The sequence below is a fragment of the Almyronema sp. genome, from assembly GCF_052168255.1.
Lineage (GTDB): Bacteria > Cyanobacteriota > Cyanobacteriia > Phormidesmidales > Phormidesmidaceae > Sphaerothrix > Sphaerothrix epifaneia.
The window spans coordinates 1-44,562 of sequence record NZ_JBQLZL010000102.1; the positions used below are offsets into that span (position 1 = coordinate 1).

Sequence of the window (44,562 nt, forward strand, 5' to 3'; positions counted from 1 at the left end):
TGCATACGTTTCGTCAGTCTCATCTGTACCTTTCTTTTGAAGAATTGGTATAACGGCAGTCAGACAGCCGCAGACAGCAGGAAAGCGGTGCTGCCTGCGACTTTCTGCCATTTAAGGGTTTTAGGTCTAGTAGCCAGCGTTAGAACAAAAAATAGCGCTGTGCCATTGGCAGCACTTCGGCGGGTTCGCAGGTCAGCAGTTCGCCGTCGGCGCGAACTTCGTAGGTTTCGGGGTCAACCTGCATTTGGGGCGTTGCCGCATTGAGCTTCATATCGGCTTTGCTGAGATTGCGGCAGTTTGACACCGCCACCGCTGGTTTTGCCAAGCCAATTTGCTCAGCGACGCCAGCTTCTGCGGCTGCTTGCGACACAAAAGTTAAAGAAGTTGCGGCGATCGCGCCACCATAGTTACCAAACATCGGTCGCATGTGGACGGGTTGGGGGGTGGGGATGCTGGCATTGGGGTCGCCCATTTGCGCCCAAGCGATGAGGCCACCTTTGATCACAATGTCGGGCTTGACGCCAAAGAAAGCAGGCTTCCACAGGCAAATATCCGCCAGCTTACCCGCTTCTAAAGAACCCACATGGTCGGCAATACCGTGGGTAATGGCTGGGTTAATGGTGTACTTGGCAATGTAGCGCTTCGCCCGGTAATTGTCATTGCGATCGCTGTCTTCGCTCAACGACCCACGCTGCACCTTCATTTTGTGAGCCGTTTGCCAGGTACGAATAATTACTTCGCCCACTCGCCCCATCGCCTGCGAGTCAGAAGCAATCATGCTGAAGGCTCCCAAGTCATGCAAGATATCTTCAGCAGCAATGGTTTCGCGGCGAATGCGAGACTCGGCAAAAGCAACATCTTCGGCAATGCTGGGGCTAAGGTGGTGACACACCATAAGCATGTCAAGGTGTTCGTCTAGGGTGTTGCGGGTGTAAGGCCGAGTGGGGTTAGTAGACGAAGGCAGCACATTAGCTTCACCGCAAACTTTGATAATGTCAGGCGCATGGCCGCCTCCGGCACCTTCGGTGTGATAGGTGTGAATTACCCGATTTTTGAAAGCTGCGATCGTATCTTCGACAAAGCCCGCTTCGTTGAGCGTATCGGTGTGAATCGCCACTTGAATGTCAAACTCGTCAGCCACGGCCAAACAAGTATCAATCACTGCTGGCGTTGTGCCCCAGTCTTCATGCAGCTTCAGCCCCATAACGCCAGCCTGCACCTGCTCGGCTAGGGCTGCTGGTTTGGCGCTATTACCCTTACCCAAAAAACCCAGATTCATCGGGAAGGCATCTACCGCTTGCAGCATTCGCCAGATATTCCAAGCGCCAGGGGTGCAGGTAGTGGCGTTGGTGCCTGTGGCTGGCCCAGTGCCGCCGCCAATCATTGTGGTAATGCCAGAGGCGATCGCGGTTTCGATCTGCTGCGGACAGATGAGATGAATGTGAGAGTCAATGCCCCCCGCAGTAACGATCAGCCCCTCTCCGGCCACAATTTCGGTGGCTGGGCCGATGATGATATCCACCCGGTCTTGAATGTAGGGATTGCCCGCTTTGCCAATTTTGGCGATTTTGCCATCTTTAATGCCAATGTCGGCTTTGACGATGCCCCACCAGTCGAGAATCAGCGCGTTGGTAATCACCATATCCACCGCGCCCTCGGCTCGCGTCATCGGTGACTGACCCATGCCATCGCGAATGACTTTGCCGCCGCCAAACTTGACTTCGTCGCCGTAGGTGGTGTAGTCCTGCTCGACTTCGATGATGAGTTCGGTGTCGGCTAAGCGAATGCGATCGCCCACGGTCGGCCCAAACGTCTCAGCATAGGCGCGGCGATCCATGCGATAACTCATGCAGCACTCCTTAATCTTTGCGAATCTTTGCGGGTGGGGTAGCCGGAATCACTCTAGGGCAAGCTTTTACAGCAAGTGGTCACACGGCTTACATTCCGCCTTATTCTAAGGGCGATCGCGCTGTTCTCAGCCGATTACTCAATTTTTTAAACCTTTAGGTTCCTTATCTAGCTGGCCGTCTTTGCACCCGGTAACGGGTTTGGGCAATTACCGTTTTGGGGCAGATGAGCGAAAATTGAGCACCACAGGTTCGGCGGCGGCTGGCTCAGGGGCGTAGTCCCCTTCCGACTCCCCCAACCGGGAACCGTGCCGCCCTCGTCCGTGAGATTCGTTTTGGGCCAGCGGCACCTCAATGACAAACATGGCACCCTGACCGGGTGCTGAAACGCAACGCAGCTCGCCACCGTGTTGATCAACGGCAATTTGATAGCTAATTGAAAGCCCCAACCCGGTTCCTTTGCCAATGTCTTTGGTGGTGAAGAAAGGATCAAACAGCTTTTGCTGCGCCTCTAGGGGAATGCCCGTGCCGTTGTCGGCAATGTAAATTGCCACTCGCTCGTTGCCAGTCATCTGCGTGCGAATGCGAATGCTGGGCTGTTTTTCCGGCGGGTGTTCGGCCTGAGTTTGAGTTTGAGTTTCTATCGGACGCCAGCGAGTTTCTTCTAAAGCGTCAATGGCGTTGGAAATTAGGTTCATAAAGACCTGATTGAGCTGGCTGGGATAGCACTCAACCATGGGTAAGTCACCGTACTCTTTGATCACCTCGATCGCCCGTTGTGCCCCATTGGCTTTCAGACGGTTTTGCAAAATCATCAGTGTGCTGTCTAGCCCTTGATGAATATCAACCCACTTCAGCTCGGCTTCGCTGTGGTGTGAAAATGTTTTGAGCGATCGCACAATTTCGCAAATCCGAGCCGCCCCAACATCCATTGAGGTAATGAGCTTAGGGAAATCTTCAGCAATAAACTCCAGGTTGATTTCTTCAATAGCAGCTTGCACTGCCGCTGGAGGGGCTGGTAGCGCGGCCTGATAATACTCAATTAAGTTCAACAGATCCGCCGCGTGGGAGCGGGCATGTTGCAAATTTCCATAAATAAAGCTCACCGGGTTGTTAATCTCATGGGCAATTCCGGCTACAAGCTGCCCCAGGCTAGACATTTTCTCCTGCTGAATCAGTTGCGCCTGGGTCCATTTGAGCTGTTCTAGCGTTTGTTGCAGTTCGCTGGCGCGTTCGCGTTCACGCGCTTCCGACTGGCGTAGAGCCGCTTCCACTGCTAGCCGCTCTCGCATTTCGCGCTGTAGTTGGAGGTTTTGCTCTTTTAGCTTGGTGGATTTGTCGAGAATTTGTAGCTGTAGCTGCTGAAAGCGAACTTGATGATTAACCCGGGCTAAAACCTCTTCAATTTGAAAAGGTTTGGTGATGTAGTCGGCACCGCCCACTTCAAAAGCTTTGAGCTTATTTTCGGTGTCGTGTAAGGCACTCAAAAAAATCACTGGAATATGCTGGGCTTCAGGCATTGCCTTAATTCGCTGGCAAACCTCAAAACCATCCATTTCTGGCATCATGATGTCTAGCAAAATCAAATCTGGCAGCACATCAATTGCCCGCAGCGCCATTTTGCCAGAAAGTACCCCTCTGACTAAATATCCGTGAGTTTTAAGCGCTTTAGACAAAAGCTTGACGTTGTTGGGTTTGTCATCCACAACCAAGATGTTGGCTAAAGCGGTTGAGCAATCAGGGGGAGTTAAGGGGGTTGGCGTTTTCATGGGTGAAAAATTTAAAGATTTTTTATCTACTGACTGGCTAAGAGACACGACTGGTTAAAAGCTGGGTGGTTTCTAAAATCGTTTCGTAGGCAAATTGCTCATCTAAAGTTTTAAGCGCCGTTCTTAAAGCTTGATGAGTAGCCGGAATTTGAGCGATCAAGTCGGCGATCGCCTCGCTATCGGCTAAACGAGCCGCCTGATGGAGCTGATCGATCCAAGGATCTGGCATATTTTTCAGTAGATGGGGGGTTAACCCGGTGGCGGTAGACTGAAGAGCAGAAACCGCTTGGGGCGGGGGCAGTTCTTGATAAAGATAGCGAATTCCTAAATGTTCGCTCATTTTTTCTAAAATCAGCCGCCGCTTTAGGGGTTTGTGCAAAACATCGTCACAGCCTGCTTCTAAGATACCTTGCTGGCTTTTGGTAAAGGCACTGGCTGTTAGAGCAATAATTTTGGTGTAAGGAATAGCCGGATGGACGGCAGCGGCTTGATCATCCGGGTTGATAAGTGCGTCGCTGTCGCTGGCAGCCGTCTCAGGTTGGATGGCGTTTTTGGGGGGCTGCTGCGCTTGTTGTTCTAGCTGCCGAATTCGTCGAGTGGCTTCATAGCCGTCCATCACAGGCATGCGCATGTCCATCCAAATAAGGTGGGGTTGCCAGCTTTGCCAAACTTCAACGGCTTCTTCACCGTTGCTAACTTCTCGGGGTTGCAGGCCAATGTTTTTGAGCAGTTGCACCAAGAGTAAGCGGCTGAGGCGATCGTCTTCTACCACCAAGATGCGGTAGGGCTGCTGATGGGGCGCTAGCTGCACAGCAATGGGGTTAGCCTGCGGATGAGGAGCTAGCAGCGGCATTACGGGTTCTGCGTAGATATAAAAGCAAAAGGTTGTGCCTTCTCCTGGGTGGCTACAAACCGAAATTTGGCCTGCCATCAGCTCGACAAAATGTTTGCAAATGGTCAGTCCTAAGCCAGTGCCTTCGGTGGCGTGGCGACGATGCCGCCCTTGCTTAAAAGCGTCAAATAGGCGATCCATATCTGGGGGAGCAATGCCGGGGCCCGTATCGCTGACTTCAAACCACAGCTTTTGCTGCTTGGTCGCTGCGGTTGAATCGATCGCTTCGGCCCAAGCCCTGAGGGTAATTTGACCTTGGTCGGTAAATTTGACGGCGTTGCCCAGCAGGTTGAGCAAAATTTGACGTAGCTTACGCTGATCGGTACTGATGCGGCGCGGCAAAGTGGGCGATCGCTCTAAAATCAGCTTCAGCCCAGCAGCTTCAGCTTTGAGCTGTAGCATTTTTTCCAGCGTTTCGAGAAGTTCAAACAGGTCGAACTGGCTGATATCTAGATTGGCTTTACCCGCTTCGATTTTGGCCATATCCAGCACGTCGTTGATCAAATCGAGCAGGTGCCCACCGCTGGCGTTAATAATGTCAAGCTGCGATCGCTGTTCAGGATTGAGCGAACTATCCTGACTCATCAGCTGAGTAAAACCCAGGATGGCGTTGAGCGGGGTGCGCAATTCGTGGCTCATGTGGGCGAGAAACTGCGATTTTGCCTGGTTCGCCACTTCGGCTTTCGTTTGAGCCTGCTTAGTGGTTTCAATCTGCACCTGAATCTGGGACGCCATGGATAAAAACGTGCTGGCTAAGCGACCAATTTCGTCGTCTCCTTGTGGCAGCTTAGATTGCTTCACAGAATGGCCTGCGGCTACCTCCCGCATACCTTCAGCCAATTGGCGCAGGCGGCTAATTAGCTGCTGAGCGCTTTGTACCTGATAGATGACAAACCCCAGCAGCACCGAAAAAGCAACGCTAAAAACGGTCACCGCTTGCAATTTAGACAGTTGTTGCTGCTGAATCAGGCGATCGGAGGTGGTTTCTAATAACTGGTTGACCACCTGCTGATTGTGAGCCAAGCTTGGCAGTATTCGATCAAACTGTAGAGCGCTGTCTGAAATGGCAAGCTCTAGCTCTACCGTATCGTTAATGAGCTGCTCTAGCAGGGTGTAGTAGCGGCTAATGTCGGTGAGCAAACTTTGCTGCAGATCGGCGGGTAAGTTTTTTTGCTGAACGGCTGTTTTTAGCTGGGTGGCCTGACTCAACAAGCGATCAGCCTGCTTCATGTTTAAGCTGACGCTGAAGTCTTGGCTGTAAAGCTGTAGCTGAGTAAACTCCAGCATTAGCTGTTGGTCAGAGACGGTGGCGAGCTGAGTTTTAATTTGCTGTTGTAAATCGGTGAGGGCAGTGATCAAGCCTGCAGTCTCGCCTAAGCCCATGCGCTGCTGAATTTTTAGCGTGTGCTGGACGGAGTTTTCGTAGCGTCTCAAGGTTCTCAGCAGCGCGGTGGTGTGGTCAGTTAAGGAAACGTTTTGGCTGGTTTCGATTAGGTGTTGGGCTAGATAGGCAATGGTTTGCAAACGCTGCTGAAATTGGGTAAATGCTGCTGGCTGGTGTTGACGGATAATGCCTGATTCTTCTTCTAGGCGGGCTGTAAGCAGTTCGCGCTCAAGGCGGGAAATTTTTTGCTGGACGTCGAGGAGATGGGCTTGCTGAGCCAGGATTTTGTTGGTGGTTGCTTTATCGCGAAAATCTAATAGCGCCAGGGCTGCTGTCACGCTGAGAGCAACAACGGCCAGTAAAGAAAACTGGCGGGCGAGTTTGACTCCTTTTCGTCTCATGAGCGCGATCGCCTCCCATACACAGTCCGAGTAGCCACCCTGTCAGCGTTTCAGTTGACAGATGCAATGAGGGTATAGTGTTGCTGCTCGTTGGGGTTCAACGCTGAGCAAAAAGCTAGACAGAACACTATTTTTAGGTTTCCTGGGGGGTGACTGGAGCATTGCTTGCTAAGGGGGGCTACCGCAGCTTTAGCTAAAGTCAGTTAGCTCAAATTGGCTAACTCCTCAGGCGACTTGTCTTTGATTTTGGGCCAGTTATTTTGAGCCTTAGCCAGGTTGCCAACCTCATCTTGCAAAAACTTGGCTTTAACTTCTTCATTTAAGAAAAGATAAAGCCTACCCTCATTTAGCAACCAAACCGTCGGATCGCCATCAAATTTTTTACTTAAAACAATCCCAAACGTACAGTAGCCGCCATTGGCTGGCGCGTAGGCTGCTGGCGAACTCATAAATAAGTCTCGATTTTGGGCGCTGGCAAAGTACCAAACTGCGCCTTCCCACTCAGCCGTAAACTGCTTAGATCCTAGAATCGCTTGGTCTTTGGCAAAATAAGCCACCGGGTCATATCCCCGCAGCGCTCGCCCTTGTTCGTCAATATTAAGATGTGGTAAAGCCTCAGGCTCAACCAGCGATGCGGGTAGGCTGGCAGGCGGGGTTGCAGGCATGGCTGACGGGCTTAAACCCCACATTGCCTGATTTGCACATCCCACCGTCAAGGCGGCTACAGAACCCACTGCCAGGGTTGAAAAAAAACGCAAAACCATTTGGGTGCTAAAGAAAGCGTGATTGTACTTGCAAGCCTAACCTTCAATTTCAGCTTTCCGTAAATGTACTGAATTTTCTGTCAATGAAGCCGCCTAAACCGACCTACTCAGTAAAAATTAGTACAAGTCTGCTGATGCTAGATGCCCCTGCCTGTCGAAGTTAGCGCTTATTCAGGCTTGACGATTTGCTGATTTAATTAACAAGAAATCGCCTGTCTTACGCTGATAGCAAACGTTTCGAGTATCCCTACCGACAATACTACGTGGGTCTTCAAACTTGAGGCTGTGCTTCAGTAGTTTCTACACTGAAGATTTACTTAACTAATTTGTTTAATAAATTTCCAGTAATTCGCGAGTCTGCCATTGGGCTGAAATTTTAACAACCCTTAGGCGGATACCAAATTCGCGCTCCCTGATCGGGTAGCCGCCAGCGCATCCAGCCTTCCTGGGTGCGGGCACCGGGTAAAAACTCGCAGCCGTCTACAGGTTGCGTCACTCGCACCCGCATCCAGTCGCCTTCAAACAATAAAGGAACGATAAAACTATCATTACCGACGGAACTGAGCAGCGGTTGAGTGGTATCAGGCTGCGATCGCAGTGCGTAAGCAGCTCCCTGATTACGAAAATACACCCAGCCCACTTCTAAAAATCGCTCCTCCCACATCTCTACCATCAGATCAATATCGCCCAAGTTGAGGTGAGACGTATGCGCCCAGACCGTTCCGGCGCTGCTGTACTGAAACCGAAACCACCCATCTGGCCGCACTTCGATCACGGGGAAGGAAAACAGGTCGTAAAAGGTGTGGAGCATGGTGAAAGAAGCATCTCGGCCAATGGCAATGGGTTCATAGCCGTTGGGCACTAGCCAACCATTGATAATCCAACCCCAGTGGCGACCTTCAGGAGATTCGTAGAGGGGAATGGCCACTTCACTGAGCCAGCCAGCCCCGCGAAGCGGACTCTCAACCCAGTCGCTGGTTTCAAAAAAGTCTAGATTGCGCGGGCGTAAGTGCCCCACGCCAATGTCTTGATCAGGTTCGGGGTAAAGTCCGACAATACCAGCCGCTTCAGGTTGAAAGGCACTGGGTAGCGTTTCGGGCAGAGGCGGGACGGCTGGATTGGTGGTTGTTTGGGCGATCGCACAAGACGTAGGGTCAGGAGACGAGGTCGTAGCCGCTTGGCAAGGAACGAGCTGAGGGGGGCGGGCAGCAGCCTCAACTTGAAGCAGCGAACCACCTGTCAGCGTGACCGATAGCATCAAGGTTCCTATCTGGCTAAAGGACTTTGCCCAACGGTCTAATTGCAAAAACATGGAACTGCGAGCCTTAGAAAATGAACGCTAAGAGAAAAACACTTTATTGTTATGTATCACTTAACACCTTTATGCGTACTAATCCCGGAGTATTCAGTGATTTTTTTGTAAAGCCTTCATGTTTCTAGAGTTTGCCCATATTGGCATAAATCCAACAAGGGACAGCGATCGCATTGCGGTTGGCGGTAATGACAACAGCGCTGCCCGTGCAACATCAAAACTTCATGATGATCGTAAACCTGCTGAGCAGACCAGTCATCGGGTAGCTGAGCCGCTAAAACAGCGTGGGCAGGGCCAACTGCCAGCTTTGGCGGAATTAGCCCCAGCCGCATTGCTACCCGATGATGATGACTATCTACAGGTAAAGCGCGTCGCCGCAGCGTGCTAAAGGCCAAAACCGCAGCGCTGGTTTTGGGGCCAACGCCGGGAATAGACTCTAGCCAAGCGCGGGCAGAAGCGACAGGCCAGTCTGCTAAAAAGTCGAGCGACAGCGGTTCCCCCCGGATTGCGGTTAAGTGCCTTAGCACCGCTTGCAGACGCGGCGCTTTTTGCTCTGGCCAGGTGCAGGGGGCGATCGCAGTTTGTACCTGCTCAAGCGGGGCATCGCGTACCGCTTCCCAGGTGGGTAAAACCTGCCGCAGTTGTCGATAGGCTTGGCCAGATTGGGCATTGCGCGTTCGGTGCGAGAGCAACGCCGAAATTAGCTCACTGAGCGGATCGAGGTGATGAAAATAGGGAATGGGACAACTGTAGAGGCCACACAGCCGCTGATGCACTTCAACCAGTTGGCTAGACGGCGAATGGGTAAGAAAATCGAGTTGCAAAGATGACTCACCCTCAACAAGACGGGCCTCTACTAGCCTAACGAAAACACCCCCCTTCTAGGGTAGATTGTCAATCGCCAGGGCTAGAAAACCGCTCAATGGCAGAAATAAGAATGGTTACAGCCTGATGGCAAAGACACCGGACTGCGCTGTGATCTAAAGTAGTTGGGGCGGCTGATCGTCCTGCGGGTAGTGTTCTAACTGAATTTGTTGAGCTAACGATTTTCTGATGAAAAGGTTGATTTTAGTAACGGTTGCCCTGCTGGGTCTGGCAAGTTTGCCTGCCAGTAGTCTGGCCCAATCAGAACCGACGGCGGCATCGCTAAACAATTGCCCGATTGATTTGACTAACCCCAGTGCGGTGCAGGCGCAGCGGGCGCTTAATGCTGCCAAAAACCTGGCTCGCCGAGCAGCCGAGCAGGCCAACGGTGGGCTGCAAACCTATCGAGCAGAGCGGGCTATGCATGGTTCTGTCACGGTAGAAACGTTGCCTTGTCAGCAAATTGGCCTGGAAACTTACCGCTTTGCCTTTCGAGGCGGTAGTCCGGTGGCCGTTGCCAGCGATGATTACTCGATCGTCAGCGTGGTACGGGTTGCGAACGGCATCGGCAGTGCAGTTGAGATTGATTTGGAATTTAATGGTTCGCTAGCGGCTTATCGCTCGTACCGAGCCGCCCACGCTGACCAAAATTTGCCAGCTTATTAAGACGATGGCTAAATTCTTTCTTTTGGCTAGCGCGATCGCAGGGGTAATTCAGTAAGGTGCAGGCAGCACTTTTGCCATCAACGATAGTTTGAGGGGCTGAGCTAGGTTAGCCCTATGAAGATGGCGATGTCAGCAGTGAAGCAGCCAAGGGAAACTAAATCGTGGTTTTAGGATTGGGTTTGGGCATTGCAGGCATCCTGATTTTGGTGAGCTTGCTCGTGCTGTATTTTCGCGGAGCCTTTCGACAGCATCCTAGCTATTCGCTCTCTCAGGTGCCGAGTCCGCAAGAGCGTCATTTTATAGAGGCGATCGCCAGCCTTTCTGACTCTATCGATCTGCCAGGGCAGATTACTCATTTTTGGGCAGATATTGCAACCATCCAGGCTGAACGGTTACAGGCCATTCGTAGCGCTCAGCGGTCGATTCAGTTTGAAACCTACATTATGACCCCTGGCCAGCGGGCTGATGACTTTGCCGCAGCGCTCATTCAGCAGGCCAAAAACGGCATCAGGATTCAGCTTGTAGTTGATAGCTTTGGGGCGCGATCGCTGTCGTCTCGCTACTGGCAAAAGCTGCGTTCAGCCGGGGTGGAAGTACGCTTTTTTAATGCATTTAGCTGGCGATCGCCGACTGACTTTTTGGCTCGCAATCATCGCAAACTGCTGATTATTGACCAAACAAAAGCTTTGGTGGGCGGCGCTGGCATTTCAGATATGTGGGATGGAGGAGAAAACGGCGAAATCAAACCTTGGTTAGACACTGAAGTGTGTATTCAAGGCCCGGTGCTGACACGGCTCAAAGGTTTATTTTTACAGCACTGGCTAGACGCCGGGGAGTCTGTCAATCTAGCGGATATTGGCTGGCAAATCGACTCTGCAACAGCTAATGAATCGTTGCTGGTAACTGCTGGCGAAGATCCCAGCTTTCGAGGATCTTCGATTCGCTCCTTAATTCAGCTCTATGCCCTTTCAGCCCGCCGCCGCCTATGGATTGCTAGTCCTTATTTACTCCCTGAGCAAAACACGCGGCAAATTTTAATTCAGGCGGCGCGGCAAGGCGTCAACGTGCGGATTTTGACAATGGGTTCTCTCAGCGATAAACCCTACGTTTATTACGCCTCACGAGAGCTATATGGTGAACTGCTGAGCAATGGAATTGAAATTTACGAATATCAGCCCAGCATGATGCACGCAAAGCTCATTTTGATTGACCAGGATTGGGTAAGTTTGGGGAGTGCCAATCTCGATCCGCGCAGCTTTTTTCATAACGATGAGCTAAACTTCTCAACAGCCCAACCTTTTGTGGTTAATCAGCTAGAGCAGCTTTTTTTGCAAGCCTTTACTAAAAGCAAATCTGTTAGTTTGGCAACCTGGCGATCGCGTCCGCTCGCCAAAAAGCTTTATGGTCGCTGTAGCTTATCTATTTACTGGCAACTTTGATCGCTTTTAGCAAAGCCTAGGCCAGCCCAATGGATTAACAAGCGGCTAAAACATTGAGACTAGATGTTGAACTAAAAGCAGGCAGCTTGATGACCCTTCTAGCAATTGTTTTAGCTGCATCTGCTTAAATACTGCTCAAGCAACTGAATGTGATAGAAGAATAGAAAACGGCGATCGCAGCTTACGACAAAAGAAATCAGGCTGTCCTGAAGTTCAAAGGCGTTGGGCTACTGGCGATCGCTAACCTGAAAACATTATTTGAAAAGCCCGAGAAAGATTAAACGCCGAATAGACCAAAAATATCCAGGAAATACTAATAAAAACCAGGTTAACGTAAAGCAGGGCGCTAAATCTTTGGGAGATTTTTTCCGCAATAAGATAAATAATCATTAAACTGCACCCACCCAAAAAGTACTGGTAAAGAGTCTGAAAGCCTAAATTCCATCCTCTCGCATATGCATTTTGAGGCGTGCCCGGTGTGCCAAAGATCCAGAGAAAAAGCATAGGTAAACAAAGCAGTGAAGTCACACGAATGATTCTAAAAGTCACTTTCTTAAAAAAGCTGATGCGGTCACCAAAATTGCTTTCACTCATTCATCTGCTCCTATTCTTTTTAGAGACTCCATTGATCAAAACGGGTGGCTAGCTGCAATATTTTTTCTCATAAATATAGCGAGAGCTATCAAAGTTGAGACACTTCAATGGCTATAAGCTACCCACAGAAAAGCTTTCCTTTTATTCTCTGCTTTTAGCTATCATTCATGGTTGGTATTGGATGCCAATTTTAGCCAGAAAACGGTTGTTAGAAACTGGAGAGATAACCTAAATGATTTTTTTCAAGCGGTTAGCTAAAGCAACGGTGAATAAACTTGGCTACGAAATCAGCAGAAAAAGAGCAGGTATACCAGGCGTCTCCTTTGCCTCTGAACCTTTTGAAGCTCAGCGCCAGATCCTCAGTAGTTTAAACAAGACAGACATTTCTATTTTTGACATCGGTGCTCACAAAGGTCGAACCGTTGAAACATATCGCGCCAAATTTCCTACATCAGAAATTTACTGCTTTGAGCCGTTTCCAGATTCAGTCGTTGAACTACAAAAACAGTTTTCTGCCGACTCAAAAATACATGTCGTGTCAAAGGCCGTTGCTCAAGCAAAAGGAACAACCACATTTTATGTCAATGGATTTGATGCCACCCATTCACTTTTGCCTAGACCTCAATCTGAAAGAAGATACTATCCTAAGCTAGCGAAGACTAAGCACACTATCAAAGTAGAGACTATAGATCTAGATTCATTTGTCCAGGAAAACAACATTGGCACAATAGATATATTGAAATTTGATATTCAAGGTGGTGAACTCAAAGCTTTGCAAGGGGCAACCTCAATTTTGAACACAGGTAATGTTTCGCTGATATACATAGAAATTATGTTTATCGCCCATTACGAAAATTCTCCTCTTTTTCACGAAATTTGGTCGTTTCTTTCTAAATTTGGCTATTCTGTTTTTGATGTTTATGACTTATACAGAGCGAAAAACGGCCAAATTCGCTATGGAGATGCCCTCTTTGTCAATCAAAACATAAGAAATAATATTATTAACCAATGTGATGAAGAACCTTAGGATTTAAGAGGCTTTGCTTAAGCGGGTATTTGAAAAACCAATGGTTGTGACTTTAGGCACTCATCAATCTCCCCTAGCTCTGCTTGAAAAGAGAGGATAAAAATCCCCCTTTTTAAGGGGGATTTAAGGGGGAGCTAAACTGTTTTGCTACGCAGCAAATACCTTTTCAAACATCCTCTAACCTATTCGTAGGTTGCTAAAATTTGCTCTTTCAGCTTGTCTGGTACCGGATCGAGGTGGTCGTACTTCCAGTTGAAGAAGCCTACTCCCATCGTCAGCGATCGCAGTTCTAAAATCAGCGTTTGCAGTTCCGCCTCTGGGATATACCCCGATACACAATCCCAACCGCGCCACTTGGCCTTCGCCTCATAGCCTAAAATCTGACCCCGTCGGCCGCTAATTAGCTTCAACACGTTAGAGGTAAATGTGTTGGGCACCGAAATTTCCACCGTGGCAATTGGCTCTAGCAGCGTTGGTTCACACGCCTGCAATCCTTCCTGCATAGCAATTCGAGCCGCCTGCTTAAACGCTTGCTCAGAACTATCTACCGCATGGTAAGAGCCGTTGGTTAGCACCACCTCAACATCCACCACCGGAAAACCCAGCGGCCCATGACTGAGGTATTCACGTACCCCCATTTCAACACTAGGAATATATTGTTTGGGGACGACTCCACCCACAATTTTGTCGCTAAAGCTAAAGCCTACCCCCCGGTCTAGCGGTTGAATATCGAGGTAGACATCGCCAAACTGACCATGACCGCCCGTCTGGTGCTTGTAGCGGCCATGAATAGCCGACTTTGCCCGCCGAATTGTTTCTTTGTAGGGTACTCGCGGCGGATGGGTACTCATTGGCAGGTTGTATTTACGCTTGAGCCGATCCAGAGCAATCTTCAGGTGCATTTCGCCCTGACCCCAAAGAATTACTTCATGGGTGTCGCCGTGCTGCTCCCACACTAAGGACGGGTCTTCTTCTAGCAGCTTGTTTAGGGCACTGCTGAGCTTAACCTCGTCGCTGCGATTTTCTGGGGCGATCGCCAGCGCATACACCGGATCTAAGCGTTCGGCCTGAGGAAGTGCTACTTCGGGCTGACCATTGTTGAGCGTCAGGGTATCACCCGTTTGCGCCTTTTCTAAACGCGCGATCGCAACAATTGAGCCAGCGTTTGCCGTCATTAGGCTTTGTTGCTGCTGCCCCATCAAATGATAAATTCCGCCTAGGCGTTCACCGTTGAGGCTCTCGCCGTCTTGAAGAGAACCTTGCCAAATTCGCACCAGCGAAAGCTTGCCGCCTTGCGGCGTGTAGTAGGTTTTGAGCACCTGGGCTAGCACAGTGTCGGCGGCAGCATCGAGTCCGCGCCGCTGAGCCGTAACTTCTGGTTCAGGGGCTTCTTTCACCAAAGCATCTAAAAGCGGGCGTACCCCATAGTCTTGATTGGCCACGCCAAACAGCACTGGCACAATCAAATCGGCTCCTAGCTCCATTTTCAGGTCTTGAACAATTTCTTCTTGCGGCGGCTCAATTTCTTCAATTAGTTCTTCGAGCAAATGGTCGTCAAAGTCGGCGAGTGCTTCTAGCATTTCGGTACGAGCGGCCTTTTCTTCTGCTTGTAGCGACGCAGGCAGCGGTACCGGATCCGCCGGGGCACCCGAATGATAGTGATAGGCTTGCTCGCTCACGAGGTCAATAAAGCCGACGAGATCATGTTTTTGCCGAATAGGATATTGGTGCGGCACGATCGGTCGGCTTGAGACGGTTTTAAGCGCATTGAGAATATCTCGATAGCTGGCCGTGGCGCGATCCATCTTGTTGATCAAAATCCAGTGGGGAATTTCCCACTCGTCTAAAAACTGAAACAAGGATGAAAGCGTCAATACCCTCGTAGGGTCGGCTTCGCAGACTACAACGGCGGCATCCACGCCAATCAGGGCATTGTAAGTTTCTTGTGGCAGTTCCACCGATCCAGGACAGTCTAAAAACGTAAAACGAATGCCGCCGTACTCAGTACTAGCGGCATTAATTTCTACACTCATTTGGCGATCGCGGGCTTCTGGCGTTCCATCCCCGACTGTATTACAATCTTCGACCCTACCTTTGCGTGAGATTGCTCCAGTGACATGAAGCAAGCTTTCTAGCAAAGTCGTTTTACCGCTAGAATAAGGACCCACAATCGCCACGTTTCGTGAGCCCGATAATGCTTTCTGGGTCATAATTCGCCCCTTATATTACTAAGAAACAAAAAGCAGAAGCTATCTCGCTCTTTGCAGCGCGATCGCCTCAATCGAGAGACTTTGTTGTGATCCCGATTTGCTTTAGCCTCAGATTAACCTGTTCATAACCTGGAAGTTTAGACAGTTTGGAAAAGTTTATCAGGCTAAGAAAAGTAAGGCCATCTTGCGGTTTATAACGTAAAGTCTCTGTTTAGAAATACGCCTGAAAAAGCTTAAACTTATCGCTACGACCCGATGGCGGTAAAAATTTGTGTCTGTGCTTTGGCTTTGAATGAGAAGATAAGTAGACTAAAACGCAAGTCAGTCGTTATGTCATTTTCTGCTACCGAACCTCACAGCCCAGAAACGCCCCTCCACCCCATTTTTGACAGTTCTCGCTACCGCCAGTTAGAAGCGTGGTTAGGAGAAGCCTCGTTGGTGGGCAATACGCCTTTTTTTACTAAAGACCCGTTTCCCTGGGCGAATGAGTTAGAAGCCAACTGGAAAACCATTCGGCAAGAACTCGACCAGGTTCTACAGTACGTCAATGCGCTGCCCAATTTTCAAGACATCATGCCGCGCCAGCAGCGCATCAGCCCCACAGACGGCTGGAAAACTTACTATTTTTGTGCCTTCGGCTTTGTCGCCACTCAAAACTGCCAGCAGTGCCCCGAAACCTGGCAGATGCTGCAAAAAATTCCGGGACTAAAGGTTGCTTTTTTCTCAATTTTGGCTCCAGGCAAACACATTCTGGAGCATCGAGGCAAGCACAAGGGTTTGATTCGCTATCATTTGGGGCTAATTGTGCCAGAACCACAAAGCGAATGTGGTATTCGCGTGGGCAATCAGGTAGCTCACTGGCAAGAAGGTCAAAGCTTAATTTTTGACGATACTTATTACCACGAAGCCTGGAATCACACGGATGGCTACCGCGTCGTTCTCTTTTTAGATATTGCTCGCCCTTTTCGCTGGCCTCTCTCCTGGGTGAACAGTCTCATCGCTCGCCTGTTGGTTGTCTCGCCTTTGGTCAAGCAGGCTAAAGCTAACTACGCCCATTGGGAAAAGCAGTTTGAAAAAGCCCTACAGTAAGTTGCTTGAGGCTGTCAACCTAGCCGCCAAGGTCACTGTCGGCTGGTTGACGGTTGTTGATTGCATGCCACCTGAGCCTGGGGTTAACCAGGTTAATGAGCAGACACGCCCAGGCATAGCCCCCGGCTACGATCGCACGTAGGAGTTAGAAGCCAAAATGCAGGGTTCAACGGAACAGTTAGCCTATTCATCTCAGCCAGTTTGGGCGATCGCCTCGCCAGTTTCGGTCGTTGTGCCTATCTATAACGAGGTTGAAAGCTTACCAATGCTGGTTGAGGCGCTTCAGCAAGCGCTACAGACAGTGCAAACTTATGAAATTATTTGTGTAGACGATGGCTCTACCGACGGTTCGGCTGAATGGCTACAGCAATATGCCCGCGATCGCCCTCACTTTAGAGCCATTTTGCTGCGCCGCAACTACGGCCAAACGGCTGCCCTAGCAGCAGGGTTCAACTATGCCGAGGGCGAATACATCATTACCCTAGACGGCGATTTGCAAAATGACCCGACTGACATTCCCCAACTGCTTTTCAAGCTCGAAGAAGGCTATGACCTGGTTAGTGGCTGGCGTCAACATCGGCAAGATCACCAGCTGACTCGTCTCCTGCCGTCTAAAATTGCTAACTGGTTAATTAGCCGGGTTACGGGAGTTGAGCTACACGACTATGGCTGTTCGCTCAAAGCCTATCGAGCCGAAATTTTACGCGACATGCACCTCTATGGCGAACTGCATCGCTTTTTGCCTGCCCTGGCGTTCATTGAAGGAGCCAGAATTACCGAAATGCCTGTCAACCATCACGCTCGTCGTTTTGGCCAAAGCAAGTATGGCTTAGGGCGAACGCTGCGGGTGGTGACGGATTTGTTTACGATCTACTTCATGAAGCGATTTTTGACTCGCCCCATGCATGTGTTTGGTTCATTTGGCTTGGTGTCGATGCTGGCGGGGTTGGTCATTAGTTTTCACTTGGCCTGGGTTAAGTTTTTAGGCCAGCAAGATATTGGCGATCGCCCGCTGATGTTTTTAGCGATTGTGCTATTTCTCACCGGAATTCAGCTTTTTAGCTTTGGCCTCTTGGCTGAACTAGTAATGCGGACTTATCACGAATCGCAGCAGCGCCCCATTTATCGGGTGCGCGAGGTCATCGGTCGCCAGCGCCAGTCGGCAACTAAGCCCACTCCTTAGGCAGAGACAGCCCTCAACACCTGCTCAATTCTGGCAAGCTGAGACTGAACCAAAGCTTCGTCTTCAGGGTGAATAGCCTTGAGCAAAGTCACCCGCCAGCTAACAGACTTTTGCAGTTCTTCTAGCTCTTGGCCGACTTGATCAATTTTGTGGCTATCTTTGGCGGCGATCGCAGCGGTTAGGGTAGCTTCTAGCTCAGCCTGTTCTCGTTGTAGCAAAGCTTGGGCGGCTTGTAGCTGGCCTGCTACGCCCCCCGCCTTCACCACGCAAAAAACTTCCATCAAATGACGATACTGCTGCCCCAGCGTCGTGGCTGTCGTCTCGGTTGACGGCTGCGGCATTTGAGAGTTTTCTAGGCGCTGCTGCCACCAGCCTAAAATTTGCTCTAGCCCTTCTGAGGTCAAGCGAGGCGCTGGTTCCCCCGTTGGCTCTAAATTGGTGTTCACAGAAAGCAACCCAAAACGTCAGTCCTTACCGCCAATTTATTAAAATTTATTGAGAGATGCAATCATTAAACCCCTATGGCTACGGCTAAAGACACCTTGTTTGAGCGCTTTTTAGCGCCTGTGTTTAACCTTCTGCTCGATCGCGAAGCCCTGTTGCACTACCGCAACCAGGTTGATTGGGAGCAAGAACGCGATCGCCTGCAAAATCCAGCCCTGACTTATCCGGCCTATTATCAACAGCAAAATTTTCACGGCATTCAAGGCGGCTACCTGACGGCTGATGCTGCCGTCACCTACGACCCCATCACCCAGTACGTATTACCCCCCCACGAAACCTGGGTTAGGCAGGCTTTAGTCGAGCGAATTGAAACAAAACCACGGCGCATTTTAGATTTGGGTTGCGGTACGGGATCGACCACGCTACTGCTCAAGCAAGCCTTTCCGCAGGCTGACGTTATCGGTTTAGATCTCTCGCCTTACATGCTGAAGGTGGCCGAAGACAAAGCCCAGCAGCAAGCCTTAGATATTAGTTTTGTTCACGCTCCGGCTGAAGCTACAGGCTTTGCCGCAGCTAGCTTTGACCTGGTAACAGCCAGCCTCCTTTTTCACGAAACGCCGCCTGAAGTCTCCCAGCGGATTTTGCAAGAAGCCTTTCGATTGCTGACTACCGGGGGAGAAGTGATCATTCTCGATGGCAGTCAGGCCACGCTCAGACAAGCCACCTGGCTGATGGATATTTTTGAAGAACCCTACATTCAAGCCTACGCTCAGCACAGCCTTGATGCTTGGTTAGGAGCCGCAGGCTTTGGCGCTGTCCGTAGTGAAACCGTTTGGTGGGTGCATCAGGTCAGCCGGGGGGTGAAGCCGATTGTGGGTCAATCTGCTGATGAAGTCATGGCTAATGCTGCCTTTTTAGACTTAGACGCCGCAGTCGGTGGCGTAGCTTAAGCGGCAGGAGATAAGGATTCAGGCCGTTAGCCCTACCTGACGGCTTAATTATCCGTTAATCTAGCTTCATTCAGGACGTAGCGATTTCAATGCCCCTCAAAGCCGTTTTATTTGATTTCAATGGCGTCATTCTTAAAGATGAAGCCGTTCATCAAAAGCTGATTCAAGAACTGCTAATCGCTGAAAATATGCGACCCAATCCGGCAGAATATGCCGAGTTGTGCTTAGGGCGTAGCGATCGCGCCTGTTTGACGGCACTTTTTTCCAAACGGGGTCGCGTTGTTACCCCCGCCTATCTCGATCGCCTAATCGACCAAAAATCGACCGCTTATTTGCAGCAATTAAACGCGATCGAAAAGCTACCTTTGTTTCCGGGCGTTGACGACCTTATCTTCAAGGTGCGGGCAGCCCAGCTCAAACTGGCAATTGTTTCAGGGGCACAGCGGCGTGAAATTGAAACCGTGCTGCAACGGGCTAACCTGGCTGAGCACTTTGCCGTGATTGTCGCTGGAGACGACTTGACCACCGCCGCCAGCAAACCTCAGCCCGATGGTTATCAACTTGCCGTTACCCGATTAAATGAAGCTTTTCCAGGCTTATCTTTAACCGCTGCTGACTGTTTAGCGATCGAAGACTCATTTGCAGGCATTGAAGCCGCCAAGCGGGCAGGCATGCGGGTTGTTGGCGTTGCCCACACTTATCCCTTTCGGATGATGCACCGACGAGCCAACTGGGCGGTTGATTATCTCTTTGAAGTGGACTTAGACTACATTCGCGGCATCTACGACCCCGCTTTGGCCTTGCCGACCCTCGATTAATAATTCAATAAAAATACAGCCTAGTTTTCTATAGATAAAACTTCATCGCTATAGAAACAATACAAAGGCTGCCCAGTTTCGTCAGCATAGGTTTCTGCAGTGTCTGGGTCATACAAATAAACCAAAACTTCTGCCTTGCAGCTCAACACACCCTCAAAGATGATCTCTGCTACAAGGCCATAGCAGTAGCGCTGTGAAGTGGCTGCATTGGGGTAAAAAGGCTGCTTCAGGCGCACTACATCGCCTACGTTCATGCCTCTTCATTCGACGGCAAACCTAGCTGCTTTTTCTTGCGCTTTAGCGATTTCCAAGCAAGCTTAACTTCTTGATACGCTTCTTGAGGAGAAAGCTTGCCCGCTGTTTGCAGATTAAAAATATAGCTAACTCGCTGTGAAAAGACCTGTAGTTCGGCGTCGAAAGCAATGTTCTCAGAGGTCGGCGGGCCGTAATAGCGAGAGCGGGGAAACAGAAAATCAGAAGTGTTCATTTGCTAACTAGAAGTGTAAAAGTGTTTTCTTAACCTGATCTTAACCTTGAGGTCGAATTAAGTCAGTAGTTGCGCGAAAAATATATCTTTGACCAGAGTTTCGTTTGCTAAATTACCCAACTGCTGCCTGGTTCGCCCCCGCTAAGTACGGCAAGTCTACATTCCCTGACAAAATAAGCTTTGGCAATCTATCGCTCTCTATTAAGCGGAAATGAAAGCTCGATGCTGCGTCGGTTGAAATGACTTCAATACGTTCAAATTTTCTCGCGTCATGGCAAAGCGCTATGAACGTAGTCATAAGAGTTGAGAGACTTCAATGATTGCAAACTGCTGACAGAAAGTTTTCTTTCTGCCTTTAGCAGTACAAACCTTTGGTGTCTTAAAGAGTCTAACCAGCGCTAGAAGGTAGATATCGCGTTTACCCAGCCAAGGCTGAAGACGAGTGGGCTGACGCCAAACATTCCTGCTCAACTTTTGTAACAAAGTCGCGGATAATTGCGGCGCAGCCCGCCGGATTGACCTGCAAAATTAAATGAGGGCCTTCTACCTGTTTGACCTCAATTTGAGGCGCAATTCGCTTGAGCGCCATGACAGCGCGGGTTGGAATCAGACGGTCGTGTGTCGCTTGAATATAATAGCAAGGCACATCAATTTCGTAAGTATTTTGTTTGAGCAAGCTCACTGCATACATGCGATTGGCAATCACTTGAGGATTGACCTGCTCAAGCGCCTCACGAAAGCTTTCAAACAAGTCATCAATCGCGTTTGCACCTAAAAAGAACAGCTTAACTAAACATTTAGGCAACGGTAGCCGAAACAGCAACGCTAGCGGTAAAAACTGCACTGTTTTTAACAGCAAGGGGCGGGGCTTTTCGATAAAGGTGGCACAAAAGATAATGCCTCGAATGTTGTTAAGTTCTCTCTCTAAGAGCTTGATCGGCAACGGCCCCGAAAAAGACTCGGCTAAAAGCACAACGTTGGGCTTGTCAGCGATCCGCTGCATGACTAAATCCGCCAGTTCGTCATAAGACAAAATTTCGTTGGTTGGGTAATCAACCACTTCGGTTTTTAGCTCTGGTGGTAGCTCATCCAACAAAGGCTGAAACAGCCAACCCGTTGCATCCATGCCGGGGAGTAAAACCAGTTCTAAAGAGGGGGTCGAGGTCATCAAAATCTTTTAACGTGCGCCGCTAGCCTACCAGTAGCAGACTATAGATAGATAAATCACCGACAATCGATAGACTTTGAGGGGCAAAGGGTTAGCTAGCGATCGCTTCGGCCATGTCAGCCGTCGAGCCAACCGCCTGATAGAGCGTATCTCGCTGTTGATAGGGTCTATCGATAGCGGCGATCGCCGTCTGTAAATCGCTGACTGCCATGCATGTACCGCCTTTAGCCCCAGCCATTGTGGTAATGTGCTCTTCCATCAGCGTGCCCCCAATGTCATTACAGCCCCACTGCAAAGCTGTCGTCGCTCCTGCTAGCCCTAGCTTGACCCAGCTCGGCTGATGGTTTTTAATCCAGTTGCCCAAATAAATTCGAGCCACCGCCGTTAGCAGCAGCACATCAGCTAAAACGGGCTGGTCACGTCCGACGCGCCGCCGCAAAGGTTTAGGAGCTTCTTGGCCAACAAAAGGCAGCAAGATAAATTCGGTTATGCCGGGATAACCCTGAGCCAGCGATCGCTGCTGAAGTTGTCTCAGTTGCTCAAAATGGCTGATCTGCTGCTGAGGTGTTTCAATATGCCCAGATAGCATCGTACTGGTCGTGGGCAACCCAGCGGCATGAGCCAGACTGACAATTTCTAGCCAGGTGGCGCTGCTGATCTTTTCGGGGCACAGCACTTTACGGACAGCGTCGTCTAAAACCTCAGCCGCCGTTCCAGGTAGCGAACCGACGCCTGCCGCTTGCAGGGCTGCAATGACCTGGCGGTAAGAAAGCCCATCTTGGCGGGCAATAAACTGGACTTCTTGGGGCGAGAAGGCGTGCAGATGAAGCTGCGGAAAGGCTTGTTTGATGGTTTGAACCAGCTTGACGTAATATTTAAGGCTGCTACCTGCGATCGTAGCGTCAGGGTTTAGCCCCCCCTGCATACAAATTTCAGTGGCTCCTTGCTGTACGGCATCCGCCGTTTTGGCTAAAATTTGCTCCCATTCTAGCCAGTAAGCACCTGATTGATTGGCATCGCGGCGAAAGGCACAAAAGCTACAGTGCTGTTCGCAAATATTGGTGTAGTTGATATTGCGGTTGATGACATAGGTGACCACTTCACCCACTTGTTGCTGTCTCAAGGCATCAGCCGTTTGGCGAATAGCTGCGATCGCGGCAGGTGTTTGCTGTTGCAGTAACGTGATCCCCGCCTGCACCGAAATATCCTGTCCGGCTAACGCCTGATTAAGAATTTGTTGAACGTTCATGGTTATGAGGGGTTTCTATCTATTGTGACAGGCTTTAGAAAAACACTGGGTCATTTTCAAACACCTACCTTTCATCAGGCCAATGAAAACCAATCCCGTTTGCAAGTCGCGTCCTCCTCTACATCTCATCACGCCTTTTACAAAAGCAGCGTGAACCGTACAGGTCATAAACAAAACGGAGACTCAGTAGAAATTAGCAGGCCGCAACTAGCATTTCTAGAAAGGCTGGTTGTTCCGCGTAGGGCTAGCGATAAGACGCAGACGTTTTTAAAGGGCGACCTGATAGAAAACTTTTGCTCTAAAACTTTTAATCTATGCGATCGCTGATGTCTTACATTGTTTTAGAGAATGTTTGAAAAGATATCTGCTGCGTAGCAAAATGGCTTAGATCCCCCTAAATCTCCCTTAAAAAAGGGGACTTCCCAGCATAGTAAAACGGTTTAGATCCGCCTAAATCCTTCTTGGAAAGGGGAACTTCCCAGCCGATCCGCCTCGTTTTAAGAGGGCTAAGGGGGGATCGATGAGTACCTAAAATCATAACCATTGGCTTTTTAAACACCCTCTTGGAGCGCCAGACCTTTAGAGCAGCGATCGCGATTTTTCAGAAATTAGAGTTAGCTAAAAGTAGCTTTGGCGAGAGAGTTTTTATGATTTTGGTACGACTTGGGGTTGAAGGGTCGGTAATAGTTTTCAAACGTTTTTTTGATTGCTTGAGTGAAAGCGACCTACCACAAAATCTCGTTTTTGCTGATGCTTGGTTTTGCGGCCTGTCACTCGTCTGCGCCACAGGCGAAAGCTAGAAGGCTTCATTTCTCGCCGCATTAGCGCAATCACCTGTTTCTCCAGCAAGCCAAACTGAGTTTCAATCGCGCTGAATGGCGTACGATCTTCCCAGGCCATCTCAACGACACGATCGATCACATGCGGTTCTAGCTGAGGTAGCTTCATAGTTCTTAACAAATAGCGCTATTAGCTATGCTAGAACGATTTCTCGGCTGTTGGGGGCTGCTCAGCAGAAAGTTTTGGCCGTTGATAGAGCAAGTTTCTGAGAATTAACATGACCTTTTTTCAGACAGATGCGGCGTTACAAGCTGCCGCTAACGAAGTCTTGGCAGCAACCTGGGCTAAATTTTCGGGGCTAGCGCAAAACCAAATCGCTCTCACCTGGCTTGTTTACGATCCGCCCGTCATGGTCAATACTGGCGGAGCCATCAGTCCCGATACTTTTTGGCAGTATCAACCACGCGGCGTCGCTTACCGAGGAGTAGAGCTGATCTATCCTGCCAGCGTTGTCAAGCTGTTTTATCTGGTAGCCGTACATGAGTGGTTAGAGCAGGGCATGATTGCCTCTTCTGCTGAGCTAGAGCGAGCTATGCAAGACATGATTGTAGACTCTAGCAACGATGCCACTAGCTTGGTCGTCGATGTTTTGACCGGAACCACCAGTGGCCCAGAACTGCCCAACGGCCCGTTTGCAACCTGGCAGCAGCAGCGAAATCTGGTTAATCGCTACTTGCGATCGCTCCAGTGGCCTGAACTAGACACGGTTAACGTTAATCAAAAAACCTGGTGTGATGGCCCCTACGGGCGAGAACGGGTATTTTTGGGAGAAGCTTGGGAAAATCGCAATATGTTAACCACCAATGCCGTTGCGCGTTTGGTTCACAGCATTATCGGTGGCGTTTCAGTGACCTCAGAGCGATCGCAGCAGATGATGCGCCTGATGCAGCGCCAGCTTGATCCGCAAGTTTTAGCAGTCGATCCCGAAAATCAGGTTGTCGGCTTTTTGGGGGCAGGCGTTCCCACCACAGCCCGCGTCTGGTCTAAAGCGGGTTTAACCAGCAAAGTTCGCCACGACGTAGCCTACATCGAAAGCGCTGGGCGATCGCCTTACTTACTGGTGGTCTTTACTGAAGGCAAAGCCCATAGCCAAAATGAGGCCATTTTGCCGTTTGTCTCTCAGCAAGTCTGGCAAGCCACGGAAACCCTATCAAAAGCTGCCTCCTAAATGGGCTAGCGGCAATTTTGTCGTGCGATCGCAAGCCTGCACACCTTCCGATTCGGAAAGGAAGTGGTAGAATCGCTGACAATTCCTTACATTATGGGGTGAAGCAGCTACCGCCTGAGGTGAAGACTGCTTGAAATAATGTGAGCCTAGTCACTACTAGCGCTCTGGGTCATTGGTGTTGAGTGATCACAAACAGTTTTTGAGGAGTGAACGAAAACATGGTTTCTATCCAGCGCATTTCTTTGTTGACGGGCATGGTGTCTGTCGTCGCGATCGCAGCTACCCTACCAGCCGCCGCCGCGGTGATGACGGAGCAAGTGGAAACTCAAACAGCCACCTTCACTGCGCCAACCGAGTCTGATCAGCTCATGGCTCAAGTAATGCTCCCTGAAAAGGCCACCGTTGCCACTAGCGAAACCCCATTAACAGCCGAAATCGACGCCGTAGCTACCATTGCGCCTGTAGCTGCAGAAGTTAACCTTGCTGAAGTTGAAATCATCGAAACGGCTCCCGTTTTAGCAGATGCAACCGACGAGTCAGTTTCTACCTCTGCAGCCACGCTGTTGTCAGCTTCTGAAGCAGAGATTGCACTCACTAACTCAGCTCAGCCTACCGCTGAACCGACTGACAACGCTCAAATTGCTCAAGTCACCCGGCCACTCTATCGAGGTGTCGCGCCTTTTTATCTGGGCATTGGTGGCAACATTGGCGTCGGCGATGATGATGCATCGGCCGTGGGCGATTTTGCCTTTGCCGTTATCAGCAAAGTTTCGCTTGGCCCCCGGTTTGCAGTTCGGCCTTCGCTGTTGGTTAGCGAAGAAGACGTTTCCCTCGCGGTACCGCTGACCTACAACATTAACCCCATCCAGGCACAAAATTTCACCCTGGCTCCCTTTGTCGGTGCTGGCGTTGACATTGCGTTTGATGGCGATGCCGCTTTGCTGCTCAATGGCGGCGTAGACATCCCCTTATCTCGCCAATTTACCTTCAACAGTCAAGCTAACTTCCGCGTTACCGATGACTTCTCAGCCGGGATAATCTTAGGCGTTGCCTATAACGTGCCAGTTTTCTTTGAGTAATCGGTTGCTTAGCCAACTAGCAGTCGATTTTGCTGGGCTTGGGCTGGCTGCAGCTAGCTGTAGCCGCCAGCGTTGAGACAATTCAATTGCTCAAAGCCGCTGGCAGAAAAGCTTTCGTTCTGCCCTCAGCCTTCTGCTTTTAGCTATAACAACGATACCCATTTCGCTTAGAGGTGCTGCTCAGCACCTCTTTTGTTTTGGGCACGTTTAGGGCTGAATAGGTCTAGGGTGCGAACGATGACGGTAACTACGGCGGACTGGCAGCAGGTACAAACAATGTTTGCCCAAATCTGGGGTTATTCCCAGTTTCGGCCACCGCAAGCAGAAATTATTGCAGCCCTGATCAAACAACAAGATGCGCTGGTCATTCTGCCGACTGGGGGAGGTAAGTCTCTTTGTTTTCAGTTGCCTGCCTTATTGCAAACGGGGTTGACGCTGGTAGTCTCACCGTTGGTTGCTTTGATGGAAAATCAGGTAGAAGAACTGCAACAGCGATCGCTAGCGGCAGCAGCCCTACACGGAGAGCTATCTTCACAGCAGCGGCGGCAAATTTTAAGCGCCTTAGAGCGGCAGCAATTGCGTTTGCTCTATCTCTCTGCCGAAACCCTGCTTAGCCCAGCCGTTTGGCAGCGTCTTTGTCAGCCCCACCTCAAAATCAACGGTCTGATTTTAGACGAAGCCCATTGCTTGGTGCAGTGGGGCGAAACCTTTCGTCCGGCTTACCGCCGCCTTGGGGCTGTACGGCCAGCGTTGCTACAGCATAAACCGCCTAGAACGCGGCTAGCGATCGCCGCTTTTACGGCCACTGCCGATCCCACCGCTCAGCGTATTCTCAAAACCGTTTTACAGCTAGATCACCCGCAAGTGGTGCGACTCAGCCCCTATCGAGCTAACCTGCATCTGTCTGTACAGCAGGTGTGGACGCCGCGCGGACGGCGACAGGCTTTACAAGCCTATTTAAAGCCGCGATCGCAGCAAGCCGGGTTAGTGTACGTTCGCACCCGCCGCGACAGCGAAACGCTGGCTCACTGGCTCAAGGCTCAAGGCTACGCCACCGAGGCTTACCACGCTGGACTTAGTCCCCGCGATCGTCGCCGCCTAGAAGCCGATTGGATTAGCGATCGCCTCCAGTTTGTCGTTTGCACCAATGCTTTTGGTATGGGCATTAACAAACCTAATGTCCGCTGGGTTCTCCATTTTCAGGCACCCTGTTTGCTATCAGAATATATTCAAGAAGTTGGACGAGCCGGACGCGACGGTCAACCCGCCGCCGCCATGACGCTCGTGAGTGAACCCACGGGCTGGCTTGATCCCTCAGATAAGCAGCGATCGCAGTTTTTTGCCGCCCAAGCGCAAAAGCTACAGCAGCAAGCGCAAACGTTAGGCAAACAAATTCCGCCTGAAGGCTCGGTACAAGCGGTTCAGACACAACATAAAAACGGAGCGATCGCCCTTTCCTATCTACACAGCCTCGGCCAACTCGACTGGCTCGATCCGTTTCACTATCGCTTGCGCACCCCAACCCCAACCCCGGCCAAAAACCTGGCAAACGACGCTTGCCCGACCCAAATGCACCAGTACTTGCATAGCCGTCACTGTCGCTGGCAGCTTTTGTTAGCCGCGTTTGGATTTCGGCAGGAAGCTGAGCGGATGGGGCACTGTGGCCATTGCGATCGCTGCAAGCGATCGCGGGTTTAAGCTTGCTCAGTATAAGCTTGCTCAGTCAATGAAAACAGTTTGCGTTCCCGCCAATAAACTGTCCTGAGGACAGTCCTGTGGATTTTCTTTAAGACAGTCCTGTGGACTGTCCTCAGGACATGCTAAAGTATAGAGGAAAGACTGAAGGGTTGAGGGAGAGTCGCCTCCACTGGTAGGTTTAACTCCCGCTGGCGAACAAAAGCCAGAACGGCTAACAGTCCATCACCTAAAAGTTAGGTGATGCCAGTGCTAACATCGCTAACACTCACATCACCCTCAAAAGCAAAACCACTCTCAAAAGAGATACTCGAACACCAAACACATAGATACCAACCGACCAGCATGGGGGTGCTGGTCTTTTTATTTTAAAGGATAGTGCCGTTTTAGACGAGATGCTTCAGCGAGCTATGCCTAGCGCCGCTTTGAAACTCGCCAAGCTGCTTCACCCCCCGAACGATAGCCCACCCGGGTAAAGACAAAGCCTGCATCTGTAAAGCGATCGCCATACTGACTGACCTCACGCGGATCTAGCTGCAAAAGCTGAGCCACTTCTGAAGTTCTAATTTCCCACCCGTTGCGAGCTGCCGCCTCTAACGCCTTATAACAAGCCAGTGGATCAACGTCTTGCGAAGGTCGTAGCCGAGCGGCCATTTCTGCCGCAATTTTCGAAACTAGATCCAAAATATTGTCTGGCTGTAGCGTAGACAGTCCTGAGGACTCTGCGGTCACGTCGTCTTCGGCAGGTTTCAGACCGCGCATTTCTAAAAATTCTGCCATCGTCCCCCCCCGCTGGATGAAGGCATGAACTTCATCTAACAGTCTGAGCTGCTGAGCATTTACATAGGCTCGGTTGCCCACTTTGATAGTGACAATGCCCAAGTCTTTAAGTCGCTTGTAAACAGCGCTTCTCGCTAAGCTGTAGCGATCTATCAGGTCATTGACAGGTATTCTATCGATCTCGCCGTTGCCCATGCCCCTATACCCTGGACAGTCCTCAGGATAGTCTCTGCTATCCCTTACATTCTATGTCCTCTGGACTGTCCGTAGGATAATCTTTAGTGAAGTTAGCGAAACTATCCGCTGGACTGTCTGCAGGATAGTAATCGCTTAGCCAACTGTATGTCTTAAAGACTATCCTCAGGACTGTTTGGTTATCACAATGCTTACTTACAGCATCGGTTTATTGGCAACAGCCGTCTTTTCAATTACCGGGGTGCTGGCGGCGGCACGGCGAGAAATGGATATTTTTAGCATTGTTGTGATTGGTGTGGTCACCGCTTTAGGGGGTGGCACCATTCGCGACATGCTGATGGATGCGCCAGTCTTTTGGCTGAGAAATACGCTCTACCTCTGGATTGCGATCGCAGCGGCGCTGCTGACGTTTTTTGGGGCGCGGCTGTTCCACACTACCTATCGGCTTTTGCTCTATTTCGATGCCTTAGGGGTAACCTTGTTTAGCTTACAAGCTTTGCACAAAGCCTTAGCGCTCAAGTTTACGGCTCCTGTCGCGATCGCTATGGCCGTGTTAACAGGCATAGGCGGCGGCTTAATACGCGATGTTTTAACTGGCAAACCGACCTTGCTGCTGTCGCGAGAACTCTACGCTACGCCGATTCTGCTGGGGTGTTCGCTTTATGCTCTGTTGCTCGGCTGTTTTCCTGACTTTCACCGCAGCGACTGGATTGCCTTTGCGCTCATTTTTGGCGTTCGCGCCGCCGCCATTCATTGGAAGCTGGCAATGCCGCATTGGTTAACATTTCGATGTTAGTGGGGAAAGCCAGATATAGCGTCAGTGCTGGAACATTTAAGATTTATAACGCTAGATATGATCTAAGATCGTCACTCATAGAATGGCAATCTCAGGTCATTGCCGCCACTTCAGCGCCACTCCTACTTTTGGTTATTTCTTTAAAGGCTATCTCATGGTTCAAGAACTCTCCCGCCCCCGTCCTGAAGGCTCCCTGCCTGAGGCATCCCCAACCGCTTATCCGGTGTTTTATCGCACCTACAGCCGCAAGCACGAAACTGCCGAGGGCAGTCGGGAGACGTGGGAGCAGGTGTGCGATCGCACCCTCGGAGGTCTAATTGAGCTAGGGCAGCTAACCACCGCCGAGGCCGAACTCATTGGCCGGATGCAACGTCAACTCAAAGCTCTGCCTTCAGGTCGCTGGCTATGGGTCGGCGGCACAGAGTGGAGCAAGCAACCCGAAAACTTTTCAGGCGCTTACAACTGCACCAGCACCAACGTTACCGACTGGCATGCTTTTGGCCTGATGATGGATCTAGCGATGATGGGTTGTGGCACAGGTGCCGTACTAGAGCCAAAGTACATTAACCAACTCCCTGCTGTTCGCAATCGTCTAAACGTCACCATGAAAGGTGAGATCGGGGCTACACCTGCTAAAGAGCGATCGCAAGTGACAGTTGTTACCGTTGACGGTAGCCAAGTTGAAATTCGAGTCGGCGATAGCCGCCGAGGTTGGGTGAAGTCTTATCAAACAATTTTGGAGCTATCGACGGATGATCGCTTTGCGGGTGAAGTTGAAATCAGCGTCGATCTTAGCGATGTGCGTCCGGCTGGAGAAAAGCTGAAAGGGTTTGGTGGGGTGGCAAACCCGGTGAAGCTGCCCGGTTTGTACAATCGCTGCGCCAATATTTTGAACAAAGCCCTGGGGCGGCAGCTTAACTCAGTCGAGTGCTGTTTGCTGATTGACGAAGCCGCTGCTTGCGTAGTAGCAGGCAACATCCGCAGGTCTGCGGGGATGCGTCAGTTTGATAGTGAAGATACGCTAGCAGCCAGTGCCAAAGACAATCTCTGGCAGCAAGACGACAACGGTAACTGGCGCATTGATCCAGAACGCGATGCGCTGCGGATGGCAAATCATACCCGCGTTTACCACCACAAACCCTCCCTTACAGAAGTCACCGCTGCAGTACGAAAACAGTTTTACTCCGGCGAAGGGGCGATTCAGTGGGCCGGAGAAGCTGAGCGTCGGGCACAGGGCAAAAATCGCTATGGGTTAAATCCGTGTGGAGAAATTATTGGCCAAAATTTCCACTGCAACTTAGCAGAGATCCATCTGAACCAAATTGCTCCAGAAAATTTATCTGAGCAGGAAGCGGCTTTTAAGGCTGGAGCTTTGGCTGTAGCGGCGCTGCTGAATCACCAGTTTGAAGAACCCCGCTATCAGCAATCGCGGCTAGAAGACCCGATTGTAGGGGTTTCGTTTACCGGACTGTTTGACTTTTTTGTGCAAGCTTTCGGCGTAGACTGGCTGCGCTGGTGGGAAGCTGGACGACCCGATACAGTGCCAGGATTGTCGTTTAAGCAAAAAGAAGCCGAATACCTCAGCCGTTGGAAAGAAATTGTCCATCAGACGGTGTGGGACTACTGCGATCGCCACCAGATCAAGCGTCCCAACCGCTGCACGACGGTTCAGCCTGCGGGCACCAAGTCGCTGTTGACAGGGGCCTCTCCCGGCTGGCACCCGCCCAAAGCACAACGCTTTATCCGCCGCATTACCTTCCGCAAGCACGATCCAGTGGCGATGGCTTGTATTGACTATGGTTACTCGGTTGTGCCGTCTCAGTCTGATAAAGACGAAAACGGCAACCTGCTGCACGATCCGTTTGATCCGCGCTGTACTGAATGGCTGGTAGAGTTGCCTGTAGAAGTGTCGTGGGCCAACTTGCCAGGAGCCGACGAAATTGCCATTGAGCAGTTTTCGGCGCTGGCTCAGTTTGATTTTTATATGCAAGTGCAAAAGCACTACACGGCACACAATACTTCAGCCACTGTAGAACTGCGAGAAGCTGAAATTGAAGCCCTAGCCCAGCGGATTTACGACGCTATTCAAAATGACGAGGGCTATATTTCAGCAGCGCTATTGGCTCGGTTTGACGACCTCCAAACTTTCCCCCGTCTACCGTTTGAGCCAATTAGCAAAGAAGCGTATGTCGCTAGGGTGCAGCAGGTGCGCGATCGCCGGGGTACTGATAACTTTCATCAGGCGCTTTCGCGTTATGACTTGGGTGATCTGATCGAGGCGGGGCCTGCTGGGTGCGATTCTGACAAGTGTATGCTGCCAGAAGCAAAGCCAGAATAGCTTTCGGCTTTAGCCTTGAATCAACTGCTCCCAGGTTTTATAGCGATCGCTACTAGCTTTGAGCGGCTCAAATGGCTGCAAGCCACTGGCAGAAGGAAAACCTTTTTGCCTTTGGCTGCCTATGGTGCTAGCGGTGCGATCGCCATAGCGCCATTAATCGCCATAGCGCCATTAATAGAGAATTGCGATCGGTGCAATTGCGCCTACAACTCAAATCAGGAGGATCAGCTACCCTGAATCAGGGTGATCGTTTTCTATCCAGCATGGTGTCTGATTCGACTTTTTCTGAGGTGAATCCGTTTCGACGGTTCAAAGTCCGCTACGTCTTGCTACGGCTCGTCATTGGCATGGCGATCGCGCTGATGGTTGTTGCCGCTGTGTTAGCCATCTGGTTGCCTTTTTCCTTTTTAGAGGCACTCGACTTACAGACGATCGAAGATTATTCCTTTTGGCTCAGCCAGCTTTACTTAGTTGGCATTACCAGTGCTGGCTTGCTCTTTGTTCTACCGGGCTGCCGTAAGCATCAAATTCGCATCAGACAACTGATTGGGCCGATCGCCCCTGATTTACCCTGGCGGCTAACGCTGGGGCTAGCGATCGCTTCACAATTTTGTCTGATGGGGTTTTATCGCTTGGGCAACGCTTTGCTCACTTACTGGGCACCTGAGTTTGTGACAGCGGCTGTTAATGCCAACGCCAATGCGTTTGTGAGCGCTTTGGCGGCAAGTGATTCCCCCCTTTTATTTATCAGCTTTGTTTTATTGCTCAGTCTATATGGCAATACTTTTGCCAAATTTTTGATTTTTGGTTTGGTGCTACACCGCTGGAGCTATAAATGGGGGCTAATGTGGGCGATCGCCGTCAATGTTGGTATAGCGGCTCTGGCTAATTTCACCTCACCGGGGCTAGCCATGAGTGCGATCGCTTTTGGCCTGGTTGAGATTTTGCTGTATCTCAAGTTTCAAAGCTTAGCCTTGCCTATTGCCCATGCTTTTGTTGCTGCGGCGCTTGGCTACGGTCTAGCCTTCTTAAACAATGGCCTGACCGTGTCTAGCATAGACCCCGTGAGTTATACGCTTGCAGACCTGCGATCGCAGGCTGGCCTTGGCTGCTTATACTTAGCCTTGGGGCTTCCTTGGCTGGTCGCTTTTATCTATCGCAACTGGCCTAGCCCAGCGACCAAACTGCCCTACTTTGCCAATGCCGAATGATTTATTTGCCCGTCACGTTTTTACTGTTTGCCTTATTGATTCTGCTGCTCCCTCTGATTTGGTTTGCGGTCACCGTTGATGTCATTGAGGTCGCCGTCGCGAAACTGGGTTTTTCACCTGATGTAGCCTTGGTGTTGTTGCTAGCAGTGCTGATTGGGGGAGCCATCAACATCCCGCTCTATCGGGTTAAAACAGAGACAACGCTGCCTCACGACTTTCAAAGTCTCTGGCTACAGCAGTTTATGGGTATTCCACTGCACCGAATTCAGCAGGAAACTATTGTTGCGATTAATCTTGGCGGTGGCGTCATTCCAGTAGGGTTAGCGATTTATCAACTGTGGCGCGTCAACTGGCTGTCAGCCGCCATGGTGACTGGGCTTGTCACCGTTGTCAGCTACTACGGCGCTAAAGTCGTACCCGGCATTGGCATTCAGATGAACCCGCTCATTGCCCCCCTTAGTGCGGCAACCGGAGCAATTTTGCTAGGTAATCCGGCAACCGCCCCTGCGATCGCCTTTGCTGGCGGCGTTTTAGGGACGTTGATTGGCGCAGATTTGCTTCACCTACCCGAAATCGAACGCATGTCTACGGGTATCCTCAGCATCGGTGGTGCTGGCGTTTTTGATGGCATTGCTTTATGTGGGCTGTTTGCCTTGCTGCTCACTTAAACCGCCCCTTTCAAGCCCAATTTCAGCCCCCATTTTCTGATTAAGCCCTAACGGGCAATTACCAAATCTATGCCCGCCCAATTGCCCCCATTTAATCGATTGTCAAATACTCACAATCATTAACGTATTCCCAACCATACTGGGTAATCGCCTCGCAAAGATAGGCGGCTTCAAAGTTGCTGCTAATGACCAGCGCCCCGGTCATGTCAGCCTGGGGTAATCTTGCCCCCCGAAAGTCAGTTTCTTCAATTCGGGCGTTGCGCAAGTTGGCCCGTGAGAGGTCGGCATCGGTCAATATCGCCCGCGTCAGGTCAGCCCCTTTGAGGTTGGCAGTGCTGAGATTGGCATACTGCAAGCTGGCGTTGCCAAAGTAAGCATTTTCTAAATTGGCGCCGCTAAAGTCAGCCCCATCTAGACGGCTGCGGTAGAAGTTAGCCCCCGCCAAATTGGCTCCACTCAAATTAACGCCGCTCAGGTTCAGCCGCCGCAGATCGATATTTTGCAGGTCGCACCCCGGACAACCGTTGTTTTCTATCAGTTGCCGTACCTGGCGTAAGGCTTCAACCTCGCTGGCGATCGCTGGCACTGAAACGCCGCCTAAACCTAAAAAAGCTGCTAAAAGAAAAGTGCCAATCATTTGTGGGCGATCGCGCTTCAAAGCTCTACTCCTAAACCAAACGCTGCTTAACTGACGGGGAGACTGATTTAAGTGTGCCCGATCAAAAACTGTCCAGACGCAGCTCTATTTTGCCTTGTTGTCGTGAAGAATTTCTACAAGGAAGATACGTGTGGGGATTAGATTCCTAAGATCTGTTTTGGACTTACCGATTGGAGCAAATTTCAAAGATTTTCATCCTCAAGTCAAGCAAGCATCCAAACGCGCTTGCTATCGGTTTAGGCTGATCAGTAGAAACAACCAATAGCTTCAAAACATTCACCAGAAAGACTGCAACAGCTAGATGCTTGATGACTTCCCTTCGCAATCGGGTGTGCATCTTGGGGCTGGCCTGCAGCATTGTTCAAATTCAAATGTAAGCAAGGATAAACGATGAAAACCTCCGTACGGCTGAAAGCAGCAGCCCTCGCAATTTCGGCAATGGGGCTTTTAGGTGGCATGGGCACCGCCTTTGCCCAAGACTTTGGCAGCACTGAAATCGATCAAGATGATCTGGTTGTAATTGCCGCACCGGGTTCCCGATTCATTCCCTATGAACTGTATGTCTACGAGCAAGTGACTGACGCTCGTCAGTGCTGGAGCGAGTCAGGCACCAACCCCGTTGAAGTCACGCCTTTACTGTTGACGTTTGACTTTACAGGCATTTGCAACCGAGCAGCCGATAGCAATGGCTATTCAATTCGCTTAGCAAACGCCGATCTCGGCCCTAGCTTTCGGTTACAGGTACGCGAACAAGGCGGTCAGCTCGTTCTCCAAGGCGTTTCTAATACCAGCGGCAGATTCACAATTGGGCGAGCCAACGGCGTTAGCAGCACAGGCTTTACCAAACTCATTCTCGATCCCGGTTGGCGGCTAACTAAACGCACCTATGAAGGCCGTACGCTCGGTCATTACTATTTCACCAACGAAATGACCTTGGCTCAAGTGCTTGCTGCCGAAGGCGAAGTCGTTACAACGCCGACACCGACACCGACACCGACACCGACGCCCACACCGACACCGCCGACGTTCCCGGATATTCAAGGTGATCTCTATGCCAGCCAGATTGAGCGAGCCACCGAAATTGGCTTTATTTCGGGCTTCCAGGATGGTACATTTGGCCCTCGGCAACCCGTAACGCGCGAACAAGCCGTTTCCATGTTGGTCGAAGCTTTGAGAATTCAGCTACCCAATGTTGATCTGGCTATCCCCAGCCAGGTTTCTACCGCACCTTTCCCTGATGTGGCCGCTAACCGCTGGAGTGCTGCCAAGATTCAATTTGCCAAGAACAATGGCATTGTCAGTGGTGATGTTGTGGGTACGTTCCGACCATCTGCCACCGTCTCTCGGGTAGAGCTGATGGCGATGATCCGGCGAGCAGCCGAGTTTCGGCGGCGGCAGTTGGGTCTTAGCCCCGATCTACCGTTGAACCAACAGCCCTTTGGCTTTACCGACATCAATGGTCACTGGGGCCAAAGCCTGATTAGCCTGATGTCAGCCCATTGTGGCATCGCCTCACCGCTCAACGAAACAGGCACCGCCTTTGCACCCAGTGCCCCAGCGCTGAGAAACTATGCATCCGCCGCGATTGTCCGCCTCTTTGACTGCGAAACACCGCAATCACCTTAGAGGACATTTGCAAAGATAGCTGCTGCGTAGCAAAACGGTTTAGATCCCCCAAATCCCCCTTAAAAAAGAGACTTCCGAGCCGATGCTCGCCTTTTCAAGGGGGGCTAGGGGGATCGATGAGTGCCTAAAATCACAACCATTGGCTTTTCAAGCACCCGCTTAGGATAGTCAAACGCTTTCGCCAGACTGATCGATCACAACAACCTGTCTGGCTGAGTAGACAGACAGCAACGGCGGGTGGGTTGAGCCTGTAGCGCGACTCACCCGCCGAATATTCTAGCTGTAGCCACAAGCGTTGAGACCCTTTAATGGCTGCAAGCCGCTGACAGAAAAGCTTTGTTGCTGCCCGCTGCTCTCACCTTTCTGCCTTTAGCTCTAGTAACGCTTAGCACAGACTGACTCAGGGGTTTTATATTGCCAAGTGGCTTCCACTTTCTCGGTCTGAAAGCCCCACTTTTTAGCGATCGCCAGTGAAACTTTGCCGTACTCATTGAGTATGCTTGAGACGGTGAGGGGAAAAGGTCGTGCTGCTATTGTGTTTTTTGCTGGGGTTAGGATTGGGGCTAAGCCTGCTACTTTGGTACCGGGCTTGGTATAGTTTGCAGCTAAAAACATGGTTGCAAAGAATTCAGGCCGATCAGGGAACCAACGGCATTTCTTACGCTGCTCAGCTTTCTAGCGCGATCGCTGACCAACGACGCACCATCACCCAGCTAGAGCAGCAACTACGCGCTTATCAACAGGTTTTACAAGAGGCTCCGATTGGCTACCTGCTGGTAGACGAAGAAAATCAGCTCCTTTGGTACAACGCTCAAGCTGCCCAACTTCTAGAGCTTGAAGTCCTCTGTTTAGACCGCGACCCCCAGCCCCGGCTGTTGTTAGAAGTGGTGCGTTCCTACGAACTCGATCAGCTCATTGAGCAAACTCGCCAGAGCCAGAAGCCTTGCTGTCAAGACTGGACGCTTTACTCGGCTCCGGCAGATCCGTTTGATCTGTCTGAGCGTCCGGCTTATCCCCTTAGAGGCTCCGCTCTGCCACTGCGCAAAGGGCAAATTGGCGTCTTTCTCGAAAATCGTCAAGAAGCGACTCGCCTAATTCAACAACGCGATCGCTGGATGTCAGATGTAGCCCACGAACTCAAAACTCCCCTAACCTCAATCCGCTTAGTCGCAGAAACCTTAAAAATGCGGGTAGAAGCTTCCCTACAGGGCTGGCTCGATCGCTTGCTGAACGAAACTATTCGTTTGAGCAATTTAGTTGAAGATCTACTCAACCTGAGCCGCCTAGAAGGGCCACACTTCACCGGACTCAACACTAAACCCCTCGATCTCGCCCAGCTCATTTTTTCGGCTTGGCAAAGTCTAGAACCTCTAGCCCGTATTAAGCACCTGCAAATTACCTACTTTGGCCCCGACAAACTGCTGATTGAGCTAGACGAATCATTGATCTATCGGGTACTGGTCAACTTACTAGATAACGCGATTAAATATAGTCCACCCCGGCAGCACATCCAGGTTTCTTTAAGTGTTTTTCCCCCCGCTGCCGCAGCCGGAGAGGCGGCTGGCTACGTGCGCTTAGAAATTATTGACGCTGGCCCTGGGTTCGTCGAACAGGATTTGCCCCACGTATTTGAACGATTTTATCGAGCCGACCCTGCCCGATCCCGTCCTCAAAGATCAGAGATGCCAGCCGATGCCACCCTCTTTAAAAAAGCATTTGGCAAAGGGGGAACTGGTTTAGGGTTAGCCATTGTTAGACAAATCATTGAAGCCCACCAGGGACGTGTGGAGGCGAATAATCATCCGGATACGGGGGGTGGATGGTTGAAGATTTGTTTACCTTATAGATTGCTGATTGCTCCGGTTTCTACAGGGCAATAGCGGACTTCCCTACTTGTAATCTTCTGTAATAACCTGCTTCAATAATGCCTGACGGCTTACAACGTTAGCTTAACTTTTACTCAGGCATGGAGGAGCGGTTACAGAAAATTTTGTCTCAGTGGGGAGTTGCGTCTCGCCGACAAGCAGAGCAGCTAATCCGCGAGGGACGCGTCATGCTCAATGGCGCGATCGCTGAACTGGGGCAAAGTGCTAATCCGCAAGTCGATCAAATTGCCGTCGATGGGTTAACTATTAAGCCAACCAATCGGCCTGATAACCACTACTTACTGCTGAATAAACCAGCAGGCGTAGTATCTACCTGCGAAGATCCGTGGGGTCGTCCAACGGTCTTAGACTTGCTCCCAGAAGATTGGCGGCAAGGGCAGGGCATTCACCCGGTCGGACGTTTAGACGCCGATTCTACCGGAGCGCTGCTGCTGACTAACGACGGTCAGTTCACTTACCAGCTAACGCATCCGCGCCACCAGGTAGCTAAAACCTACGAGGTGACGGTTGAGGGCCACCCCTCAGACCATCGCCTGCAGCAGTGGCGACAGGGTATAGTCCTATTAGGGCGAAAAACATTGCCCGCCCAGGTAACGGTGCTCAAACGGCTAGCACAAAATCGCACACTCCTGCGTGTGGTGCTAAGGGAAGGGCGTAATCGTCAGATTCGTCGCATAGCCGAGCAATTAGGCCATTCAGTAGTAGCGCTTAAACGCACTGCTATTGGTTCTATCCAACTCGGTAATCTACCCGCTGGCCAGTACCGTTTTTTAGCCGCACCCGAAGTAACTGTACTGACTCAATTTGAACCTTCGACAACCCTGATCTCGTCAAGTCATACGCCAGCTCGTTCCGCGTTGGACAGCTAGGCTCCTATGCTTCTGATGGTTAGCATATGAAGAAAAAAGCCCAAGACTTAGAACAAATACAGCGGGAGCAGCTAGCCGATATTGGCGGCTTTCTCAAGCAGTCGCGAGAGCAACAAGCGCTTTCGCTTGAGGAGTTAGCCAGCCGCACACTCATTCGCCGCAGTTTACTGGCCGCCATTGAGTCTGCTGATTTAGATCAGCTACCAGAGCCTATCTATGTACGAGGGCTGATCAAGCTGTATGCCAGCAAGCTAGGTCTTGACGGAGAAATGGTCGCCAGTCAATTTTTTCCTTATCCGCACCTGCGCAAAGCCCGTTCGTCTTGGCAAACCTCGGCTGCTGCTCAGTTGCGACCCTTCCATCTCTATGCCGTCTACGTTTTGGTGATGATTGCAGCCGTTAGTGGCCTTTCCTACGTGCTGCAGCGCAATACGCCCGAAGCAGCGACTTTGCCTGCTTTGGATCCTTTAGGCGAACAGACGACTGAGCCATCTTCCCCGACCAGCTCTAGTTCTGCAAATACTCGTTCAGCGGCGTCAGCACCGACTGAAACTGCATCGCCCTCATCTGATGAAGTCATTCAGGTCAAAGTGGTGTTGATTTCTCAATCTTGGATGCGGGTTGTCGTCGATGGCGAAACCCAGTTTGAAGGCATCATGAAAGAGGGTGAAAGTCAGCAGTGGAGTGCAGATGAGCAATTAACCGTTAGAGCAGGCAACGCAGGGGGGGTACTGGTTGCCTACAACGGTAAGCAAGCTGAGAAGCTAGGTGAACCTGGCATGGTTGCTGAGGTGACCTTCTCCAATGCTGAAGAAGTCAGCTTGAATAGTGCAGCCATTGCGCCGTAGAAGCTAAACCGCGTCTGAGTCGGTTTCGCCAGTGCGGATGCGGTAAACTTTTTCGACGGGTGAAACAAAAATTTTGCCGTCCCCAATTTGGCCTGTATTGGCTGCTGTCGCAATGGTCTCTAATACTTTGTCTAACTGATCGTCTTCAACGACAACTGTGAGGCAAAGCTTTTGGAGAAAGTCAACTGTGTACTTGGCTCCTCGGTAAACTTCTGTTTGTCCTTTTTGGCGACCAAAGCCTCTCACTTCAGAGAGCGTCATGCCAGAGACACCGACTTTCAGCAAGGCGGCTTTGACATCTTGCAGTTTAGCTGGCCGAATAATAGCGTCAATTTTTTTCAAAGTCCTAAGCTCCTAAATCAATGAATGGCAGTAGGTGTTGGCAACAGACCCTAAAATGTCAAAACTTGCCACACGTCTGTATATGTTGCTACAAAAAACGACCCCCTGCAACTGAAGTTCAAGGCAGGTTGAGGGCTTATCATAAGATGCCTGACGGCAAGTTTCGAGGTTTGTAAATCAATCAGTTACGTTTGGCTAAAGTATGAATATGCCGCTTTCTGCCTCGATAGCTGCGATCGCGACGACACCAGCGGGTGTGCAGCAGCTATTACCGCTGTGTCAAACCCGTCTTGCCGTCCTTTGGGTTTCCTCATCGCTGGTTGAACAACTGCCGTTTTCGTTGGCAGGGGTGACCTATCAAGTGTACCCAACCTCGCTCAGTCAGGCTTTGGCAGCCGCTTGGGCAGAGTATAGGGGGTTTGTTTTTTGTTTGGCCACTGGTGCTGTGGTGCGCTTGATTGCTCCTTTGCTCAAAGACAAAGCTACTGATCCGGCTGTTGTCGTTTTAGATGAGCAAGGCCAGTTTGCTGTTAGTGTGTTGGGCGCTCACCAAGCTGGCGGCGATCGCCTAACCCAAACCGTTGCCACCTGCACAGGGGCTATCCCCATCCTAACGGGAGCGGCGAATCGGCTGCAAATGCCAGGGGTCGATACCTGGGGACTGCCCTTTGGCTGGCAGCGCGGATCAGGCCATTGGACTCAGGTCAGCGCGGCGATCGCGGCAGAAAAGCCGGTACACATCATTCAAGAAGCTGGATCTCCGCTTTGGCAAAAGGGGCTACCCGCTGCCAACTCGTTTCAATTTGGCTGGCCTGAGTATACGGCTGAAATTCAAGAAACTCGCCCCGAACCTGCTGCCCGCGTTTGGATTAGCTCTATACAGCGACGTTTTTCAGCAGAGGCCGAAGTGGCCAAAGTGCAGTGGCATCCCCGCGTGCTATGGGTGGGGGTTGGCTGTGAGCGGGGAACTTCGCAGGTGCTGATTGAGGCGGCGATCGCCCAAGTCTGCCAAGCTCACCATCTGGCAGTGGCAGCAGTGGCAGGCGTAGCATCTATTGATCTCAAAGCGGATGAAGTGGGTTTAGTCCAAATCTGTCGCGATCGGCAGTGGCCGCTTCGCTGTTTTAGTGCGGCTGAGCTAAGTGCAGTAGAAGTGCCCACCCCTTCAGCGGTTGTCGCGGCAGCAGTGGGCACCCCTAGCGTGGCTGAGGCGGCTGCCCTGTTGGCAGCGAATCAGTTTTCTATCAACCCAGAAGCGGGTAGGACGGCTACTTTGAGGGTCACCAAGCAGGTGGTACGGCAAACCGAACAGACCGGAGCCGTCACCATTGCGATCGCGGAAGCCGAGCAAGAATATATTGGGCAACCCGGTCAGCTATGGCTAATCGGAACGGGGCCAGGAAGTTTAGATCAAATGACGCCTGCGGCTAAGGCCGCGATCGTCGGGGCAGATGTGGTGATTGGCTACGGTTTGTATGTAGATTTGATTCAACCTCTGCTGCGCCCCGGACAAGTGGTTGAAACCTCCCCCATTACCCAAGAGCGCCAGCGGGCAGAGCGGGCGATCGCCTTAGCCCAGTGGGGGTTGACGGTTGCCGTCATTTCATCCGGCGACTGCGGCATTTATGGCATGGCAGGGCTGGTGCTAGAGATGCTGCAAACTCAGGATTTAGCCGAACTCGCTCCACAGGTACAGGTTTTTCCGGGAATCACCGCTTTGCAAGCCGCCGCCGCCCGCGTCGGGGCACCGCTGATGCACGATTTTTGTGCCATTAGCCTGAGTGATTTGCTGACGCCTTGGCCTGTCATTGAAAAACGATTACAGGCCGCCGCCCAAGCTGATTTTGTCGTGGCTTTGTATAATCCCAAATCACAAAAACGGACAGAGCAAATCGCGATCGCCCAGCAGATCTTCCTGCAGCACCGTGACCCCAATACACCTGTAGCCCTCGTGCGATCGGCCTACCGCCCTGACGAATCAATCACACTGACAACGCTGGCTGAGTTTTTGACTCACGCCGTTGATATGCTGACGACTGTACTCATCGGCAACCAAAGCAGCCAACGCTATCGTTCCTGGATTGTGACTCCCAGAGGCTATTTAGGCAAGACTTCGTAGCAGCAAAGCTTATGCTCAGTTTGATTCGAGAGGACGATTCACCCGGATTAGTTTGCCCTCTAGCGCCGCAGCATTCAAAATAGCAGCGTGAATACGATTAGCAAGGCGTTGACGGTTTAAATCTTCAGTGCAGACGATGATCCCTGCATGAGTTGAATTTTGCTTATGGAGTCGAATGAAATCAGCTCGATTGACCGTTAAAACCGCTCGGCCACGACGACTCGCAAACTCTAAAACTTCTGTATCTGGAATCCGCTGATTGGCTTGCCCCGCTGCCTGTACAGTGAGAACATCGTGACCTAGCTCACCCAATAAAATGCTCACTTTTTTCGAGAAGCCTTCATCAGCGTATAGTTTTGCCATAGCTAAGCTGCTGCTTGACGCTGAATTGCCGCCTCAATTTCATCAGGACAGGCTTCTGCATAAAGCCAAGCATTTGCCAAATCTTGAGCTGTTAACCCTGGATAGTCTTCTAGCAAATCTACTTCAGTTGCTCCTTGACGGCGCAAACTCACCAGTAACCAAACAGGAATCCGGGTTTGGCGTATGCAGGCATCGCCTCCCATCACGCCAGATGTTTTTTCAATGCCAATCCAAGTACCACTGAGGCTAGCAACCAAGACTTGAATCATCTGAGCTTTTTCTGCGGCAGACAGGGCAAGTAATTGCATTTGTAATTGTTGAAGGGTCATGATTGAGACATTTAGAAGCGATTGCCAGATAGGGCTAAAGGTAGGGGGCTGAGGGCAGAAAGAAGAACGGCTTTTCGGTTAGAGGCTTTTGGTGACTGGCGTGTCTTGACTCTGATGACTACAGCTATATCTTTACAAACAGAATAAAGTACGAGTTATCTAGCTAGCCAAAATTTCAACTTTTAGAAATTCCCAACGTTACCACTAAAGGCAGATGATCCGAATGAATGTTTATTCCGGTATGGGCGTCTAGAACCAGGAGATCAGGCGTGACCAGGCAATGATCCAGGGGGATACGCAGAAACGGCGGTAGAAATGTATGCCAGGTGAGCAAAACACCGTGTCCCCAGCGGGCATTGTGCAGCCCTGTCGCCGCCATCAGCCGCTTAAAGTAGGACGACCACATGGCCGTATTGAGATCCCCGAGTAAAATTAGCGGTTCATCCGTTTGCGTTTTGACATACTCAGCGATCGCCTCTAGTTGCTGGTTGCGCTGCTCAAACAAACGCTGATTTTTCGGCGGCGGCGGATGGGTCGCTACCAGGTGAATCAAGCGATCGCTGACCTGCAAATCTGCCAGAATATTAATTTTGCCAGAAGCACCGAGCGGCTTAATCACCGAATTTTGTAAAGGAAAGCGACTATAAACTGCTATGCCAAAGGGATTATCGGGAGCAGTGGCAATTTCGTATGGCAGCGTACTAGATCGGGGCTTGGCTGCTGTGTGGGGCAGTGTTTGGCTGAGGCGTTGGAGCTGAGTAATCCAGCGATCGTTGACCTCAATAAAGACTGCTACATCTGGCTGCTCTTGCTCGACTAAGGCGATCGCCTGATCATAGCGGGTGTTACGGATGTTGACGTTGGCAACCAGCACTTTAAGCGTTGCTGGGCTAGCCGTTGCCGCTACAGGACGATAAAAGGGCACGAGCTGAGTCAGCAATATTGCAACACAGACCAACGCAATCAAAAAAGGCTCTCGTCTTTGCAGTAGCGCGATCGCAAGCGTGATCAAAACGGCTAGCCCAGCATACTGAGTCTGGGCACTCACAAACGGCTCTAGCCACCAAAGGTTGAGCGGCTGCTGGCTAATTAGCGCTAGGGCAGTGATGCCCAGTAGACTAAGACAGAGTCCCCAGGCCCAAGCCCGACGGTGCTGACTAAGAGAACGGGCGATTGGGTTCAAGCGTTTCCTCTGAGCAAAAACGCCTCTATTGTAGGGGGAGAAAATCAAAAATTGTTAAGCTGCATCCTCAACCAGGATCCTCTATGGAAAAATCGCAGTCCGTTCAGGTCATTGATCGCGCTCAGTGGCGGGCTTGGTTAAGCGCCCACCACGCTCAAGCTGACGGTATCTGGCTGATAACGTTTAAAAAACACTGCACCGACAAGTATGTCTCCTATGACGCCATTGTTGAAGAAGCCCTTTGCTTTGGCTGGGTAGATAGCCTGCCTCGTAAGCTAGACAGCGATCGCACCATGCTGTATATCTCGCCCCGTCGCCAGGGTAGTCCTTGGTCGCGGCTGAACAAGCGGCGAGTAGCCAGCTTGCTAAAACAAGGGTTAATGACTACCGCCGGACAAGCCAAAATTGATCAGGCTCAAGCAGATGGTTCTTGGACAATCTATGACGACATTGAAGATCTGATTGTGCCAGCCGATCTTGCCGCCGCATTAGCCGCTAATCCAACCGCCAAGACCTACTTTGAAGCCTTTAGCGATTCGTCTAAAAAAGGCATTCTCTGGTGGATTAAAAGCGCCAAGCGCCCCGCAACTCGCCAAAAGCGCATCGAAGAAACCGTACGCCTAGCGGCTGAAAATATTAAAGCCAACCAACCGACGTAAATTTTTGGCTCAATCAAAATCAGCCCCCCCAGTCGCTTAAGTCTCAGACCTACAATAAAAGACCTGAGTCTAGAACTGTTCATCTGCCTATGTCCGTTTCTGCCGACGAGTTGCAAAACCACGGAATTCCTGAGCGCTTGACCAAACACACGGTGCGCTACGCCGATCATCGCTCGGTCAATCTAGACGACCTGACGCCGATGATGCGCCACTACGTGCAGGTGAAAGAAGAAAATCCCCACGCCCTGCTGCTGTATCGAGTGGGTGACTTTTTTGAAACCTTTTTTCAAGATGCGATCACTATTGCGCGTGAGTTAGAACTGGTGCTGACCAGCAAAGAGGCGGGCAAGGCG

At 50.9% G+C, this 44,562-nt stretch carries 42 protein-coding genes; 22 read left to right on the forward strand and 20 right to left on the reverse strand.

Annotated features, from left to right (window positions below):
* Positions 1 to 139: 139 nt before the first annotated feature.
* Complete coding sequence (gene ureC / locus ACTS3T_RS21315; protein WP_462935663.1) at positions 140 to 1,849, reverse strand: urease subunit alpha; 1,710 nt, start codon at positions 1,847 to 1,849, stop codon at positions 140 to 142.
* A 17-nt stretch (positions 1,850 to 1,866) separates the two neighbouring features.
* Here ureC and ACTS3T_RS21320 point away from each other — a divergent pair, with 17 nt between their 5' ends.
* Positions 1,867 to 2,007: a hypothetical protein gene (locus ACTS3T_RS21320; protein ID WP_462935664.1), complete on the forward strand. Its 141-nt coding sequence runs from the start codon at positions 1,867 to 1,869 to the stop codon at positions 2,005 to 2,007.
* Positions 2,008 to 2,056: 49 nt separating this feature from the next.
* On the opposite strand, the gene ACTS3T_RS21325 is transcribed toward ACTS3T_RS21320, so the two are convergent.
* The 5 genes from ACTS3T_RS21325 to ACTS3T_RS21345 form a co-directional block, all read right to left on the reverse strand.
* Entirely contained in the window at positions 2,057 to 3,616 is a 1,560-nt protein-coding gene (locus ACTS3T_RS21325; protein ID WP_462935665.1) for a hybrid sensor histidine kinase/response regulator, read from the reverse strand.
* 37 nt (positions 3,617 to 3,653) lie between these two features.
* Positions 3,654 to 6,293 carry an ATP-binding protein gene (locus ACTS3T_RS21330; protein WP_462935666.1) on the reverse strand — a complete coding sequence of 880 codons (2,640 nt, stop codon included), beginning with the start codon at positions 6,291 to 6,293 and terminating at the stop codon, positions 3,654 to 3,656.
* A gap of 203 nt (positions 6,294 to 6,496) precedes the next feature.
* A complete protein-coding gene (locus ACTS3T_RS21335) occupies positions 6,497 to 7,057 on the reverse strand; it encodes a YHS domain-containing (seleno)protein (RefSeq protein ID WP_462935667.1) in 561 nt (186 codons plus the stop codon).
* Between the two features lie 376 nt (positions 7,058 to 7,433).
* Positions 7,434 to 8,369: a hypothetical protein gene (locus tag ACTS3T_RS21340; protein ID WP_462935668.1), complete on the reverse strand. Its 936-nt coding sequence runs from the start codon at positions 8,367 to 8,369 to the stop codon at positions 7,434 to 7,436.
* 116 nt (positions 8,370 to 8,485) lie between these two features.
* Positions 8,486 to 9,193, reverse strand: coding sequence for an endonuclease III domain-containing protein (locus ACTS3T_RS21345; protein WP_462935669.1), 708 nt, complete (start codon positions 9,191 to 9,193; stop codon positions 8,486 to 8,488).
* A 229-nt stretch (positions 9,194 to 9,422) separates the two neighbouring features.
* Between ACTS3T_RS21345 and ACTS3T_RS21350 the strand changes: the two genes are divergently transcribed.
* Together ACTS3T_RS21350 and ACTS3T_RS21355 are read left to right on the forward strand one after the other, a co-directional pair.
* Complete coding sequence (locus ACTS3T_RS21350) at positions 9,423 to 9,899, forward strand: hypothetical protein (protein WP_462935670.1); 477 nt, start codon at positions 9,423 to 9,425, stop codon at positions 9,897 to 9,899.
* Positions 9,900 to 10,060: 161 nt separating this feature from the next.
* On the forward strand, positions 10,061 to 11,338 hold the full coding sequence (locus tag ACTS3T_RS21355; protein WP_462935671.1) for a phospholipase D-like domain-containing protein: 1,278 nt from the start codon (positions 10,061 to 10,063) through the stop codon (positions 11,336 to 11,338).
* Between the two features lie 240 nt (positions 11,339 to 11,578).
* Here ACTS3T_RS21355 and ACTS3T_RS21360 read toward each other — a convergent pair whose 3' ends face one another.
* A complete protein-coding gene (locus ACTS3T_RS21360; RefSeq protein ID WP_462935672.1) occupies positions 11,579 to 11,932 on the reverse strand; it encodes a hypothetical protein in 354 nt (117 codons plus the stop codon).
* Positions 11,933 to 12,164: 232 nt separating this feature from the next.
* Between ACTS3T_RS21360 and ACTS3T_RS21365 the strand changes: the two genes are divergently transcribed.
* Positions 12,165 to 12,959: an FkbM family methyltransferase gene (locus tag ACTS3T_RS21365; RefSeq protein ID WP_462935673.1), complete on the forward strand. Its 795-nt coding sequence runs from the start codon at positions 12,165 to 12,167 to the stop codon at positions 12,957 to 12,959.
* A gap of 182 nt (positions 12,960 to 13,141) precedes the next feature.
* On the opposite strand, the gene ACTS3T_RS21370 is transcribed toward ACTS3T_RS21365, so the two are convergent.
* The gene (locus tag ACTS3T_RS21370) at positions 13,142 to 15,169 is read right to left on the reverse strand and encodes an elongation factor G (RefSeq protein WP_462935674.1); all 2,028 of its coding nucleotides are present in this window, start codon (positions 15,167 to 15,169) and stop codon (positions 13,142 to 13,144) included.
* Between the two features lie 330 nt (positions 15,170 to 15,499).
* On the opposite strand from ACTS3T_RS21370, the gene ACTS3T_RS21375 reads away from it, so the two are divergent.
* Entirely contained in the window at positions 15,500 to 16,258 is a 759-nt protein-coding gene (locus ACTS3T_RS21375) for an aspartyl/asparaginyl beta-hydroxylase domain-containing protein (RefSeq protein WP_462935675.1), read from the forward strand.
* Between the two features lie 157 nt (positions 16,259 to 16,415).
* Positions 16,416 to 17,441 (forward strand): glycosyltransferase, encoded by a 1,026-nt coding sequence (locus ACTS3T_RS21380; protein ID WP_462935676.1) that lies wholly within the window; start codon positions 16,416 to 16,418, stop codon positions 17,439 to 17,441.
* Here ACTS3T_RS21380 and ACTS3T_RS21385 read toward each other — a convergent pair.
* Positions 17,438 to 17,887: a hypothetical protein gene (locus ACTS3T_RS21385; protein WP_462935677.1), complete on the reverse strand. Its 450-nt coding sequence runs from the start codon at positions 17,885 to 17,887 to the stop codon at positions 17,438 to 17,440. The genes ACTS3T_RS21380 and ACTS3T_RS21385 overlap by 4 nt on opposite strands.
* 75 nt (positions 17,888 to 17,962) lie before the next feature.
* Between ACTS3T_RS21385 and ACTS3T_RS21390 the strand changes: the two genes are divergently transcribed.
* Together ACTS3T_RS21390 and ACTS3T_RS21395 are read left to right on the forward strand one after the other, a co-directional pair.
* Positions 17,963 to 18,835: a class I SAM-dependent methyltransferase gene (locus ACTS3T_RS21390; RefSeq protein WP_462935678.1), complete on the forward strand. Its 873-nt coding sequence runs from the start codon at positions 17,963 to 17,965 to the stop codon at positions 18,833 to 18,835.
* A gap of 89 nt (positions 18,836 to 18,924) precedes the next feature.
* Positions 18,925 to 19,653 carry an HAD family hydrolase gene (locus ACTS3T_RS21395; RefSeq protein WP_462935679.1) on the forward strand — a complete coding sequence of 243 codons (729 nt, stop codon included), beginning with the start codon at positions 18,925 to 18,927 and terminating at the stop codon, positions 19,651 to 19,653.
* Positions 19,654 to 19,673: 20 nt separating this feature from the next.
* On the opposite strand, the gene ACTS3T_RS21400 is transcribed toward ACTS3T_RS21395, so the two are convergent.
* From ACTS3T_RS21400 to ACTS3T_RS21420, 5 genes are all read right to left on the reverse strand, one after another.
* Positions 19,674 to 19,907, reverse strand: coding sequence for a hypothetical protein (locus ACTS3T_RS21400; RefSeq protein ID WP_462935680.1), 234 nt, complete (start codon positions 19,905 to 19,907; stop codon positions 19,674 to 19,676).
* On the reverse strand, positions 19,904 to 20,140 hold the full coding sequence (locus tag ACTS3T_RS21405; RefSeq protein ID WP_462935681.1) for a DUF7219 family protein: 237 nt from the start codon (positions 20,138 to 20,140) through the stop codon (positions 19,904 to 19,906). The genes ACTS3T_RS21400 and ACTS3T_RS21405 overlap by 4 nt, the downstream gene beginning before the upstream one ends.
* Positions 20,141 to 20,558: 418 nt before the next feature.
* Positions 20,559 to 21,308, reverse strand: coding sequence for an alpha/beta fold hydrolase (locus ACTS3T_RS21410; protein ID WP_462935682.1), 750 nt, complete (start codon positions 21,306 to 21,308; stop codon positions 20,559 to 20,561).
* 91 nt (positions 21,309 to 21,399) lie between these two features.
* Positions 21,400 to 22,557, reverse strand: a complete 1,158-nt coding sequence (gene cofH / locus ACTS3T_RS21415) for a 7,8-didemethyl-8-hydroxy-5-deazariboflavin synthase subunit CofH (RefSeq protein WP_462935683.1) — start codon at positions 22,555 to 22,557, stop codon at positions 21,400 to 21,402.
* Positions 22,558 to 23,247: 690 nt separating this feature from the next.
* Positions 23,248 to 23,505 (reverse strand): TIGR03643 family protein, encoded by a 258-nt coding sequence (locus ACTS3T_RS21420; RefSeq protein WP_462935684.1) that lies wholly within the window; start codon positions 23,503 to 23,505, stop codon positions 23,248 to 23,250.
* A gap of 109 nt (positions 23,506 to 23,614) precedes the next feature.
* Here ACTS3T_RS21420 and ACTS3T_RS21425 point away from each other — a divergent pair, with 109 nt between their 5' ends.
* The 3 genes from ACTS3T_RS21425 to ACTS3T_RS21435 all read left to right on the forward strand — a co-directional run bounded on the left by ACTS3T_RS21425 (position 23,615) and on the right by ACTS3T_RS21435 (position 27,342).
* Positions 23,615 to 24,565 carry a serine hydrolase gene (locus tag ACTS3T_RS21425; protein WP_462935685.1) on the forward strand — a complete coding sequence of 317 codons (951 nt, stop codon included), beginning with the start codon at positions 23,615 to 23,617 and terminating at the stop codon, positions 24,563 to 24,565.
* Positions 24,566 to 24,783: 218 nt separating this feature from the next.
* Positions 24,784 to 25,644, forward strand: a complete 861-nt coding sequence (locus ACTS3T_RS21430) for a hypothetical protein (protein ID WP_462935686.1) — start codon at positions 24,784 to 24,786, stop codon at positions 25,642 to 25,644.
* Positions 25,645 to 25,881: 237 nt separating this feature from the next.
* A complete protein-coding gene (locus ACTS3T_RS21435; RefSeq protein WP_462935687.1) occupies positions 25,882 to 27,342 on the forward strand; it encodes a RecQ family ATP-dependent DNA helicase in 1,461 nt (486 codons plus the stop codon).
* Between the two features lie 411 nt (positions 27,343 to 27,753).
* Here the strand turns inward: ACTS3T_RS21435 and ACTS3T_RS21440 are convergent, their stop codons facing one another.
* Positions 27,754 to 28,314: a hypothetical protein gene (locus ACTS3T_RS21440; protein ID WP_462935688.1), complete on the reverse strand. Its 561-nt coding sequence runs from the start codon at positions 28,312 to 28,314 to the stop codon at positions 27,754 to 27,756.
* A 187-nt stretch (positions 28,315 to 28,501) separates the two neighbouring features.
* Between ACTS3T_RS21440 and ACTS3T_RS21445 the strand changes: the two genes are divergently transcribed.
* From ACTS3T_RS21445 to ACTS3T_RS21460, 4 genes are all read left to right on the forward strand, one after another.
* On the forward strand, positions 28,502 to 29,110 hold the full coding sequence (locus tag ACTS3T_RS21445) for a trimeric intracellular cation channel family protein (RefSeq protein ID WP_462935689.1): 609 nt from the start codon (positions 28,502 to 28,504) through the stop codon (positions 29,108 to 29,110).
* Positions 29,111 to 29,264: 154 nt separating this feature from the next.
* The gene (gene nrdJ, locus ACTS3T_RS21450) at positions 29,265 to 31,448 is read left to right on the forward strand and encodes a ribonucleoside-triphosphate reductase, adenosylcobalamin-dependent (protein ID WP_462935690.1); all 2,184 of its coding nucleotides are present in this window, start codon (positions 29,265 to 29,267) and stop codon (positions 31,446 to 31,448) included.
* A gap of 263 nt (positions 31,449 to 31,711) precedes the next feature.
* Complete coding sequence (locus tag ACTS3T_RS21455) at positions 31,712 to 32,659, forward strand: hypothetical protein (protein WP_462935691.1); 948 nt, start codon at positions 31,712 to 31,714, stop codon at positions 32,657 to 32,659.
* The gene (locus ACTS3T_RS21460; protein ID WP_462935692.1) at positions 32,656 to 33,327 is read left to right on the forward strand and encodes a DUF1614 domain-containing protein; all 672 of its coding nucleotides are present in this window, start codon (positions 32,656 to 32,658) and stop codon (positions 33,325 to 33,327) included. The genes ACTS3T_RS21455 and ACTS3T_RS21460 overlap by 4 nt, the downstream gene beginning before the upstream one ends.
* A gap of 91 nt (positions 33,328 to 33,418) precedes the next feature.
* Here ACTS3T_RS21460 and ACTS3T_RS21465 read toward each other — a convergent pair whose 3' ends face one another.
* Positions 33,419 to 33,985: a pentapeptide repeat-containing protein gene (locus ACTS3T_RS21465; RefSeq protein ID WP_462935693.1), complete on the reverse strand. Its 567-nt coding sequence runs from the start codon at positions 33,983 to 33,985 to the stop codon at positions 33,419 to 33,421.
* A 390-nt stretch (positions 33,986 to 34,375) separates the two neighbouring features.
* On the opposite strand from ACTS3T_RS21465, the gene ACTS3T_RS21470 reads away from it, so the two are divergent.
* The 4 genes from ACTS3T_RS21470 to ACTS3T_RS21485 all read left to right on the forward strand — a co-directional run bounded on the left by ACTS3T_RS21470 (position 34,376) and on the right by ACTS3T_RS21485 (position 39,214).
* Positions 34,376 to 35,611 carry a DUF3747 domain-containing protein gene (locus ACTS3T_RS21470; protein WP_462935694.1) on the forward strand — a complete coding sequence of 412 codons (1,236 nt, stop codon included), beginning with the start codon at positions 34,376 to 34,378 and terminating at the stop codon, positions 35,609 to 35,611.
* Positions 35,612 to 36,135: 524 nt separating this feature from the next.
* Positions 36,136 to 37,491 (forward strand): sensor histidine kinase, encoded by a 1,356-nt coding sequence (locus tag ACTS3T_RS21475; RefSeq protein ID WP_462935695.1) that lies wholly within the window; start codon positions 36,136 to 36,138, stop codon positions 37,489 to 37,491.
* 86 nt (positions 37,492 to 37,577) lie between these two features.
* Positions 37,578 to 38,366 (forward strand): pseudouridine synthase, encoded by a 789-nt coding sequence (locus tag ACTS3T_RS21480; protein ID WP_462935696.1) that lies wholly within the window; start codon positions 37,578 to 37,580, stop codon positions 38,364 to 38,366.
* Positions 38,367 to 38,392: 26 nt separating this feature from the next.
* Positions 38,393 to 39,214, forward strand: coding sequence for a helix-turn-helix domain-containing protein (locus tag ACTS3T_RS21485; RefSeq protein WP_462935697.1), 822 nt, complete (start codon positions 38,393 to 38,395; stop codon positions 39,212 to 39,214).
* Positions 39,215 to 39,217: 3 nt separating this feature from the next.
* Here ACTS3T_RS21485 and ACTS3T_RS21490 read toward each other — a convergent pair whose 3' ends face one another.
* Complete coding sequence (locus tag ACTS3T_RS21490) at positions 39,218 to 39,556, reverse strand: P-II family nitrogen regulator (protein ID WP_462935698.1); 339 nt, start codon at positions 39,554 to 39,556, stop codon at positions 39,218 to 39,220.
* A 208-nt stretch (positions 39,557 to 39,764) separates the two neighbouring features.
* Between ACTS3T_RS21490 and cobJ the strand changes: the two genes are divergently transcribed.
* Entirely contained in the window at positions 39,765 to 41,675 is a 1,911-nt protein-coding gene (gene cobJ / locus ACTS3T_RS21495; protein ID WP_462935699.1) for a precorrin-3B C(17)-methyltransferase, read from the forward strand.
* Positions 41,676 to 41,690: 15 nt separating this feature from the next.
* Here cobJ and ACTS3T_RS21500 read toward each other — a convergent pair whose 3' ends face one another.
* The 3 genes from ACTS3T_RS21500 to ACTS3T_RS21510 form a co-directional block, all read right to left on the reverse strand.
* Positions 41,691 to 42,038: a DUF5615 family PIN-like protein gene (locus ACTS3T_RS21500; RefSeq protein WP_462935700.1), complete on the reverse strand. Its 348-nt coding sequence runs from the start codon at positions 42,036 to 42,038 to the stop codon at positions 41,691 to 41,693.
* Positions 42,039 to 42,040: 2 nt separating this feature from the next.
* A complete protein-coding gene (locus ACTS3T_RS21505) occupies positions 42,041 to 42,367 on the reverse strand; it encodes a DUF433 domain-containing protein (RefSeq protein ID WP_462935701.1) in 327 nt (108 codons plus the stop codon).
* Between the two features lie 175 nt (positions 42,368 to 42,542).
* Positions 42,543 to 43,550 (reverse strand): endonuclease/exonuclease/phosphatase family protein, encoded by a 1,008-nt coding sequence (locus ACTS3T_RS21510; protein ID WP_462935702.1) that lies wholly within the window; start codon positions 43,548 to 43,550, stop codon positions 42,543 to 42,545.
* A gap of 83 nt (positions 43,551 to 43,633) precedes the next feature.
* Here ACTS3T_RS21510 and ACTS3T_RS21515 point away from each other — a divergent pair, with 83 nt between their 5' ends.
* A complete protein-coding gene (locus ACTS3T_RS21515) occupies positions 43,634 to 44,209 on the forward strand; it encodes a YdeI/OmpD-associated family protein (RefSeq protein ID WP_462935703.1) in 576 nt (191 codons plus the stop codon).
* Positions 44,210 to 44,298: 89 nt separating this feature from the next.
* A partial coding sequence (locus tag ACTS3T_RS21520; protein ID WP_462935704.1) for a MutS N-terminal domain-containing protein occupies positions 44,299 to 44,562 on the forward strand: 264 nt, incomplete at its 3' end.

Coding starts and splice junctions, on each gene's coding strand:
- ureC (WP_462935663.1), bottom strand. CDS start 1,849: ATGAGTTATCGCATGGATCGCCGCGCCTATGCTGAGACGTTTGGGCCG.
- ACTS3T_RS21325 (WP_462935665.1), bottom strand. CDS start 3,616: ATGAAAACGCCAACCCCCTTAACTCCCCCTGATTGCTCAACCGCTTTA.
- ACTS3T_RS21330 (WP_462935666.1), bottom strand. CDS start 6,293: ATGAGACGAAAAGGAGTCAAACTCGCCCGCCAGTTTTCTTTACTGGCC.
- ACTS3T_RS21335 (WP_462935667.1), bottom strand. CDS start 7,057: ATGGTTTTGCGTTTTTTTTCAACCCTGGCAGTGGGTTCTGTAGCCGCC.
- ACTS3T_RS21340 (WP_462935668.1), bottom strand. CDS start 8,369: ATGTTTTTGCAATTAGACCGTTGGGCAAAGTCCTTTAGCCAGATAGGA.
- ACTS3T_RS21350 (WP_462935670.1), top strand. CDS start 9,423: ATGAAAAGGTTGATTTTAGTAACGGTTGCCCTGCTGGGTCTGGCAAGT.
- ACTS3T_RS21360 (WP_462935672.1), bottom strand. CDS start 11,932: ATGAGTGAAAGCAATTTTGGTGACCGCATCAGCTTTTTTAAGAAAGTG.
- ACTS3T_RS21365 (WP_462935673.1), top strand. CDS start 12,165: ATGATTTTTTTCAAGCGGTTAGCTAAAGCAACGGTGAATAAACTTGGC.
- ACTS3T_RS21370 (WP_462935674.1), bottom strand. CDS start 15,169: ATGACCCAGAAAGCATTATCGGGCTCACGAAACGTGGCGATTGTGGGT.
- ACTS3T_RS21375 (WP_462935675.1), top strand. CDS start 15,500: ATGTCATTTTCTGCTACCGAACCTCACAGCCCAGAAACGCCCCTCCAC.
- ACTS3T_RS21380 (WP_462935676.1), top strand. CDS start 16,416: ATGCAGGGTTCAACGGAACAGTTAGCCTATTCATCTCAGCCAGTTTGG.
- ACTS3T_RS21390 (WP_462935678.1), top strand. CDS start 17,963: ATGGCTACGGCTAAAGACACCTTGTTTGAGCGCTTTTTAGCGCCTGTG.
- ACTS3T_RS21395 (WP_462935679.1), top strand. CDS start 18,925: ATGCCCCTCAAAGCCGTTTTATTTGATTTCAATGGCGTCATTCTTAAA.
- ACTS3T_RS21400 (WP_462935680.1), bottom strand. CDS start 19,907: ATGAACGTAGGCGATGTAGTGCGCCTGAAGCAGCCTTTTTACCCCAAT.
- ACTS3T_RS21405 (WP_462935681.1), bottom strand. CDS start 20,140: ATGAACACTTCTGATTTTCTGTTTCCCCGCTCTCGCTATTACGGCCCG.
- ACTS3T_RS21410 (WP_462935682.1), bottom strand. CDS start 21,308: ATGACCTCGACCCCCTCTTTAGAACTGGTTTTACTCCCCGGCATGGAT.
- cofH (WP_462935683.1), bottom strand. CDS start 22,557: ATGAACGTTCAACAAATTCTTAATCAGGCGTTAGCCGGACAGGATATT.
- ACTS3T_RS21420 (WP_462935684.1), bottom strand. CDS start 23,505: ATGAAGCTACCTCAGCTAGAACCGCATGTGATCGATCGTGTCGTTGAG.
- ACTS3T_RS21425 (WP_462935685.1), top strand. CDS start 23,615: ATGACCTTTTTTCAGACAGATGCGGCGTTACAAGCTGCCGCTAACGAA.
- ACTS3T_RS21430 (WP_462935686.1), top strand. CDS start 24,784: ATGGTTTCTATCCAGCGCATTTCTTTGTTGACGGGCATGGTGTCTGTC.
- ACTS3T_RS21435 (WP_462935687.1), top strand. CDS start 25,882: ATGACGGTAACTACGGCGGACTGGCAGCAGGTACAAACAATGTTTGCC.
- ACTS3T_RS21440 (WP_462935688.1), bottom strand. CDS start 28,314: ATGGGCAACGGCGAGATCGATAGAATACCTGTCAATGACCTGATAGAT.
- ACTS3T_RS21445 (WP_462935689.1), top strand. CDS start 28,502: ATGCTTACTTACAGCATCGGTTTATTGGCAACAGCCGTCTTTTCAATT.
- nrdJ (WP_462935690.1), top strand. CDS start 29,265: ATGGTTCAAGAACTCTCCCGCCCCCGTCCTGAAGGCTCCCTGCCTGAG.
- ACTS3T_RS21455 (WP_462935691.1), top strand. CDS start 31,712: ATGGTGTCTGATTCGACTTTTTCTGAGGTGAATCCGTTTCGACGGTTC.
- ACTS3T_RS21460 (WP_462935692.1), top strand. CDS start 32,656: ATGATTTATTTGCCCGTCACGTTTTTACTGTTTGCCTTATTGATTCTG.
- ACTS3T_RS21470 (WP_462935694.1), top strand. CDS start 34,376: ATGAAAACCTCCGTACGGCTGAAAGCAGCAGCCCTCGCAATTTCGGCA.
- ACTS3T_RS21480 (WP_462935696.1), top strand. CDS start 37,578: ATGGAGGAGCGGTTACAGAAAATTTTGTCTCAGTGGGGAGTTGCGTCT.
- ACTS3T_RS21485 (WP_462935697.1), top strand. CDS start 38,393: ATGAAGAAAAAAGCCCAAGACTTAGAACAAATACAGCGGGAGCAGCTA.
- cobJ (WP_462935699.1), top strand. CDS start 39,765: ATGCCGCTTTCTGCCTCGATAGCTGCGATCGCGACGACACCAGCGGGT.
- ACTS3T_RS21500 (WP_462935700.1), bottom strand. CDS start 42,038: ATGGCAAAACTATACGCTGATGAAGGCTTCTCGAAAAAAGTGAGCATT.
- ACTS3T_RS21505 (WP_462935701.1), bottom strand. CDS start 42,367: ATGACCCTTCAACAATTACAAATGCAATTACTTGCCCTGTCTGCCGCA.
- ACTS3T_RS21515 (WP_462935703.1), top strand. CDS start 43,634: ATGGAAAAATCGCAGTCCGTTCAGGTCATTGATCGCGCTCAGTGGCGG.